56 protein-coding genes and 1 pseudogene (2 of these 57 running past the window's edge) are annotated in these 55,853 nt (G+C 58.4%); 26 read left to right on the top strand and 31 right to left on the bottom strand.

Features of this window, described 5'->3' with window-relative positions:
• Both Q7T36_RS10990 and Q7T36_RS10985 read right to left on the bottom strand, forming a co-directional pair.
• Window positions 1-37: the start of a carbon-nitrogen hydrolase family protein gene (locus tag Q7T36_RS10990; protein ID WP_304848028.1), read on the bottom strand. 722 nt of this gene lie to the left of the window's left edge; 37 of the gene's 759 nt are visible here — the first part of the coding sequence; its start codon is at window positions 35-37; the stop codon falls past the left edge of the window.
• A 9-nt stretch (window positions 38-46) separates the two neighbouring features.
• The gene (locus Q7T36_RS10985) at window positions 47-871 is read right to left on the bottom strand and encodes a PaaX family transcriptional regulator C-terminal domain-containing protein (RefSeq protein ID WP_304848025.1); all 825 of its coding nucleotides are present in this window, start codon (window positions 869-871) and stop codon (window positions 47-49) included.
• A gap of 165 nt (window positions 872-1,036) precedes the next feature.
• Here Q7T36_RS10985 and Q7T36_RS10980 point away from each other — a divergent pair, with 165 nt between their 5' ends.
• From Q7T36_RS10980 to Q7T36_RS10920, 13 genes are all read left to right on the top strand, one after another.
• Complete coding sequence (locus Q7T36_RS10980; protein WP_304848022.1) at window positions 1,037-1,756, top strand: VC0807 family protein; 720 nt, start codon at window positions 1,037-1,039, stop codon at window positions 1,754-1,756.
• Window positions 1,757-1,861: 105 nt separating this feature from the next.
• Entirely contained in the window at window positions 1,862-2,635 is a 774-nt protein-coding gene (locus Q7T36_RS10975; protein WP_304848019.1) for a crotonase/enoyl-CoA hydratase family protein, read from the top strand.
• A gap of 1 nt (window position 2,636) precedes the next feature.
• Entirely contained in the window at window positions 2,637-3,323 is a 687-nt protein-coding gene (locus tag Q7T36_RS10970; RefSeq protein ID WP_304848016.1) for a DNA alkylation repair protein, read from the top strand.
• Window positions 3,324-4,257: 934 nt separating this feature from the next.
• Window positions 4,258-5,676: a hypothetical protein gene (locus Q7T36_RS10965; protein ID WP_304848013.1), complete on the top strand. Its 1,419-nt coding sequence runs from the start codon at window positions 4,258-4,260 to the stop codon at window positions 5,674-5,676.
• A 60-nt stretch (window positions 5,677-5,736) separates the two neighbouring features.
• A complete protein-coding gene (locus tag Q7T36_RS10960; RefSeq protein ID WP_304848010.1) occupies window positions 5,737-7,308 on the top strand; it encodes a hypothetical protein in 1,572 nt (523 codons plus the stop codon).
• A 2-nt stretch (window positions 7,309-7,310) separates the two neighbouring features.
• Window positions 7,311-7,739: a hypothetical protein gene (locus tag Q7T36_RS10955; protein WP_304848007.1), complete on the top strand. Its 429-nt coding sequence runs from the start codon at window positions 7,311-7,313 to the stop codon at window positions 7,737-7,739.
• Window positions 7,740-7,991: 252 nt separating this feature from the next.
• A complete protein-coding gene (locus Q7T36_RS10950; RefSeq protein ID WP_304848004.1) occupies window positions 7,992-8,861 on the top strand; it encodes a metal-dependent hydrolase in 870 nt (289 codons plus the stop codon).
• Between the two features lie 106 nt (window positions 8,862-8,967).
• Window positions 8,968-10,992: a beta-propeller domain-containing protein gene (locus Q7T36_RS10945; protein WP_304848002.1), complete on the top strand. Its 2,025-nt coding sequence runs from the start codon at window positions 8,968-8,970 to the stop codon at window positions 10,990-10,992.
• A gap of 7 nt (window positions 10,993-10,999) precedes the next feature.
• Window positions 11,000-12,295: a PKD domain-containing protein gene (locus Q7T36_RS10940; protein WP_304847999.1), complete on the top strand. Its 1,296-nt coding sequence runs from the start codon at window positions 11,000-11,002 to the stop codon at window positions 12,293-12,295.
• A 368-nt stretch (window positions 12,296-12,663) separates the two neighbouring features.
• The gene (locus Q7T36_RS10935) at window positions 12,664-14,157 is read left to right on the top strand and encodes a hypothetical protein (protein ID WP_304847996.1); all 1,494 of its coding nucleotides are present in this window, start codon (window positions 12,664-12,666) and stop codon (window positions 14,155-14,157) included.
• Between the two features lie 11 nt (window positions 14,158-14,168).
• Window positions 14,169-15,179, top strand: a complete 1,011-nt coding sequence (locus Q7T36_RS10930; protein ID WP_304847993.1) for an AraC family transcriptional regulator — start codon at window positions 14,169-14,171, stop codon at window positions 15,177-15,179.
• Between the two features lie 120 nt (window positions 15,180-15,299).
• Window positions 15,300-15,536: an AbrB/MazE/SpoVT family DNA-binding domain-containing protein gene (locus Q7T36_RS10925; RefSeq protein ID WP_304847990.1), complete on the top strand. Its 237-nt coding sequence runs from the start codon at window positions 15,300-15,302 to the stop codon at window positions 15,534-15,536.
• Window positions 15,533-15,940 carry a type II toxin-antitoxin system VapC family toxin gene (locus tag Q7T36_RS10920; protein WP_304847987.1) on the top strand — a complete coding sequence of 136 codons (408 nt, stop codon included), beginning with the start codon at window positions 15,533-15,535 and terminating at the stop codon, window positions 15,938-15,940. Before Q7T36_RS10925 ends, Q7T36_RS10920 begins: the two co-directional genes overlap by 4 nt.
• 82 nt (window positions 15,941-16,022) lie before the next feature.
• On the opposite strand, the gene Q7T36_RS10915 is transcribed toward Q7T36_RS10920, so the two are convergent.
• Window positions 16,023-16,247 carry a DUF1272 domain-containing protein gene (locus Q7T36_RS10915; RefSeq protein ID WP_304847984.1) on the bottom strand — a complete coding sequence of 75 codons (225 nt, stop codon included), beginning with the start codon at window positions 16,245-16,247 and terminating at the stop codon, window positions 16,023-16,025.
• A gap of 152 nt (window positions 16,248-16,399) precedes the next feature.
• On the opposite strand from Q7T36_RS10915, the gene Q7T36_RS10910 reads away from it, so the two are divergent.
• Together Q7T36_RS10910 and Q7T36_RS10905 are read left to right on the top strand one after the other, a co-directional pair.
• Complete coding sequence (locus tag Q7T36_RS10910; RefSeq protein WP_304847981.1) at window positions 16,400-17,188, top strand: hypothetical protein; 789 nt, start codon at window positions 16,400-16,402, stop codon at window positions 17,186-17,188.
• Window positions 17,185-18,000 carry an alpha/beta fold hydrolase gene (locus tag Q7T36_RS10905; protein WP_304847978.1) on the top strand — a complete coding sequence of 272 codons (816 nt, stop codon included), beginning with the start codon at window positions 17,185-17,187 and terminating at the stop codon, window positions 17,998-18,000. Before Q7T36_RS10910 ends, Q7T36_RS10905 begins: the two co-directional genes overlap by 4 nt.
• A 101-nt stretch (window positions 18,001-18,101) precedes the next feature.
• Here the strand turns inward: Q7T36_RS10905 and Q7T36_RS10900 are convergent, their stop codons facing one another.
• From Q7T36_RS10900 to Q7T36_RS10880, 5 genes are all read right to left on the bottom strand, one after another.
• Window positions 18,102-18,536, bottom strand: a complete 435-nt coding sequence (locus tag Q7T36_RS10900) for an SRPBCC family protein (RefSeq protein WP_304847975.1) — start codon at window positions 18,534-18,536, stop codon at window positions 18,102-18,104.
• Window positions 18,537-18,554: 18 nt separating this feature from the next.
• Window positions 18,555-18,974 carry a VOC family protein gene (locus tag Q7T36_RS10895; protein ID WP_304847972.1) on the bottom strand — a complete coding sequence of 140 codons (420 nt, stop codon included), beginning with the start codon at window positions 18,972-18,974 and terminating at the stop codon, window positions 18,555-18,557.
• 141 nt (window positions 18,975-19,115) lie between these two features.
• On the bottom strand, window positions 19,116-20,618 hold the full coding sequence (locus Q7T36_RS10890; RefSeq protein WP_304847969.1) for an NAD(P)/FAD-dependent oxidoreductase: 1,503 nt from the start codon (window positions 20,616-20,618) through the stop codon (window positions 19,116-19,118).
• Between the two features lie 245 nt (window positions 20,619-20,863).
• Window positions 20,864-21,790, bottom strand: a complete 927-nt coding sequence (locus Q7T36_RS10885; protein WP_304847965.1) for a metal-dependent hydrolase — start codon at window positions 21,788-21,790, stop codon at window positions 20,864-20,866.
• 40 nt (window positions 21,791-21,830) lie between these two features.
• Complete coding sequence (locus Q7T36_RS10880) at window positions 21,831-22,682, bottom strand: alpha/beta fold hydrolase (RefSeq protein ID WP_304847962.1); 852 nt, start codon at window positions 22,680-22,682, stop codon at window positions 21,831-21,833.
• Window positions 22,683-22,822: 140 nt separating this feature from the next.
• On the opposite strand from Q7T36_RS10880, the gene Q7T36_RS10875 reads away from it, so the two are divergent.
• Window positions 22,823-23,743, top strand: coding sequence for a LysR family transcriptional regulator (locus Q7T36_RS10875; protein ID WP_304847959.1), 921 nt, complete (start codon window positions 22,823-22,825; stop codon window positions 23,741-23,743).
• A 156-nt stretch (window positions 23,744-23,899) separates the two neighbouring features.
• Here Q7T36_RS10875 and Q7T36_RS10870 read toward each other — a convergent pair whose 3' ends face one another.
• From Q7T36_RS10870 to Q7T36_RS10860, 3 genes are all read right to left on the bottom strand, one after another.
• Window positions 23,900-24,037 carry a hypothetical protein gene (locus Q7T36_RS10870; RefSeq protein WP_304847956.1) on the bottom strand — a complete coding sequence of 46 codons (138 nt, stop codon included), beginning with the start codon at window positions 24,035-24,037 and terminating at the stop codon, window positions 23,900-23,902.
• Window positions 24,038-24,046: 9 nt separating this feature from the next.
• Entirely contained in the window at window positions 24,047-24,199 is a 153-nt protein-coding gene (locus Q7T36_RS10865) for a hypothetical protein (protein ID WP_304847953.1), read from the bottom strand.
• Between the two features lie 192 nt (window positions 24,200-24,391).
• Complete coding sequence (locus tag Q7T36_RS10860; RefSeq protein ID WP_304847950.1) at window positions 24,392-24,817, bottom strand: hypothetical protein; 426 nt, start codon at window positions 24,815-24,817, stop codon at window positions 24,392-24,394.
• A 215-nt stretch (window positions 24,818-25,032) separates the two neighbouring features.
• Here Q7T36_RS10860 and Q7T36_RS10855 point away from each other — a divergent pair, with 215 nt between their 5' ends.
• Window positions 25,033-26,148, top strand: coding sequence for an AraC family transcriptional regulator (locus Q7T36_RS10855; protein WP_304847947.1), 1,116 nt, complete (start codon window positions 25,033-25,035; stop codon window positions 26,146-26,148).
• Window positions 26,149-26,266: 118 nt separating this feature from the next.
• Here Q7T36_RS10855 and Q7T36_RS10850 read toward each other — a convergent pair whose 3' ends face one another.
• The 8 genes from Q7T36_RS10850 to Q7T36_RS10815 all read right to left on the bottom strand — a co-directional run bounded on the left by Q7T36_RS10850 (window position 26,267) and on the right by Q7T36_RS10815 (window position 35,290).
• Window positions 26,267-27,091: a phosphate/phosphite/phosphonate ABC transporter substrate-binding protein gene (locus tag Q7T36_RS10850; protein ID WP_304847944.1), complete on the bottom strand. Its 825-nt coding sequence runs from the start codon at window positions 27,089-27,091 to the stop codon at window positions 26,267-26,269.
• A 73-nt stretch (window positions 27,092-27,164) separates the two neighbouring features.
• Complete coding sequence (locus tag Q7T36_RS10845) at window positions 27,165-28,172, bottom strand: response regulator (RefSeq protein WP_304847941.1); 1,008 nt, start codon at window positions 28,170-28,172, stop codon at window positions 27,165-27,167.
• A 53-nt stretch (window positions 28,173-28,225) separates the two neighbouring features.
• Entirely contained in the window at window positions 28,226-30,043 is a 1,818-nt protein-coding gene (locus Q7T36_RS10840; RefSeq protein ID WP_304847938.1) for a DAHL domain-containing protein, read from the bottom strand.
• A 16-nt stretch (window positions 30,044-30,059) separates the two neighbouring features.
• A complete protein-coding gene (locus tag Q7T36_RS10835; RefSeq protein ID WP_304847935.1) occupies window positions 30,060-31,019 on the bottom strand; it encodes a cytochrome-c peroxidase in 960 nt (319 codons plus the stop codon).
• Window positions 31,020-31,074: 55 nt separating this feature from the next.
• On the bottom strand, window positions 31,075-31,800 hold the full coding sequence (locus Q7T36_RS10830; RefSeq protein ID WP_304847932.1) for a transporter substrate-binding domain-containing protein: 726 nt from the start codon (window positions 31,798-31,800) through the stop codon (window positions 31,075-31,077).
• A 541-nt stretch (window positions 31,801-32,341) separates the two neighbouring features.
• Complete coding sequence (locus Q7T36_RS10825) at window positions 32,342-32,677, bottom strand: hypothetical protein (protein ID WP_304847930.1); 336 nt, start codon at window positions 32,675-32,677, stop codon at window positions 32,342-32,344.
• Between the two features lie 98 nt (window positions 32,678-32,775).
• Window positions 32,776-33,207, bottom strand: a complete 432-nt coding sequence (locus Q7T36_RS10820) for a YfiR family protein (protein WP_304847927.1) — start codon at window positions 33,205-33,207, stop codon at window positions 32,776-32,778.
• Window positions 33,208-33,286: 79 nt separating this feature from the next.
• Window positions 33,287-35,290, bottom strand: coding sequence for a TonB-dependent siderophore receptor (locus Q7T36_RS10815; RefSeq protein WP_304847924.1), 2,004 nt, complete (start codon window positions 35,288-35,290; stop codon window positions 33,287-33,289).
• Window positions 35,291-35,586: 296 nt separating this feature from the next.
• Here Q7T36_RS10815 and Q7T36_RS10810 point away from each other — a divergent pair, with 296 nt between their 5' ends.
• Window positions 35,587-36,339: a PleD family two-component system response regulator gene (locus Q7T36_RS10810; RefSeq protein ID WP_304847921.1), complete on the top strand. Its 753-nt coding sequence runs from the start codon at window positions 35,587-35,589 to the stop codon at window positions 36,337-36,339.
• 136 nt (window positions 36,340-36,475) lie between these two features.
• Window positions 36,476-39,643 (top strand): ATP-binding protein, encoded by a 3,168-nt coding sequence (locus Q7T36_RS10805; protein ID WP_304847918.1) that lies wholly within the window; start codon window positions 36,476-36,478, stop codon window positions 39,641-39,643.
• Between the two features lie 149 nt (window positions 39,644-39,792).
• On the opposite strand, the gene Q7T36_RS10800 is transcribed toward Q7T36_RS10805, so the two are convergent.
• From Q7T36_RS10800 to Q7T36_RS10795, 3 genes and pseudogenes are all read right to left on the bottom strand, one after another.
• Window positions 39,793-40,185: a hypothetical protein gene (locus tag Q7T36_RS10800; protein WP_304847915.1), complete on the bottom strand. Its 393-nt coding sequence runs from the start codon at window positions 40,183-40,185 to the stop codon at window positions 39,793-39,795.
• A gap of 68 nt (window positions 40,186-40,253) precedes the next feature.
• Window positions 40,254-40,379 (bottom strand): annotated as a pseudogene (locus tag Q7T36_RS18000) (metal-dependent hydrolase); the annotation flags it as partial.
• Window positions 40,333-40,611: a hypothetical protein gene (locus Q7T36_RS10795; protein WP_304847912.1), complete on the bottom strand. Its 279-nt coding sequence runs from the start codon at window positions 40,609-40,611 to the stop codon at window positions 40,333-40,335. The pseudogene Q7T36_RS18000 and the gene Q7T36_RS10795, both read right to left, overlap by 47 nt.
• Here Q7T36_RS10795 and Q7T36_RS10790 point away from each other — a divergent pair.
• Window positions 40,610-40,918, top strand: a complete 309-nt coding sequence (locus tag Q7T36_RS10790; protein WP_304847909.1) for an AraC family transcriptional regulator — start codon at window positions 40,610-40,612, stop codon at window positions 40,916-40,918. The genes Q7T36_RS10795 and Q7T36_RS10790 overlap by 2 nt on opposite strands.
• A 171-nt stretch (window positions 40,919-41,089) precedes the next feature.
• On the top strand, window positions 41,090-42,061 hold the full coding sequence (locus Q7T36_RS10785; RefSeq protein WP_304847907.1) for an enoyl-CoA hydratase/isomerase family protein: 972 nt from the start codon (window positions 41,090-41,092) through the stop codon (window positions 42,059-42,061).
• A gap of 144 nt (window positions 42,062-42,205) precedes the next feature.
• Here Q7T36_RS10785 and Q7T36_RS10780 read toward each other — a convergent pair whose 3' ends face one another.
• Window positions 42,206-43,252: an AraC family transcriptional regulator gene (locus Q7T36_RS10780; RefSeq protein ID WP_304847905.1), complete on the bottom strand. Its 1,047-nt coding sequence runs from the start codon at window positions 43,250-43,252 to the stop codon at window positions 42,206-42,208.
• A 151-nt stretch (window positions 43,253-43,403) separates the two neighbouring features.
• Between Q7T36_RS10780 and Q7T36_RS10775 the strand changes: the two genes are divergently transcribed.
• Complete coding sequence (locus Q7T36_RS10775; protein ID WP_304847902.1) at window positions 43,404-44,780, top strand: cellulase family glycosylhydrolase; 1,377 nt, start codon at window positions 43,404-43,406, stop codon at window positions 44,778-44,780.
• A 6-nt stretch (window positions 44,781-44,786) separates the two neighbouring features.
• Here Q7T36_RS10775 and Q7T36_RS10770 read toward each other — a convergent pair whose 3' ends face one another.
• Together Q7T36_RS10770 and Q7T36_RS10765 are read right to left on the bottom strand one after the other, a co-directional pair.
• Window positions 44,787-45,473 (bottom strand): Crp/Fnr family transcriptional regulator, encoded by a 687-nt coding sequence (locus tag Q7T36_RS10770; RefSeq protein WP_304847899.1) that lies wholly within the window; start codon window positions 45,471-45,473, stop codon window positions 44,787-44,789.
• Window positions 45,470-46,225 carry a class I SAM-dependent methyltransferase gene (locus Q7T36_RS10765; RefSeq protein WP_304847897.1) on the bottom strand — a complete coding sequence of 252 codons (756 nt, stop codon included), beginning with the start codon at window positions 46,223-46,225 and terminating at the stop codon, window positions 45,470-45,472. The genes Q7T36_RS10770 and Q7T36_RS10765 overlap by 4 nt, the downstream gene beginning before the upstream one ends.
• Window positions 46,226-46,436: 211 nt before the next feature.
• On the opposite strand from Q7T36_RS10765, the gene Q7T36_RS10760 reads away from it, so the two are divergent.
• Complete coding sequence (locus Q7T36_RS10760; protein WP_304847894.1) at window positions 46,437-46,781, top strand: low molecular weight protein tyrosine phosphatase family protein; 345 nt, start codon at window positions 46,437-46,439, stop codon at window positions 46,779-46,781.
• Here the strand turns inward: Q7T36_RS10760 and Q7T36_RS10755 are convergent.
• Window positions 46,765-48,513, bottom strand: coding sequence for a sulfatase-like hydrolase/transferase (locus Q7T36_RS10755; RefSeq protein ID WP_304847891.1), 1,749 nt, complete (start codon window positions 48,511-48,513; stop codon window positions 46,765-46,767). The two genes, Q7T36_RS10760 and Q7T36_RS10755, sit on opposite strands and share 17 nt — an antisense overlap.
• 214 nt (window positions 48,514-48,727) lie before the next feature.
• On the opposite strand from Q7T36_RS10755, the gene Q7T36_RS10750 reads away from it, so the two are divergent.
• On the top strand, window positions 48,728-49,942 hold the full coding sequence (locus Q7T36_RS10750; RefSeq protein ID WP_304847888.1) for a S9 family peptidase: 1,215 nt from the start codon (window positions 48,728-48,730) through the stop codon (window positions 49,940-49,942).
• A gap of 12 nt (window positions 49,943-49,954) precedes the next feature.
• Here Q7T36_RS10750 and Q7T36_RS10745 read toward each other — a convergent pair whose 3' ends face one another.
• Complete coding sequence (locus tag Q7T36_RS10745) at window positions 49,955-50,365, bottom strand: PaaI family thioesterase (RefSeq protein ID WP_304847885.1); 411 nt, start codon at window positions 50,363-50,365, stop codon at window positions 49,955-49,957.
• 34 nt (window positions 50,366-50,399) lie between these two features.
• Window positions 50,400-51,440 (bottom strand): fatty acid desaturase family protein, encoded by a 1,041-nt coding sequence (locus tag Q7T36_RS10740; RefSeq protein ID WP_304847883.1) that lies wholly within the window; start codon window positions 51,438-51,440, stop codon window positions 50,400-50,402.
• Window positions 51,441-51,531: 91 nt separating this feature from the next.
• Between Q7T36_RS10740 and Q7T36_RS10735 the strand changes: the two genes are divergently transcribed.
• Window positions 51,532-52,446 carry a crotonase/enoyl-CoA hydratase family protein gene (locus tag Q7T36_RS10735; RefSeq protein ID WP_304847879.1) on the top strand — a complete coding sequence of 305 codons (915 nt, stop codon included), beginning with the start codon at window positions 51,532-51,534 and terminating at the stop codon, window positions 52,444-52,446.
• 111 nt (window positions 52,447-52,557) lie between these two features.
• Here the strand turns inward: Q7T36_RS10735 and Q7T36_RS10730 are convergent, their stop codons facing one another.
• The 3 genes from Q7T36_RS10730 to amrS are packed head-to-tail and all read right to left on the bottom strand — an operon-like array spanning window position 52,558 to window position 54,800.
• Window positions 52,558-53,430: an alpha/beta fold hydrolase gene (locus Q7T36_RS10730; protein ID WP_304847876.1), complete on the bottom strand. Its 873-nt coding sequence runs from the start codon at window positions 53,428-53,430 to the stop codon at window positions 52,558-52,560.
• 35 nt (window positions 53,431-53,465) lie between these two features.
• Window positions 53,466-53,639 carry a hypothetical protein gene (locus Q7T36_RS10725; protein ID WP_304847873.1) on the bottom strand — a complete coding sequence of 58 codons (174 nt, stop codon included), beginning with the start codon at window positions 53,637-53,639 and terminating at the stop codon, window positions 53,466-53,468.
• A 54-nt stretch (window positions 53,640-53,693) separates the two neighbouring features.
• A complete protein-coding gene (gene amrS, locus Q7T36_RS10720) occupies window positions 53,694-54,800 on the bottom strand; it encodes an AmmeMemoRadiSam system radical SAM enzyme (RefSeq protein WP_304847870.1) in 1,107 nt (368 codons plus the stop codon).
• Between the two features lie 165 nt (window positions 54,801-54,965).
• Between amrS and amrB the strand changes: the two genes are divergently transcribed.
• A protein-coding gene (gene amrB, locus Q7T36_RS10715; protein WP_304847867.1) for an AmmeMemoRadiSam system protein B crosses the window boundary here: on the top strand, window positions 54,966-55,853 show its 5' portion. It continues 477 nt past the right edge of the window; the window shows 888 of its 1,365 coding nt (coding positions 1-888); its start codon is at window positions 54,966-54,968; its stop codon lies off the right edge, out of view.

Raw genomic sequence — 55,853 nt, 5'->3', positions numbered from 1 at the left:
GGGCAATCGCGACGTGCAGCGAGTGGGGCATGGTCATGGTGATGGCCTAATGCACGGCGCTGTCGCCGGGGGCGGCAGCGCTCGGGCGGAAACTGTCGTACAGCTGCCGCCAGATGACGCGGCCGGCGCGGTCGAAGTGCTGGACCAGATCGGCGCAGGCGCGGCGGGCATTGGTGTCAACCAGCGGTTCCGGCAGCAGCGGGTCGAAGACCATGTGGCGGATGGCCTCGTTGCCCAGCAGGTAGGATTCGCGGGCGGCGGCTTCCGGCTCCAGCTCGTCTACCTTGGCCAGCCAGGCGTCCAGCCGCTGGCGGGTGTCGCGGTAGCGACGGTTGAGGGCGTCGCCGTCCCAGAGTGAACGGGCGCGGGCGTCGCGGGCGGGGTCGAGGTCGGCCAGGCGGAACACGGACGCTTCCGTTTCCAGCCCCAGCTTGTACAGGCGCTCGCGCACGGCGCTGACGCCGCCCAGCAGGTTGTCCGGGCGCAGGTAGAGTCCTCGTTCCAGCTCGCACAGGCCCAGCAGCGCCAGCGCCCGGTCACGCACGCGCAGGGCGGTGCGGTCGCTGCGGCCGAGGTTGCCGACATGCACTGCCACCCAGTCGCCGTTCCAGTCGCGCAGCCGCTGTTCCGCCTGCCGCCAGCCCGCCACGTCGCTGGCGAGGCCAGTGGCGTTGGGGCCGAGACGATACGCGCCGCGCCCGGCGGCTTCAATCAGTCCGCCCGCCGCCAGCCGCACCAGTGTCACGCGTACGCTGTTTTCGGTAATGCCGAACAGGGCGCAGCCGGCCACGGCGTCGCGGGCGGACAGCGTCTGGTCGTCGGCGGCGGTCATCAGGTTGAGCAGCAGGTGGCGGGGATTGGGACGGGTCATGGTCTGGCAGTCACAAACATTACAGTGACTAGCAGTTTATTTCATTTTTATTAATGTATCTACCATCAGGTGTATTACATTATTTCCACAGATTACCGCATTGTCACGCTGGCCGTCCGGGGGCCGGCAGGCGATGATTCATCCTCTTTTTTGCTTCCTGACGCCATGACCAATTCCGCCCCCCGACCATCCCACCAGCCCCGGCCCATGGTCGATTTGCTGGTGAGCCTGCTGATACCCTCTTTGATCCTGATGAAGCTGAGTGGTGAGTCGCATTTGGGCGCGGACGGAGCCCTGGCGCTGGCGCTGGCTTTCCCCTTGGGGTGGGGCGGCTTCGAGCTCATCAAGTATCGCAAATTCAATTTCATCGCTTTGCTGGGCCTGGTCAGTGTCCTGCTGACCGGCAGCATTGGCCTGCTGAAACTGGACAGCCAGTGGCTGGCCATCAAGGAAGCGGCCATCCCCGGCCTGATCGGTCTGGCGGTGCTGGTTTCCACCCGGACACGTTACCCTTTGATCCGCACCCTGTTGTTCAACAAGGCGGTGCTGAACATCGACCTGATTCACGAGCGACTGGAGCAGGGCGGCCATACGGCGCACTTTGAGACCCGCTTGCAAAGGGCCACCTACCTGCTGAGCGGCACTTTCTTTTTTTCGTCATTGATGAATTATCTTCTGGCCAAGTGGATCGTGGTCAGCCCGGCGGGCAGTGAGGCCTTCAATGCCGAACTGGGCCGCATGAACCTGCTCAGCTACCCGGTGATTGCCGTGCCCTCCACCCTGATGATGATGGCGGTTTTCTACTACATCTGGCGCAGTGTTCAAGGCTTGACCGGCCTGACGCTGGACGAAGTGATGCATCCCACGCCTGACCGCAAGCCCTGAGGCCGGTCCTTCCGCGTCCTCCGACCGCTGGGGTGCGCGGTGACTTGCTGAAGAACAGCGTCGGTGGCTATGCTGGATATCTCATCCCGCTGGCCGGAGCCCGCCATGTCCACCCTCGTCCGCGTTGAACGCCAACCCCCTTTGCTGAAAGTCTTCATCACCCGCCCCGAAGCCCGCAACGCCGTCGACCGACCCACCGCTGAGGCGCTGGCGCAGGCTTTCCGCGACTTTGAAGCCGATCCTGAATTGTCGGTGGCGATTCTTTGCGGCGAGGGCGGCAATTTCTGCGCCGGGGCGGACCTCAAGGCGGTGTTTGCCGATCCCGAACGCCGCAACCGGCTGGACACCGAAGGCGACGGTCCGATGGGACCGACACGGATGCTGTTGAGCAAGCCGGTAATTGCGGCGGTGAGCGGCTATTGCGTGGCGGGCGGGCTGGAACTGGCGTTGTGGTGTGACCTGCGGGTGGCGGAGGAGTCGGCGGTGTTCGGGGTGTTCTGCCGCCGGTTTGGCGTGCCATTGATAGACGGTGGCACCGTGCGCCTGCCGAGGCTGATCGGTATGAGCCGGGCGCTGGACCTGATGCTGACCGGGCGGCCGATGGATGCGCAGGAAGCATTGGCGATCGGGTTGGCGAACCGGGTGGCGCCCGCCGGTCAGGTGATGGCGGTGGCGGAAGAGTTGGCGTTGCAGATTGCCGGCTTTCCCCAGACGTGCCTGCGAGGCGACCGGATGAGTGCGTATGAGCAGTGGGGGATGAGGGTGGAAGAGGCCTTACGGAATGAGTTCGGGCATGGCTTGAAGACGCTGGCCAGCGGGGAGTCGGTGGCGGGGGCGGGGCGGTTTTCGGGGGGTGAGGGGAAGGGGGGGAAATTCTAAGGTGGATACGGAACAATATCTTGTTCGGGTCCGCGCAGCTTTGGGTGCTCTGGCTAACCCTGAACTCGCCGCCCCGATGCGCGCTTATCAGCGCGACCAGTTCCCTTTCCTCGGCATCAAGACCCCGGAGCGGCGACAGGCGGTGGCGGCGCTGGGCAAGGTGCGTTTCAGCGGTGCGGAAACGCTGGCCGTGGCGAATGCATTGTGGGAGTTTCCGGAGCGGGAATTCCAGTACGTGGCCGTCGATCTGCTTGCCCGTCACGCCAATGGGCTGACGGTTGCCGATATCCCCGCCTTGCTGGCGCTGGTGCAGCGGAAATCCTGGTGGGATTCGGTGGACGGGCTGGCCAAGGTGGTCGGTGCGGTGATTCATCGCGCCCGGGTGGAAGATCCGCAGATTCAGCGGCTCATGGACGATGCTCTGACCCATGACAACCTGTGGGTGCGGCGCATTGCCCTATTGCATCAACTGGGCTGGTATGGCGACTGCGATGCCGGACGCCTGTTCCGTTATGCCGCGACCTGTGCGCCGGAGACGGAATTCTTCATCCGCAAGGCGATTGGCTGGGCGCTGCGGGACTATGCGCGGCATGATCCCGATGCGGTGCGGCGGTTTGTGGAGGAGCATCGGCAGCAGTTGTCCGGGTTGTCTGTGCGGGAGGCGATGAAGCATTTGGGGGGTGTGTAGGGTCTCCAGTTACAAGAGAATTGTCATCTATCCATTTATCAATATTGCTTTGAATTTGTTTCCCGGTTTCAAGCGATATTAGCGGCTACGACGTTTACACGAGCGGCTGCTTTTGTAGTCAAATCATGCTTGCGTTTCCTCAGGTGGAGGAGTAAAAACGGGTCATAGTCTAGAGGCGGGCAATTTCAATGCCCAAAGACGAATTAGGTTGATGTGCTTATGGGTATTCCATGTTAGGTGGAGACATTCGGCAAATCCACACAGCCAATCATGAAAAGGCTGAAGTGGTTCTTTTTGCTTTTTCTCGTAGCCTGACCTGGCAGCCAGCGCATCTCGGAGACCGCAAGGCGGTTGAAGCCACCATTATAAGAAGAAGAATGACAACATCACTCACTCGGATGGTTCATACCGGGCACTCTTGTTTCCATAGCGACAGCCGCACGCAATTCCTCAGAAAATCCCCGCTTGCTCCGCCCAGTTGACCGCTAACGAGCGTCACTGAATCTGCTGCCGGGAGTTGGCAGTGGAAAGACCATAAATTTGTCATAAAGCGCTTGGCAATGCCAAGTCGCTCGCCTAAACTTGCATCTAATGCGCGTGCACCATGTCTGTGCCTGAATGAAAAAACAGGCATAAAAAAGCTCGATAAGGCGGCAACCTTATCGAGCCGGGACAGCAAGCGCAGGGAACGAACCTACAACCTTTTTCTACGACAGGTGTATCTCTGGCAGAAAAGCGATCGATGCTTGCTGTGCGCGGCGGATTGTAGTGGTGAGCTTTGCAAATTGCAAGGCAACTCTCCATATCCGTCGAACACTATCAATTTATGCCTTTTTGCGAAAAACGCAAGTTTTTTGCACAATTGCCATCCTTCGCGGTTCCTGCCCGAGTTACCCCCGTCAAATTCGCACATTTGCGAGACAGGGGAAGCACAATGAAAATTCGCACCAAATTCGTTCAAACCGCTATTGCCACCTGCATTGCCCTAAGTATGACCGGCTGCGGCACCATGATGGGTTTGCCGGGGCATGGCGGCGGCAAGCGCTCCGCACTGGAACAGCGCATTGTTTCGACCAGTGCACGCTCTACCTTGCGCGATCTGGATGTTTCCGCTTTGCGTGGCAAGAAAATTGTCCTGATGGTTCGGATGATATCTGATGAGGGCGGTGGTAATTTCCAGGGTGGCCGCGCATCCTTCTTTGCGGTGACATCCCAGGGCTACAACAACTCCCCGGTCACAACCGAACGCTCAACCTTCCCGATGTTTACCGTTAGCGAGTCCGGTCTGAATAACAATGCTACACAGGCGTCCGGTACTAATAGCGGTTCTTCGACGGTCAACAGCACTGGCAATAACTCCTCCCAAGGCAGCGCCACAACGAACTCATCCTCCAGTGCGACCGGCAGCAGCAGCAGCACCGGCACAAACAACAGCACTGGAACCTCATCCGCTTCGTCGAATGGAACAACCCAATCAACTAGTTCCAATACGGGCACTGTGGCGAACCGTTCGGACACCACGACCACTACGGGGAGCGTGGTGACAACGCAGCGCGATGACACCACCTCGGCGTCCACAGGCAGCAATACCAATACGGACACATCCACCAGCAGCACGTCCGGGAGCAACAGCCAGCAGACCCAGACGGCGGATAGCAGCACTTCGTCGTCGAATCAGACCGGCAGCGCCACCTCAACGGATACACGTACCGGCAGCAGCACCGGTCAGGAAAATGCGACCTCTCAAGGCGCTTCGCAATCGCAGTCCAATACGGATGGGACCTACAGCCTCAAGCGCGAGGTGTTGGCTCCGGCTGCCGGTAGCCGCATTACGCAGACGCAAGGCCATTCAGTAAACAATACCTTGGAAATGCGTTATGGTGGCTTTGGCGAATACTCAGTTAATGGGATCGCGAAGAGCGATGCAACCTATTTGCAGGGGGAGATTCTTGATTATCTGCAACTGAATGGCGTGACAGTGCTTGACCCTGCTGCACTTGAAAAGATGCGGATCACGCCAGATGCGGTTGTTTATGTGAGCGTTGATATTTTTGGCACCGAACGCAAGCGGTTTGATAGTATTATGTTTAATGCCGAGACACTTCGTGCAGAAACAAGCTTGGAAATGTATGCCTTGGCAGCAAATAATTCTGTTGTCATGGCGCCGCGCAGCGCGAACTTCATTGCCCAATACCGTGAATACTATATGTTGTGGATGGGCCCGCTCTCGTCTCAACGCAAGGTGTATCGTGGTGACGGTCTGGATGTGACCTTCAGCGATGTGAACGGTAGCAAGAAATCGTATCCGAGCGAAAGCAAGAAGGTGAAGACGCTTTTCCAAAGCATGGATTAAGGCTACATGGGGCGTAACTGCCCCACTTTTCACATTCGGCAGGTATTCACGAGGTGCATCATGAAGGCGTGCTTCAAGGTTGCAGCATTGTTGTTGGGCGGTTTGTCGGCGGCTCAGGGATATGCCGGCGCATCCGTTCACGATCACAACATTTTTCACGGGGCCGGGGCGGGCTATGCTGACACCCAGCAATTTGCCTTACCGGTCGGTCAGAGTGGAGCGCTCCGCGCCCAGCTCATCTGGAAGAACGGCGGCGATCTTGATATTCACGCCAAGCCTCCCGGTGGTGCCGGGCCGTATGTCGTAACCCAGTTCGAGTTGGGGCCGCAGAAAAATCCGCCTTTCGGCTCCGGCAACGGCACGGATAATAATTCGCATGTGTACTGGACGAACCGGCAAGTCCAGTTTCAGAACTACACGGCCACCGCCACACTGGATGCGGACAACCGCTATGGTGTCGCCAATGGCCCGAATGGCGAGCGGGTTGAAAATATGCACTTTGATGGCAATCTGCCGTCAGGTATTTATCGGTTTGCCGTTCATAACTACAACTATCAGAAACTGGTTGATCCGTCAGCTGATTATGTGGTTCAGTTCACGTCCAACGGCAAGGTCGGCATTCGCGATGTGCCGCTGGCTGCAACCACTTCACCCATGCCGATTGTGCTGGGGTCTTTACAATCCGAGGGTCAATCTTCACCGATTTATACGGTAGAAATCGTCAATCCTGGGCATGACCCTCATGCCCAGGGTGTGAAGGTGGTAGACCGGAAACAAGCGTATCTGTCGTACTTGCGCGAACAGGCCAGGCTTGCTGCGCTTCGTGAAGCGTACCAAAAACAGATGGTAGAGGCGGCGAAGCGTGTGCCTGCGCCTGCGGGTGGGTGTGCTAGTGGATTGATGATTATTCCGTGTGGTAACAATATCCAGTTTGCACCGACTGCGATAAGTCCACATGCATTAAGAGATGCTTATGGTAATTTGGCGAAGACGGAGTGGGCATCAGAGCAGCCAAATGCCGCCCTTGACTTCTCAGTAGGCGTTTTCAAGGGTAGCATTATTAACCCAGTGCGCAGTGATGCTAATGAAAAATATCATAATAGTATGCTGATAAGCAATCTATTATATGCCGCGCTTGGAAATGAAAAGAAGGCGGAGGAATATTGGCAAGCCAGCCAGCAAGACTTGATACCCCTTGAAACACCTAATAGCAAATCTCAAGAATACGGGATGTTATTCGGTGAATATGTCCCAATGAGAGGTTATTCCAATACTACTAACTTGAAAAGTTCGAATAACCAAATAACATCTGTCAAAGGTGGAGCTTATAAAGATGTGAAAGGAATCGTAGGTAATGAAGCGCATCATATGCCTGCCAACTCTGTAAGCCCGCTCTCAACAGGAAAAGGCCCGGCCTGCTCGATTTGTAAAGTTGACCATGAGGAGACCGCTAGTTACGGAAATTCAAGGGAGGCTAGGGCATATCGGGAAGAGCAGAAAAAGCTTATTGATCAAGGTAAATTTGGAGAGGCGCAAGAGATGGATATTCTTGACTTGCAATCTAAGTTTGGCTCAAAATATGATGAATCTATTCAGCAAATGCTTGATTACACAAGAGACTTAGGGTTTTGAATATGGACTTTCTAATCAAGTCATTTGTAGGTGCGGGACCTATCCAGTTCGGTATGTCTCAGCAAGAGGTTCGACAATTGACCCTTGGACCTGTGCGAGCTTTCAGGAGAACGCCAACTCAAGCCTTACCATCTGATCACTTCACTGATTTGGGAATTGTGGTTGCTTATAAGCCTCCAGGAGTAGTTGAGGCGATCGAATTTTCTGCACCATCAAATCCGATTTTTAATGGTGTTTCATTTTTTGGACAGGATGTTGCCCGTGTTAGAGAGGTGCTAGTAGGCGTTGACCCCAGTTTGGAGGTGGATGGAGATGGATTTATTTCCCACTGCCTAGGGGTTGGCGTTTATGCTGTTGAGGCTGATGAAGAAGATGAGGAGCCACCTAAAATTGTGAGCGTTATTGTTTTTGAGAATGGATATTACGACTAGCAATAAACAGGGGGCAGAGAAAAATTACGATCCATGCTTCAGTATTCCCAGCCTCCCCACAAATCAAGCAGTTCTACACCAGCGAGAGGCTGAAAGAGCCGTCGGATACGGTGGCTCCACCCGGAGAAGCTGGCCCTGTGTTTGGCCCCCAATGACAAGTGAACTGTCCTTACCACCCCTCACGACCATGACCGTCAGACCACTAGACTCCCAACATCAACGCTCCCGCATTCTGATGAAGGTAAACCCGCCATGACCGCTCTCGCCCGCATCGCCGGCTCCGCCAAGGCCCTCGGCCAGTCCGCCAAGCACGCCGTGTTCATTCCCGTGGTGCGTCGCCCGGACTTCGACTTCCCTGCCGACCTGCCCAAATACTGGTGGGACAACGACCCCGCGAAGACCCTGTTGCTGGCCGCCTTGTCCGCCAGCTTTCCGGCGGGCGAACGCTTCTTCATCGACTCCGTGCGCCACTATCAGGACCAGATCACAGACCCTGAACTGCAAAAGGCCATTCGCGGCTTCATTGGCCAGGAAGCGCACCACAGCAAGGAGCACAAGCTGCTCAACGGTTACCTCGAAGAGCGCGGTATCGGCCTGGGCCGTCTGGACCGCGAAATCCAGGGCTTCATGGACTGGATGCGCAAGAACCTGAGCCCGGAACGCCAGTTGGCACACACCGTGGCGGTGGAGCACTTCACGGCGTTGTTGGCCGAGGAATTCCTGCTGAAGTACGACCCGTTGGACCAGATGGACCCGCGCATGGCCCCGATCTGGGCTTGGCACGCTATCGAGGAGTCAGAGCACAAGGCGGTGGCCTTTGACGTTTACAAGGCCATTGGCGGCAGCGAATTCGTGCGTGTCACCGAGATGATGGCGGTGAGCGTGCTGTTCCCGGTGTTTTCCGGAATACACCTGGTGCAGCTGATGAAGGAAGCCGGGGAGCTGGGCAATGTGAAGTCCTGGGTGCAGGGCGTCAATTACATGTTCGGCAAACCCGGCGTGTTCCGCAAGCTGCTGCCCGCGTACTTCAAGTATTACAGCCCGAACTTCCATCCGTGGAACCACGATGCCACACCCCTGGTCGAGAAGGCCAAGAAGAAGTGGCTGGGCGACTGGGCCTGAGAGGCGGCGGCTTCGCCTGACCCAGGTTGGTTGTTTAGCGGCGGGATTGTCCGTGAATTGAGGTCTATACTTAAAAGATGACCACCATTCCCCCGGAGTTCAGGACATGCCCGCCATCACCCTCCGCCCCACGGCTTTTCTCCCGCTGCTTTGCCTTACCGGCCTTCTGACCGGTTGCGGCAATTCTGATAACGACCCTGTAACCGCCGCCCCGGCGACCCCGTTGGCGGCCGGAGCCTTGCAGCCTGTCACCGATGCGCAACTGGCGGTTTACCTGCAGCAGGCGCTGGGGGCCGACACCAGTGTCAAGGTGATGGCGGACATGGCGGCGGCCGGAGCTCCCGGTGTTGAAGGGGCGGGCGGGGCCATGGCGGTTTCCGGCACCGTGCTGCAGGAAGCGGGGGTAGATGAAGCTGACCTGATCAAGAGCGACGGGGTGGATGTCTACAGCGTGCTGCCCGCAGCCATTCCCGCTGTGCAACGCCACCGCCTGCAACCGGGTGCCGCCGATGCAGAGCTGCAGCCGGTGGAAACCCTGCCTTCACTCTTGCGCAACAACGCGGCCATTCAGGGCCTGTATCTGGATGCCCCCGGCAAGACCTTGGTGGCGCTGGGCGAAGCCGGAAATTACGGCGATGACTACCAGCGCTGGTTCCGTCCGCTCAGCTGGGTGGGCGGGCGCACCGAGCTGGCGGTGATGGCCACCGGCGAGGCCTTGTCCCCCCGTTATACCTTGGGCATCAGTGCGCAACTGGTGGGTTCGCGCCGCATCGGCCATACGCTGTATCTGGTGCTGCGCAGCCGCGCCCAGCCCTCCGGTTTTGACCCCGCCTGGACCTTGGCCGCCCGCGGCGCCAACCAGACCAAGCTCGATACGCTGAAGGTGGCCGACCTGCTGCCGACCCTGACCGTCAACGACGGCGCCCCGACACCACTGTTGCCGCCCGATAGTTGTCTGGCCCCGGTCAAGGCGGCGGAAGCGTCGGCCGATATCATCACGCTGGTGGGCATTGACCTGTCGGCGGCGGCTCCGGCGGTGGCGGCACGCTGTTTTGCCGGCAGCACCGAAGCCTTCTACCTGTCCGAGCACAACCTGTATCTGGCCACCACGCGCTGGGCCTATACCCGCAGCGCCGATGTCAACGGCATGGTTTATCCGCCGCAGGTCACCACCGACATCCATCAGTTTGCCCTCGACACGCTGGCGCCTGGCTACCGGGGTTCGGGCACTGTGGCGGGGCATCTCGGCTTCGACCAGAACCGCAAGTCCTTCCGGCTGGGGGAGTACAACGGCATCCTGCGCGTGGCCACCCAGACGGCGGAACGCTGGGGGCCGGTGATCGCGGTGCCGGTGGCGGCAGCCGTGACCGAGTCGCCGGTGCGGCTGACACTGCTTAAGGCCTCGGCCACCGCCAAGAGTCTGGACGTGGTGTCCACCCTGCCCAATGAGCGTCGTCCCGAACCGCTGGGCAAGGCCGGAGAGCAACTCTATGCGTCGCGCTTCCTGGGCAATCGCGGCTATCTGGTCACCTATCGCCTGACCGATCCGCTGTATGTGCTGGACTTGTCGGACCCGGCCGATCCCAAGGTGGCAGGGGAACTGGAAGTGGACGGCTATTCCGACTACCTGTTCCCGCTGTCGGAACGTTACCTGCTGGGCGTGGGCAAGGATGCGCGCAGTGACGGCAGTGCGGGTGACGGCCGTTTTGCGTGGTATCAGGGCGTGAAGGTGAGTGTGATGGATGTCAGCGATCCGTCCCGGCCGCTGGAGGTGGCGCGGCAGGTGATCGGCAAGCGAGGTACGGATGCGACGGTGCTGCATGATCATCACGGCATTGCCCTGCTGGCGGCAGCGGATGGCGGTTCGGTGCGGGTGGCGTTGGCAGTCAGCCTGCATGCGCTGCCGCCGGAGGGAGCGTCGGGGGCGCCATCGGACTACTACGGATTTTCCCGCACGCAGCTGAGCCGGTTTGATGTGAATCTGACGACCGGGGCGATGGTGCAGGCGGCCGATCTGGTGGCGGCCGACGGGGCGGTTCCGCGTGATGCGGGGAATGACCGCAGCCTGCTGGCGGCGGGGCAGGTGCATCATTACCGCAATGGGTTGTGGGCGTCGTGGCGGTGGGAGTGATGTCGATATGGCTGGGATATTGTTGCAACGAATGATGCTGCCAGCGATTTTTCTGGTGATGGCCGGATGCGGTGGGGGCGGTGATGGCGCGGCGGTCAACCGTCGTCCTGTAGCACTGGTGATGCCTGTTGCCGCGACAACAACTGCATCTTTGGTGCAACTGGACGGCAGCAAAAGTTCGGACCCGGACGGTGATTTGCTGCTCTATGCCTGGACCTTTGCTTCTCTGCCTCCCGGCAGCAAAACCATTATCATCAATCCGAACAGTGCTACACCTACGTTTATACCCGATGTCGCCGGCACCTATACGGTTGCACTGGCGGTGAGCGATGGCCAACTGATCAGTATCCCGGCGCAGACCAGTATTAACGTCACGGTGCTGAATGTGGCTCCGGTGGCGGCAGCCGGTCCTGCGCAGACGGTCTCCCGCAATGCCGCCGTGCAACTGGATGGAACCGGCAGTCATGACGACAACGGCGATGCATTGACCTATAGCTGGACATTCGTTGGCAGGCCGCCAGGCAGCACGGCCATTTTAGCCGGTGCAAATACTGCCCGTCCCACCTTTGTGGCGGATCAGCCGGGGCAATATGAAGTGAATCTGGAGGTCAGTGACAGTGTTCTTGTCAGCCAGCGGTCAAACGTGATTGTGAATGCCGTAAATACGTTGCAACCAGTGGCGGTCGCCGGTCCGGATATCACTACCGAGGCGGGAGTGCTGCAAACGTTGGACGGGTCTGCCAGCTACGATCCCTACGGTGGGCCGCTGGAGTATTTTTGGCGTTTGAAAAGCGCACCCCCCTATACTGATAACCCCACTTGGCAAGGACTCAGCCCGATCACCCAATTCTTGCCAGACCGTATCGGCAACTATGTCATCGAACTTTACGTCAACCGCCCTGACGGCGAAGTAAGCCAACCGGACTCGATGCAGATTACCGTCCCCGGTGTTCGCATCCGCATGCAGGCGGCCTTCTCTGAAACCTATGATTATGTGCTGCCATTCACATCGGTGGACGCTGTCACCATGCGGGAGTCCGGACCCATTTTCCTTGAGAACTCGCGATCCTACGGGATTGTCAGTGTTGGGGAAGGTTACAAGATTATCAATGTCTCGGCCGTGGAACCGACGGGCACTGTGACGCCGTCATGGAATGTCACCGAAGGTCAGGCGGCGGGTGGCACGATCATCTTTTCCAGCACCAAGCCCCCGGTCGGGAAGACGGTTCAAATCACCTACTCCTTTACTGAGCAGAAGACAGGTGGTGTCTTCAAGCAAGTGATCAATTTGATTGGGCAGTAGCGGTTACGGCGTTACTTTGACAAGCGGCAAAAAACCGTGACAGAGCGCCATTAATGATCCATCCCGGCCGCTGGAGGTGTCGCGGCAGGTGATCGGCCAGCGCGGTACGGATGCGACAGTGCTGCATGATCACTACGGCATTGCCCTGCTGTCGGCGGCGGATGGCAGTTCGGTGCGGGTGGCGTTGCCGGTCAGCCTGCATGCGCGCCGCCGGAGGGAGCGTCGGGAGCGCCATCCCTCTCCGTGTGTCGTGGCTGAAATTGTCCCTCCCCTGATTGGTACGATCGTATCACTATCCCCTCCGACGCCGGACAGTCCGGTTTCCGGTCGACGACTAGCCGAAACGATAATAACGGAGGGAATCCCCCATGAAGCCACTTGCCCTTGCCTGCCTGACACTCCTTGCCGGCGCCGCCCATGCCCTGGATTCGAAGAACCCCTTTCTGGCCGATTCGCACTGGCCGATATCCCATCATGACAGCAACGCCTCGGATACCTCGTCCATTGCCGGTCCGACCAATGCCTTGCAACTGGGCGCACCCAGCTATGTCAGCACCAGTCTGATCAACATCACGCTGGCCGCGTCGCCTCGCTACCCGGACGGCAGCCAGGTCTACTGGGGCTCCAGCAGCACCGGTGTCTACAAGCTGGCCACCCGCAGCGGCAAGCTGGTGAAGCTGGCGGAACTGTCCAAGCCGGGTTCCCTCTCCGTCGAGAACCCGACCAACGGGGCCTATACCCTAGTGGATCTGGAAAACGTGTTCTTCACCGTGAAGGGCACGCAGATTCTCGCCTACACCGACCAGACGCGCGGCAATGCCGCCTCGCCGATCGTGCTGCTGCGCAGCCTGAGCCTGCCGACCAAGATCAGCCTCAAGAGCGATGACTCGGTGGTCGGCCTGAACCTGACCTGGGACGGCCGGCTGGCCTTTGTCACCAAGTACGGCGTGGTGGGCGTGGTCGACCGCACCCTGACCACGGTCAGCAGCCTCAGCCTCGGCGGCGGTGAAAACGTCTCCAACTCCATTTCCACCGATGCCAGCGGCGGCATCTATGTCGTCACCGCCAAGCACATGCACCGTGTGCAATGGACCGGCTCTGCCGTGACGCTGGACCCGTCCTCTGGCGCGTGGACGGCGGCCTACAACACCGGCAGCAACAGCGCGGGCGGCGGCCGTCTGGGGGCTGGCTCCGGTTCCACACCGACAGTGATGGGCGAAGGCTCGCAGCAGTTCATCGTCATTACCGACGGCGCGACGGTCAATAATCTGGTGCTGTTCTGGAAGGACGCCATTCCGGCGGACTGGCAACCGCTCGCACCCGGCAAGGACCGCCGCATTGCCGCCGAACTGCCGGTGAATTTCGGCGATCCCAAGCGCGCCGCCACCTATTCCGAGCAGTCGGTGGTGGTGAACGGCTATGGCGCGGCGGTGGTCAGCAACGATTACCGTAATGTCAGCCTGATCTCCGGCAGCACCGGCTATCCGATGATTGACCAGCTGCTCAACGGGGCCATCGCCCTCAGCAGCGGCCTGCCGCTGCACCAGCCCTGGGGCGTTCAGAAATTCCAGTGGAACCCCGGCACGCGCAAGCTGGCCAGCGCCTGGGTGAACAACGATGTCAGTTGCCCGAACGCCATTCCCACCGTCAGCAGCAGCGCGGGCATGTTCTACTGCGTCGGCGCGCGCTTCGGCCAATGGACGATCGAGGGGCTGGACTGGAACAACGGCCAGTCGCGTTTCCGCAAGTACGTGGGCATGCTGCCGCGCTACAACAGCTTCTACGCCGCGACCGAAATTGCAGCGGACGGCGGTATCCTCTATGGTTCCTTCAACGGCGTGGTCTATCTGCCCCGCCGCTAAGGAGTTTCGCGATGACCGTGTTGCCGGTGGAACCCGGTGTCGACAAGCGCTTCCTCGCCGAATTCGTGCGGCGGGCGGGGCTGCTGGGCATTGATGTCGCAACGGTCTGCCGCAACCACGGACTGGCCAATCCCCTCGACGCGCCCGGCGAACGGGCGCCGCTGGCGGTGGTGTCCCGGCTGTACGAGGCGGTGGAGCGGGCTTTGCAGACCCCGGAATTCATTTACTTCATCGTCTCTTCCTGGTCCGAAAGCAGCCATACGCTGACCCAGTTGGCGCAATGCTGCCGCACCGTGGGGGAGGCAATGCGCCTGATCTGCCGCTACTCGGCGGTGGCTACGGATGTCTGCACCGCCCGGCTGCTGGAGTCCGGTCCGGGCTATCGCCTGCAGCTGGAAGCGAATTCGCAGGTCTATGTATCGCCCATCCAGATCGAGGCGGTGTTGTTCGCGACGGTGCGGCAGATTTTGCTGCGCACGGAGGCCGTGTCGGGCCTGACCGTCCATTTTTCCCATGCACCGCGTTTTGAGGAGGATCGTTACTTCCGCTATTTCGGCTGCCGCGTGCTGTTCCGGCAGGCGGGCAATGAGCTGGTGTTCGGGCGCGCGGTGCATGACTTGTCGCTGGAAGGCGCGGATACGGCGCGCGCTGATTATTACGCGGGCATCCTCAAGCGTTACGAGAGCCTGCTGCTGGCGCAGGGAGAGCTGCCGCAGCGAGTGCAGAAGCTGTTCATCCAGCGCATGGCCTTCGGCGAGCCGGATCAGTCGGACATAGCTGCTTGTTTGAATTTGAGTACCCGCAGCCTGCACCGGCAGTTGCAGTCACAGGGAACCGGCTTTCGCGAACTGGCTGAATCCGCGCGGCTGGCGGTGGCGCAGCGGGAACTGGTGACGGGAAACCGTCCGATGCAGGAGATCGCGCTGATGCTGGGGTACAGCGACCGAAGGGCGTTTTACCGGGCGTTTCGGCGCTGGACGGGGGTGACGCCTTCGCATTGGCGGGAGGGGCAGGGGGAGTAGGGAGCTTATCAGTCTAATGTCGAATTCTTGTTAGTGTGACCCTCTGCTATTGTCTGTTTCTTTACTTTTTGGCTATCTTTACCTTAGGATTGTCTTTACTTTGAGTTAAGGGTGAATGCCATGAGTGTCGTCGTCGAAGCGGTGGTATCCAGCAAAGGGCAGGTGACTTTGCCTGCAGCCATGCGCGCCAAACTGGGCATCACGCCGGGGTCGCACATCCAGTTTGAAGTGCGCGGCCAAGAGTTGATTATCAAGCCCGAGCTGCCGATGAGCGCGTACCGGGGCATGCTCAAGAAGTACAAGCTCGATCCAGCCGATCTTGAAATTGAAAAGGAAACAGACCGGGAGTTTGAGTGAACCTCGTCGATTCTTCCGGCTGGATTGAGTATTTCCAGGATAGCGGGCGTGCCGACTTGTTTGCTCCGGCGATTGAGCAACGGGCGGGGTTGCTGGTGCCTGTCATTGCGCTCTTTGAGGTGCACAAGGTATTGAGCCGCCATATTCCTCCCGAAGCCGTGCAGGAGTGTATCAATGTCATGCGGCTGGGGCGGGTGCTGGAAATTACCGACAAACGCGCGGTCGCTGCTGCGGACGCCGCCTTGCAGCATCGCTTGGCCATGGCCGATGCCATGATGTACAGCCTTGCCCTGGAGTTCAATGCCACATTCTGGACGCAGGATGTGGATTATGAGGGGCTGCCGGGCGTGCGTTACTTTGCCAAGCCGTCAAAAGCGGGTGCGGGCGGCGGCGCAGCGGATTAAGTTGCCTGCCGGGACTGGTTTGGTGGATGCTTTGCATCTGGTGCGGTTGGTGAAATGTCGTTATGCAACTGATTTTAAAGCCCTATTTCCCAAGTAACTTCTGCTTAACCTGCGACACCCCAACCGCCAGCGGACTGCGCTGCCGTGTCGGCCGCAATACCAGCGTACCCTGACAATTCGGGCAAACATGACCCATGCGCGTCGAGCAAGCCTCGCAAAAAGTGCATTCAAACGAGCAGATATAGGCCACATCCATCAACCCGGTGGCGGCGTGGCAGGCTTCGCATTCATTCTTCATCTTCAGCATGGCGGTCATTCCGGGTTTTTGGGGTATTCCGCATCATAGCAGCGAGAGCATGTTTTCCGTCGAATTTGGCGAAATGGGCACGACATTGGCGACCCCGGCATCACCATTCCTGTTGCAATGACACTCTGCCCCTTTGCCCCTCCGGAGCTTCCATGTCTGCACAACGCCACCTCAAATTCGCCACCCTGTTGCTGACGGGTTCCATCACCATGGAGATCACTCTGCTGGCCGGGTTATTCCCGGTCAACGACCTGATCTACCACGGCCTGCATCTGGCGCTGATGGCCGCACTGATCACCTCGCAATGGATGGTCTTCCGCAGCGCCGCCCCGCAAGACCCCCGGCGCTGGCTGGCGTTCTGCTTCGCTCTCGGCGCCATGTTCACGGCCGTGGGCGACTACGTCAACAGTGCGGTTAGCGCGGTGCAGCCGGTTTCGCTGAAGCTGACTTGGGCGATGCTGCTGTTCGGGGTCGGGTATACGCTCTACAGCGTCGCGCTCTGGAAACACAGCCGTGATGCGGTGAAGCCAGCGGCGCCGGGCAAGCTGCGTCCGGCTTACTGGATGGTTCTTCCCGTGCTGGCGGTGAATGTGCAGTCCTGGTTCCAGCATGTGGAGCCGCTGCTGCATGGCCTGGATGTGCTGTATTACGGTACCTTCGTCTTCAACGCCACGATTTATGTGCTGATGCCCGTCTACGCCTTCTGGTTCTTCCTCAACTCCCGTCAAAGCATCGGCAGTCTGCTGGTGCTGTGCGGGGCGCTGCTGATTCCGTATTCCGACCTGATCCTGTTTGCGTCCTGGCTGAAGGGGAATCCCGCCGTGCCGGAATTTCCGCTGTATGCCTTCAACTGGATTCTGTATTTTGGCGGTCAGGTGCTGATTTCGCTGTTCCCGGCGCTGGCGCTGCAAGCCGCCAACCAGACTGATGGGGTGAAATGATGGCGCAGGAACTGAATATTGCCGGAGTAACGGTATATGTGGAGGGCGATGGCCCGGAAACGCTGGTGATGCTGCACGGCTGGCCGGATACCCATCGCATCTGGTCCCGTCAGGTGGCGTTTTTCAGCCAGAGCTACCGGTGCGTCACCTTCTCCCTGCCGGGGTTCGGCGAGCCCGGTCCGGTGCGGGGGCATGCGCTGGCCGAGGTGGTGGATACCGTCCGCCAGATCGTGGATGTGGTCAGTCCGGACCGCCCGGTGGTGCTGATGGTGCATGACTGGGGCTGTATTTTCGGTTACCAGTTTGCGCTGCTGAATCCGCAGCGGGTGTCGCGGCTGGTGGCCATTGATATCGGGGATTCCGGTTCGCCGGAGTTCGAGAAGTCGTTGCCGCTGACCGCCAAGGGCATGGTCGTAGCCTACCAGATGACGCTGGCCTCGGCCTGGTATCTGGGCGGTTTTGCCGGAGATGCGCTGACGCGGGGCATGGCGCGCGCGCTGCAGGCCAAGGCCGATCCCCGGCACATTCATTCCGGCATGAACTATCCCTACGCCATGCGCTGGATGAGCGCACACGGCGGTCTGGATGCCCTGGCGCCGGTGGAGCCACCGTTCCCGTTCTTCTATGCCTACGGACGGAAGAAGCCGTTCATGTTCCACTCGGAGCCTTGGCTGGCGCGCATGGCGCGAACTCCCGGCAACACGGTGCGGGAGTTTGATTGCGGCCATTGGGTGATGGTGGACCGGGCGGAGGCATTCAATGCGGCGGTGGCGGAGTGGCTGGGAAACATACCGGTGATGCAGAATAATTGATCCAGAATTGCGCTTGGGTCCAGCGATTACGGCGGGCTTGATCCCCCCCCCTTGCACCAGTCCCTGCTCCTGCGTATGCCACATACGCAGGAGCATTGGTTTCAGGCCTTAAAGCTTTTCGCAACCTTCTTCAAACCGCGTTTTATCGACAGTTTCAACTGCATCAGCGTCATGTGAGGCACCAGCGGAAAGCGGCTGTCCGATTCGATGGTGTAGGTAAGCAGGGTCCGGCCCTTCTCTTCACTGAAAACCAGTCGGCCGACATGGTGCGATATCAGCGGATTGGCCAGCATGCGGTATTCAATGAGACGGTTTTCTTCCAGCGCGGAAATTTCCTCGCGGATGGGCTTGATCGGTCCCAACCCCATCTGCCGGACCGAGCCCAGCCCGTCCGGATTCCCGGGATCCTTAGAGTCAATAATGCGAACGGAGCGGACAGGCCAGAGCACCGTGTTGAAGGTGTCGTGACGGTTGAAATGCCGGAATACGGTGTCGAGCGGAGCGTCAAAATGCTGTTGCAGAGTCAAATGCTTCATGTGCTTCTCCTGTCGTGATTACCATTCGCCCAGATTGGGCATGGATTGCCATGGCTCACAGCGTGGCAAAGGCTGCCCCCGTTGCAGCAATTCAATGGAAATGCCGTCCGGAGACCGGACAAAGGCCATATGGCCGTCACGCGGGGGACGGTTGATGGTGATTCCGGCGGCTTGCAGCCTGAAGCAGATGGCATAGATGTCTTCCACTTCAAAAGCGATATGTCCAAAGTTGCGGCCGCCGGTGTAGGGTTCAACTTCCCAGTTGTAGGTCAGTTCAATCTGGCACTCCGGGTTGCCGGGTGCTGCAAGATAGACCAAGGTGAAGCGTCCCTCCGGGAAGTCGCGCGATTCGCAGATGTCCAAGCCAAGGGCGTCGCTATAGAAGCACAGCGACTCCTCCAGGTTTCGGACACGAACCATTGTGTGAAGGTATTTCATGGCAGTCTCAGTCAGGTCAGTTTGAATTCACCGGCAGTGTTGCTGTAATGATTCCACTGGCGTCAATAATATGCTTTGCTTTGGATTGCGCGGCATCTAATTGAATATGAGTGGACCAATGGATGCTAATGGCGAATGTCATCATAATGAGCGGGTCCAGTACTTTTCATGATCAAATACAGCCATGGATCGCCTCATTTCACGCAGTGGCCAAGGGTAAATAGCAAAATTATTTCCATGTTCATCAAGATAATAGCTCACGCAGCCGCCACTGTTGAATACCGTGCTTGCCAAGGCAGCCTGCACTTCTTGATTGTAAAGGCGTTGAGACTCAGCTGTTATTTCGAGTACGTCCACCGATTTTTGAGACATATACTTGATGGCTTCTACGACATAACCGATCTGCAACTCGGCGATCTCGATGAAGGAGTTGTACGTCAGGCTGTTCGGCCCCAGTAGTTGGAAGGCATTGGGAATCCCATGGATGGCACAGCCTTTGTAAGCTTCAGGAGAAGCGCTTTTCCAGACGTCCCCCAAAAGCACGCCGTACCGGTTCCTGATTTTTGCAGCAATCGGTGGATGACTGACATCAAAGCCGGTTCCCCAGATAATGACGTCAGCGATGCAACTGTCGCCATTCGACGCATAAATTCGATTTCCGTCAATTCTTGAAATCCCATAAGGAATAAGGTTGACATTTACGGCGGATAGTGACTGGTAATAGTTGTTGGAAAACAGAATACGCTTGCAGCCGATAACAAAGTTCGGACTTACTTTCCGGAAAAGTTCGGCGTCCCTGACTTGGAAACGTAGCATACGCTTTAATATAGGGGTCATCAGCTTCAATGCCCTCGGATTGCGGACACCATACTCCATGACGTCCATCATTGTGCTTGAACCCTTCCGTAGCATGCGCTGGGTTGAGGGGGTCTTGCGCATGATGGATTTGGCGGTGGGGCCAAACTCCGGGTCGGGTTTGGGGAGAACCCAGGGAGCAGTCCTCTGAAAAACATTCAAGTTGGCCACAATGGGCTGAATCTCAGGAATGAATTGGATAGCAGAGGCGCCAGTACCAATGACCGCAACTTGCTTGTCTGTCAGATCGAACGTTTGGTTCCATCGTGCGGAGTGAAATGTTTCGCCAGGAAAGGTTTCGATGCCACCAATCCGTGGAATGGAGGGCTCTGTAAGTGGGCCTGCTGCAAAAATGACTACCTTGGCATGAAAAGTGCCCGCCGAAGTCATCAGTGTCCATCGACAATCCTGATCGGACCATGTGGCCTCATGCATATCAGTATTGAAGCTGATAAATTTGTCTATATTGAAGTCACGACTGACCCGTTCAATATAGGCCTGGATTTCGGGCTGACGGGCATACATATGACCCCAGTCTGGATATGGCGCAAAAGAATAGGAATATAGCGACGAGGGAACGTCGCAGCAACAGCCGGGATAGGTATTTTCTCGCCACACGCCGCCAACCCTGTCCGATTTTTCCAGCACAGTAAAATCGGTAATTCCCTCTTGCAAAAGCCTTACAGCAGCAGCTATGCCTGATAATCCAGCTCCGACGATGACTACGTGGTAAGTGGAACTGTTGCCCGTCGTCATTTCACGTGTCGAGTCGATTTCTGTCTTCTTCATGGAAACTTCTCCGTGGTTTTAAATGAGTGATCGATTTTCTAACTTAAGAATTCGCAGCTGTCGCTCAATAATTCATGCGGATGCGGAGGCCTTTACTTTTGATGGATCATCCATGTACCCACGTTTGGCATGGAGAGCCAAGACTCTTCCTGTTCAAATGCCATACTTACTTTTCTAAAATAAATTACTAACCTGATGTCAAAATAACGACAGCTGGGCCTGCCCAATAATGGGCAGGCAATTACTTATCTGGGGACGACTGAGACAAATGGCATGCGCTCAAGATACTCCATGGCCTGTTCCGTCGAACCTTCGTCCGCAGGGTTGTACCCTGGGAGGCAAAAGCTCAGTGCATGCGTCATCAGCCATGCGGGGGAGGGGACATTGCCCGCTTTGGCGGAACTGTTCCATGACCGCCAGAAGGAGGGATGCCAGAGGTCGAGTTTTTTCGACGGAGCTGAAGTGTCCCTGGCGCTTAACTCGGTTACAGAGCTTACCATCAGGAACTGCATAACGGGGAACAGCAGACTCATGGCGACTACTCTTACCGGCAGGCTACCTCCCAGAGCATTAAAGGTGTCGAAGACGACCGTACGGTGCTCAATTTCCTCGACGGCATGCCAGTGCAGCAATTCGGACATGGTAGGGTCACACCCGTTCTCATCCCACTTCAATCGATTCAGTAACTGGTTGGCAAAACCGGTGGTGTAGTGTTCCCCGGCGGCAAACAGGCCCGCTCTGAACATAGCCCAGGGTTTTTTAAGGGCCTTGGGCAAGGTCTTCCCAAAGGGCTTCTCCACCAGTACTTCTTCCAGCAGCCTCCGGGCAAACCGATTAGCCGGAATGCCTTCAATACCATGGCGCTCCATGAATTCGGTCAAATGCTTGCCATGGGCGCGGGCATGCAGCGATTCCTGACGGATGAAGCCGCGAACGTCTTCGCGCAGCTTGGGATCGTCAATATAGGGCAAGGCCTCATTGCAGAGCCGGCACATGGCGAACTCCGTGGCGATCAGGTAATAGCTCAGTCCGTTGGTCGCCAGGCTGGCGAAGCGGTCATCGTATATCCATTGCAGGGGCACCCGTGACCAGTCCAGACTAATGTTGCGCGGAATGATGGCCCAGTCGGCGGAGGAACTGCGGGCTTGAGAGGTTGCGGTCATTTTTACCATGTCATTCTCCAGCGGGATAAGAAGCGGCGGTCATTGGAGTTCAGGGCTGTGCGGCGATGGCTTCAAGTATGAGTCTGCTGATTTCGTCAGGCATCTGCGCGGGCAACCAGTGCGTGCCTTCCTCCAGGATATGGAGGTGATAGGGGCCCTTTGCGAAGCGCCCGGCAAGCTCGGCGCTGCGCCGGGAGAGCGCGCTGTCCCGTGTGCCCCAGATGTGGGTTACCGGAACGAGCACCTTGCCAAACAAATCCAGCGGGGACATGAGACCCATGGCCCTGTACCAATTGAGGGAGGTATTGAAGGCTCCGGCGTCAATGACGTCCCGGTAGACGGTATCAACGTCATCTGTCGTCATGCCGGTGTTGCCCAGCATCTGCCGGAACAGCTTCCTGCAACGTGTGGCGATGATCCCCGGCAGTACAGGCATCTGAAACAGGCCCATGTAATAAACGCGGAACAGTTGATCGCTGCTGAACATGGCTCGGATAAATGCGCCCGAATGCGGCACCGAAATACTGGTGAGGGTGCGGACAAGGCCTGGATATTTCGCGGAAAATGACCAGGCCACGCTGGAACCCCAGTCATGGCCCACCAGGTGAACCGGACCGGAATTGATAGACCGGACCAGTTCATGGATGTCGGCAACCAGAAGGCTCATGCGGTAGGCGAACACTCCCTTCGGGCGGGCATGCATCGAATAACCGCGCTGGTTGGGCATGATCGTCCTGTAACCCCGGGAGTTAAGCCGTTCGCTGACCTCTTTCCAGCAGTCGGCAGTCTGTGGCCAGCCATGCAGCAGGACCACAATGTCACCTGTCAGCGGGCCGGTGTCCAGAACTTCGAATTCAAGGCCGTCGTGGTGAAATGCGGTAATACGTTGCTCAGGATTCATGAGTAGGCCTCTCGGGAGTGCTGCAAGCAGAAATTGCCGTCTTCGATGAAGGATATTTATCTTGGAATCATGCGTATAGCGGATGATCTGGATATGAAATATTCTATTTATGGATAATGCTGGGTGCAGGAGACTTTTTCATGGTGAATAACTTGCGGTTGCTGGATCTGAACCTGCTATTGGTTTTCGATGCCCTCATGCAGGAGCAAAATCTGTCCCGCGCAGCCGTGCGTTTGCATATGAGCCAGCCGGCTGTCAGTAACTCCCTGGCGCGGTTGCGGGAGCAACTGGGGGAGCCGTTGTTTCAACGCACCGCGCGCGGCATGTCGCCTCTGCCGCAGGCCCAGGCGCTGTATGGCCCGGTTAGGCAGGCCCTGCAATTGCTGCAGGCCGGGCTGGGACCGCAGGAAGGATTTGACCCGCAGCGTGAGCACGTTTTCAAACTATCGATGAATGATTATGGGCAGACCCGGCTGCTACCGGTGTTGCTGGCCCGTCTGCAGGCTTTTGCGCCCAAGGTTGTGATTTCGGTGGTCAGCGACGAGGCAGATACCCTGCCGCGCCGTTTGGCGGCCGGGTCGGTGGATTTGGCGATTGACTATCTGCATTTTGATGACGCGGATCTGGTCTATCAGCCGTTGTATCAGGAGGAGCTGGTGGTGATCGGGCGGGCAGGGCATCCGGCGTTTGCCGGTGGACTGAGTTGGCAGGATTATCTGGATTGTCGGCATGTGTCGTTGCTGACGCGCGCCGGACGGGGCTCGCCTCTGGAAATCCTGCTCGGTTCAGCCCGTATCCGCAGGCAAGTGCAGTTGTATGTGCCGTATTTTCTGACCATACCGGAAATAGCCGCCCACTCCGACCTGCTGGGAACCATCCCGCGCCGTCTGGCCGAGCATTATTCCCGGATGAATCCCCTGTCGATTGCGCCATTACCCATGGACATGTCCCGCATTCAGGTCAGCCTGATCCGTCACCGGCAACATGACCTGGTGCCTGGCTTGCGCTGGCTGCGGGAACAGATATTGTCGGCTGCAGAGGACGAAATCAATAAATTGTGAGAGCGCCATTAATTCCGTTTTCTATGCTTACGGGAAAGCGGTTGATGTTCCACTCGGAGCCATGCCTGGCGCTCAGGATCTGGTTCGGTCAGCCTGATGCGCCGGTTACCAGTCCCGGCGCCAGATAGCACAGCCAATGGCTTAAAAGGCCGTCAGTCAAACGGCGCAGAAGCCTTTAAACCATATTGGCACCCATGCAATGTCTATGTAGAACAGGATCACCAGCGCCGCCTTCAGCGCCGTGAGGCCCATGACCGTCATTAGTGTGATATCGGTCAAATGCAGCTTGTGCACTACAACCATTCAGCCGCCCAGTGTGGAAAGCACCAGCAAGGCCCAGTTCAGGCTGACCTGCAGGTTTTGAGTGCGCAGGTTTGGGGATGGGATATTGTTCATGGCATCAACCCCGGCAAGGATCCTCTCGCGGTTCTCGACGAACTTGACGACGGTAAACATTCCGTTACGCCAATGTGCAGTCCGTAAACATCAGAGAATGGGCAAGAGGCGGGGGCGGAGCCTCTGGTTTCTCAATGAGCTAGGTTTTATCGCTGCTTGAAGAAAAGACCGGGGATGCTCTGATCAAAAAGAGTAACGGGTTACGAATTTGTTTAGATCAATAATAATGCCGTTTGCTGATGTTCAGGGCCTTCACAATACCCTCTGCTCCCGAGTTAGGCCTTCCCGGATATTTTGCAGTCGCATTTCACCCTTGATAAGGAAGGTGTCAAGGTCTGTCTTGTTGGCTAGATAATATGAAAGGTCTAAGCCCGAGCAGGAGCGGGCATGGGCAGTAGTGCTCCTGAGGCTGGAGTCACCGCGGCCAAACCAGTAAAGAGCGGCCAACTCAGGAATGGCGCCTTCCGGTAAGTTCTGAATTTGCCGAAGAACTAGAATCTTGCTCAGTGGCCACTTGTGCATGAATGTTGACTCCAGTCTGGTGGCATCGATAAGTGACGGCAATATGTCAGAAGTTGCTTGTTGATTGCAGTCGAAGGCCTTATCGCATTTCCATTCGGCAACCAGCCGGCAGACGATGGCCACTTCCTTCATGTCCAGATAGTCAAATGGCCACATCGCTACCTCTTGTTTTGACTATGTATGCATTGTCCGGTTTGTGAGTAATGCACATCCGGTGATCAGGGTTATTGTTGTATGCTGGTATAATAGCCACCATGATGATGCAGGACTGGCCAATGTAATGCCGGAGTAGCCATGATATTGATTGGTGAATAGATTGTTGGTAATAAGTATTCTTGGTGTTTGAGGGAAACTGATTGGTGGAATTCATAATGTTCAAAAACGCCACGAGTGAAAATAAACAGAGTTATTATATTATTCAGGATCGAGTCATGGATGCATCGGACCATGCCCTCAGGGGGCTTTCATTTCCGGCGCAATACCTTGAGGTTGGGGAGGTCTTGACCAACGCCATGGGAAGGGACGTGGAGTCATATTTCCGTCATTGTGGTCTGGCCGGCTGTGAAAGCCTCCTGCCAGGGCAGACGGTCAATGGTTTGCAAATCCGGAATTCGAATGAATGGATATTGTCGCTTTGCCCTTCCGGAAAGCCGCCCCTGATTACTTTTATTGATCACTTTCCGGTTACGATCCATGGCGTGATTGGAATGTTGGCCATCACGGCCCGGACGTTGGGTGAGGCGCTGGAAGGCGTGCTGAACTACTTTCCGCTGGTCAACCCGGCTTATACGGTCCGGCGTCATGATTTGTCAGAACATGTTCATCTGATCTTCGAGCCTAAATATGATTTTGGCGCGACACAGGATTTCTACACGGAAACGGTTGTTGCTGCTTTCCTGAAAATCGCCCCCTTCGTGTCCGTTCTGCCAATCAATCTTCCGGAGGTTCACTTTACGCATGCCCCGATCATGGGGACGGTCGAGGATTACCACAGGGCATTGGGGTGTCATTTCATTTTCGGAAGTACGCAGAACAAGTTGGTGTTCTCGAAAAAATATCTGTCCATTCCGTTGTTGACCCCAAGCCCGTCATCTCATCGGTTCATGCGGGCGTCCCTGGAGCAGCAAATCCGGAGGATTTCGGAAAGTCAGTCATTTACCAAAGAGGTCAGACGTCACCTTCAAGCGGCCATGCATCGATCACTGTCACTGGATGCCGGCGCTTTGGCGGACATGATGGCGATCTCCGAACGTACCTTGAGCAGGCGGCTCGGCGAGGAAGGCAGTAAGTTGCCGGTACTCCGTTCGGAGGTGGGTTGTGAATATGCCGTAACGCTGCTGCTGGAAACGAACTGGAACATCGCCAAAATTGCCGAAGCATCGGGCTTTGCCAGCGCGGCGGCGTTTACGCGGGCTTTCCGTCGCAACCAAGACACCACACCGACAGCATTTCGGAAAGGAATGGCAAAAAACCGCTTGGCTGACTAGATGGATTTGGCCGAGTCGGGCTTCTTTTGGCCAACAACCGGTCGGCCAGTTTCCTGCCCGCAAACAGCACAAATCGGACAATGCAACTTTCGCAATATGCCCTACTTCAGGCTTGCTGCTATTTGTTGCCGCCCAGTTTGTTCTCCGCCTTCACAATACGCTGCAAAATGTCATAGTCCTCTTTGTCGGCGGCTACGAAACTGTCAACAGGCACGTGCATCACCGGCGTCAACGCCGCTTTTACCTCCGGAAGCATGTTGATGAACGCCTGCCGGATTATTTCCCGTTCTTTCTCGGTGGTTGTTTCCGGATTTGCGACAACGGTAAAGTCCGCGGTTCCGGGCAATTTGATGATGGCGGTGAATTCAGGATTACTCTCCCGTAATTTTTCAAATGTATTGGCGCGCAGAGAGCCTGCATCGACTATGCCGGATTTCAGGGCCAGCACGACATCGTCCTGGGTATTGAAGTACTCATGTGGCAAATCGGTCTTGCGAATCTGGTTCACGGAATAGCGGCCGACAATGCCCAGCCAGCTTTCCTCACCGGGGTATCCCACCCGCGTTACGTCGTCCAGGCTTTTGGCGCTGACGATCATGCCGGACGCTTTTTTGGCCACGCGCACCAGCGGGATGTAACCGGCGTTAATGTAGGTCGCCGCTGCTTGCGGTGGCCCGAACATGAATTCAGGAGCCTTTTCACCGCCCAAAGCCTCGTAGAGGCGAGGGATGCGGCGGACCAGTTTGGTTTTAAGGCGAAGCTCGCTTTTCAGGCTGGTGGTCAGGGCTTTAAAACCTCTGTCAAATTCGGCCTGGGGTATCTGGGCCTTGCCGGTTCCCGGATAAACCAGCATCTCCGTTTTGCCCGCAGCGTGCGCCGGCAGGCCGGAGAAACCGGAAATGCTTAACAGCAAGCCAAACAGGAACGTGCGTCTTTTCATCATGCTACTAACCTTCAAGGATAAAGACCGCCGGCTTGAACAGACCGGCGGTCCATGGTGATTACGATCAGGGAAATCAGTTCGAAAAGCTGAGCTTCAGTCTGGCGCCCAGAGACTTCACCTTGCTCAACAAGGATGCGGTCACAGATACGCTGCCAGTGGATTGCTGAGCTGCCTGCTGCTTGACCAGCACCGGCGCCGCCTTGAATCGTGCATTCATGGTCAGGGCGGACTGCGCGTATTGTTTCAGCAGACCCATGCGGTATGGCTTGTGCAAGTAGCGGAAAATCTTCACCTGATTGATAAGCTCAATAAGCATGGTGCTGTCTTGATGTTCTGTGGTGACAATGGAGAGTACATGCGGATATTCCTGCTTCAGTACTTTCAGCAACTCGATGACACCCGGACCGGCGGAAATATCCACAATAATCAAACCTACTGCATTTTCGGCCAGCAGGGTGAGCGCATCGTCGGTGCTGTCGGCAGTCAACAGCCGGGCTGTGCCGCGAAGCCCTTCGCGGACCATGGCAACATGATTCCGGTCGGGGTCGAGGATCAGGACAGGCTCTCCGCTGTCATCATCCAGCCTGGCCGCAAACACATCCGGAGAGGCGGATTCAATGCCGGTATCCTCGGCGGGGGAGGTGGATTCCAGCAAAGCCGGATTTGCCTTGAAGACATGCTTGGCATCCTCCGCAATATCGGCGGCCTGGTTGATCAGCGCCAGCAACTCGTTGTTGTCCCATGGCTTGTTGATGAACCGGAAGACTTCGCTTTCGTTGACGGAACCAACGATGGCCGCCAGATCAGAATAACCCGTCAAAAGAAGCCGGGTGGTTGCAGGTGCTATTTCACGGGCCTGACGCAGCACCTCCACACCCGTCATGTTCGGCATGCGCTGGTCGCTGACAAAGACATGGAAGTCATCCTGCCGGAGCTTTTCAAGTGCGTCGACACCCTCGGTCACAATGGTGACGCTGTACTGGTGGCGCAGCACTGCCCGCAAGGCAATCAGTACGCGCTCCTCATCATCCAGAAGCAGTATTTTCCTTTTATTGACACTGGCGGTGTTGATCGAAATCATGATTTTTCTCCGGAAGGAGTGTGGCGGCTCGCGGAGAGCCGCGCTTCTGGCGCTTAGGAAACCGGGAGCCAGAGGGTAAAGGTGGTTCCGACATCAACGGTGGAGTCAACCGTGATTGTCCCTTTGTGGGCCTCAATGATCTGCCGCGAAATATGCAGCCCAAGCCCGGTACCCTGCCCCACCTTTTTCGTGGTGTAGAAGGGGTCAAACATTCTCTTCATGACATCTGCAGGGATACCGGTGCCATTGTCGGCAACATCAACGCGTACCACGTTGCGGCTGGCGTCAAAGTGAAGGCCGATACGCACAGCACCCTTGTCGCGCTTTTCCGTGGCGTGAACGGCGTTGGTGATCAGGTTCAGCAGGACCTGGTTGATTTGGGAGGGGAATCCCGTCAACGGCGGGGTTGACTCCAAGCTCTTCTCGACAGTTACCGTCTTGACCAGATTGGTCGCGATTTTGAGGGTGTTGGCGATACAGTCCCCCATGTTGTAGCTGACAGCCGATTTGGAATCGAGACGGCTGAAGTCCTTGAGATTGGAGACGATTTCGGATATCTGGTCGACGCCGAAGAGGCCGTTCTTCAGTAACTCATCAATTTCTGTGACGATCCCTTCCTCCATGATGGTTTGCGTCAGTCCGGCCGTGAGCGAAACATCTTGCTCAAGCTCTTCCTGTGTGGCGTCCTCACGAGTCATTGTCTTGATCATTTTTGCCACTGCATTCGTCAGCTCCTCAAACATGGGGACGGAGCTTTGCGCAGACTGCAGGCCGCTTCGCAGGTAACCCAAGGGGGTGTTGATCTCATGCGCCACACCGGCAACCATTTGACCCAGCGAGGCCATTTTTTCCTGCTGCACGAGTTGGGATTGCTGTGACTGCATTTGTTCCATGGCCTGACTGAGCTTCTGTGTCCGATCGGCCACGTTGCTTTCCAAGGTGGCGTTGGCCAGATTGATCTGATTGAAGCTCTTGAACAAGCGCAGGGTAATCAGCCCCAGGAGTCCCATCAGCACCACCGCAAAACCGATCAGGCCGGAGCGGTAAATCTGGCGGGAAGACTCTTCGTGGTCGAAGTGTTTGATCAGACCGGTGGTAATGGAGTCCAAGGTCGCCCGCATAGGTACGGCCGCCAAGTCCTGAAACAGCTGGATTTCGACGGCCTTCTGACGCTGGATGGCATACGCGTGCATTACAACTTCACGGCGTGCATCGTCCACTTCATCCGGAAGACCATCCATGTTCGACAACTCAACCGCGGCCTGCTTCATCAGGTCGGCTTTTTCCTCATCTTCATTAATGGCGTAATCAATGGTGTAACTGCCAATTGATGAAGCCAATTCTGCAGCGCGCGGAGCACGTACGGCCAGGGCGGCTTCCCGGAGGGCGCGTACTGCATCCGGCAGGTAATTCATGGAATTGCGGAAAATGGCGTGCTGCGCCTTGAAGCGGTTCACCAGTTCGCCCTTCTGTTCAGCCTGCTTTTTCAGTGCATCCAGTTCGATTACGGGGATACCTGCTTTGCTTGCCGTCAACTCCAGAGTTTTAATCTTCAACTGCAAGTCTTCAAACTGACCGGTCAAGCCATCATAGTCCTCGATCAAGCCAACCTTGGATTGCAGGAAGGCGGTTTCCAGTTGCGCATCGGCGACCTTCACGGCAGACAGCTGCTCGTTCGCCTGATTGCGCAAGGCTGTATCCTGACCCAGCGACATGAAGCCCAGCCAGCCCAGAATGGCAAGCAAGGCCGCGATGGCGACTGCCCATGGGAGGGTGCGTTTCAGGAGGGCGGCTACGGAAGCGGCTCGCCCGGAAGCGGGCCTGCGTATGTTGTCGGCGGCGCTCATGGCCATACCGGTCATGTGTTTCATAGGGGTGCTCTCAAGATTATTTGCCGGATTTCATCAGGGGGTGCGCGCCCGTCAGGCTTTTCAGGAAGGCGACAATGTCATCCTTATCCTGCTGAGGCGCTGAGCGGCCCAGTTGGTACTTGAACATGGTGTTGACGGCTGCTTCCAGCGTAGGGGCGGAGGCGTCGTGGAAATACGGGGCCGTTAACGCCACGTTCCTCAGTGAAGGCACACGGAACATATAGCGGTCAGCTTCGTTGCGGGTTACGTTGTAGCGGCCGTTATCGGCCTCAGTCAGCGGAGTGCCGCGCTCCTTGAAATAATTGTTCATGGCGCCGAATATCTGGAACATGTTGCCGCCGACGTTCTGCCCCTGATGGCATGCCACGCAGCCGTAGTTTTTGAACAGGGAATAGCCTCGCTTTTCCTGTTCGGAGATGGCACCTGCATTACCTTGCAGATACTGGTCAAAACGGGAAGGCGTAATGAGCGTGCGTTCGAAGTCAGCCAGGGCATGCAGGACGTTGTCAGCATTCAGTCCGCCCGCATAGAGCGGCTTGAATTCGTTGACCAGAGCACTGTCTTGGGACAGTTTCCGGACAATCAGCTCCATGGAAGAGTCGAACTCCTTTGTGTTCCCGACCACGAAATGCGCCTGCTCTTCCAGCGTTTTGGCCCGTCCGTCCCAGAACTGTACGAAATTGTTGGCCGCGTTATAAATCGTCGGTGCATTGATGCCGCCCTTCTGTTTGCGGATACCCACGGAAACCGGCAGGTTGTCGGTGCCGCTGGCATAGCCGTGACAGGACACACAGGCGACCGTGCTATCTCCTGAGAGGCGCTTGTCCTCGAAAAGCTTCTTGCCCAGCGCCGCCTTCCGGGGGTCAATATTCGGGGAGGTCAGTGGTCGCAACGGTTCAGCCGCGTTCGCCAAGCCTGAAAGACTGGCGAGCGTCAGCAGCATGGCCATGGGCAGCCATTTTCTTTTCAATCTCATGATTGGCACCTGATTCAGAGTCAGGCAGTCCTTTGCCGGAAAGGTCAAAGAAACATTAAGTCGCCGCAGGGGGCGTGGGCTGCTGCGGAGCGACCGGAACAGGGCTCGGGGCCGGTTTGACGGCGGGAGCCGATCCTGATGCCGAGGCGGCGCGCGCCTGAATTTTTTCCCAAGCCGGGCTTTTCTTGATGACCGGGATGTTTTTCCACATTTTCATGACTTCGTCGGCGGAAACAGACTTTTTCGAGAACGCCATGAAGAAGGTTTTCGCAAAAACAGTCTTCTTGCTGAGCTTAAGGGTTTTACGGAACTGCGGCTTTTTGAGGACTTTTTTGGCGTATTGCTTCAGGGCAATGACGCTTCCGGGCTCGCCGCGGGTAAGGCGCACAAAGTTGTCATAGTCATCGGCACCGATGCTGGTGATCTTTAGCGAAGGATCCAGCTTGGCGATTTCCTTGGCAAGCACATAACCTTCGGGCACCAGAATGGGTTGCGGCACACTCGTGATGACACCGTTATACTCGTAAGAGGATCCCACCGGAGTGATCAGTGCGTAATCGAGCTTGGCCAAAGCGAACGGGGTATCAAGGTTCGTACCGGCATCCGCAGGCATATGCAGGAATTCGGCGCGCTTGTCGTTCCAGATGGCTGGCATGGCGCCGTCAAACTGTCCCTGCTTGACCATTTCCTGACAGTCCTCCCAGTTCATAGGCACGGCGGACAGGGTATGACCAGCCTTTTCAGCCGCCAGATTCATCAGTTCGACATAGGCTTTCAGCATGGGATCCTTAGTGAAGCGGGGATTCAGGCAAACATTGAATTCCCGCGCCTGAACCATGCCGGAGCAGAGAGCTGAAACGCATGCGAGCGCTGGAAGCAGTAATTTGAAGCGATTTGACATCAGAAACATAGCAATAAACTCTGCAGCAAGTGGCGTAATGGTGAAAATAAATACTATTTTAGTAGGCTAGTCCAGTTGACGTTTGTTTTGCGTTAAATAAATACTGATTGTTGATTTGATCGATAACTATTTAAATTTCCGGCTTTGATGATGTTTGTTTTTCATTTATACCCGAGCGTTAAAACAATAATAATCCTACCGATATCCATGTGTTATCAGTAGAGTTCTGCTTATATATTGTCTTGTTGTGTACTAATAACCTGTAAACCAGGCCGTCACAAGAAGGTTGGCGTGTTTGTTGAAGTTTTTATAACTTCCGGCAATGGCGGTTGAGGCTCAAGCTTTTCATTATGGTTTTCCCCCTGATATAGTCTCATCACCTAAATCAAAGACTGGATGCTCAACACAGACTCGGGCAGGCTCAGGACGACACAACCGACTCCAGTCGCTGCAGCAGTTGCAGAAAATCCTGCCCGCGCAAGGGTTTGGAGAGAGCAAAGTCCCTGCCTTCAAGACGTTGTGGATTGCTGCTGATGAAGGCCAAGACTCCCGGCCCCCCTGCACTGGCCAGTTCCAGATTGGAGTCGTCATCCAGATCCAGGATTCGCACATCACAGGGCCCCTCATCACTGTACGCCCACTCCATTTTCAGGTTTGAGGTCGGCCCTTGGCTGAAAATCCGGATCATGGACCGAAATACTATTTGTTGCCTGACCTGACTGGAAATACAGCCGATCACCCGAACGCTTTTCACCATGTTGCCATACCTCGAACTCTTGTAGCTCCGCCCTTCAGCGGAGGCAATTACATATTGATTTCATTAGCCAATCCACTGCTGAATCCTGGATTCGTCAATCAGTAGGTTCCGGCTGCCAAGCGCAGCAACTTGCTGTTAAACACCAACGGACTGCCGGAGAGCGCCTTGAGTTTGACCTCAAATCCGACTTGACCATTATCCGATCGCAAGCGGATCATGACTTCATTACGCCACCGGCTGTCATTTTCGGAAATCGTCAGAACACTCTGGTCGCGGGCCTTTTCCAGCCAGGCCTCCTCAAGATGCGTCTGCCCGCCCCCCAGCAGAAGCATGTTGCACGTTGAGGGCAAGCTTGAAACTCCAGTGATGTCCCTGAGACTGATCGAGTGACCGCGAATGCTTTTCCGTTCCAGGGACGAAAGCTGAATTTTCATGTCTTCCGGCTGACCGGCATGACATAAAGTGAAGACATCCGGAGTCGACGGCCACGTCACATACAGCATGAAGTAATAGAGCATCGCTGTTTTCACCCGGTAGATATCCTGCCTTTCATCCCCTCCCGCCCTTCCCGCCAGAAAGCACAATACCAGCAACATCAACAAGTAACGCCTAAAAGGCATATCGCACTCCAGCCTCCGCAAAACGCTTTGCGCCAGGGAGCGTTGGAATCGGAACCTCTTCGGTTGTGGGGACAGGATCTTTATCACCGAACACATTGCCTATCCGGAGCGTTGCATCCAGACCAGGCACCAATCGCACCCTGCTTAACGTCAGGTTCAGATTGCTTCGTGCCGGCAATTGAACGGATGTTCCATGCCATTGCAATGGAGTGGCGGATATCCAACCCCCTTCGGCCGTCAGGCTCCATTGAGGAGAGAGCCGGCATGCGAAGTCCAGCTTGAGGACGGTATGGGGGCTGTAGCCCGGCGAGGTATACGTCATATCCCGTGAACGCGCCATGACCACAGAACCGCCCACCGTTAAACGCTCAGAAAGGGATGTTCTCCCGGAGACCTCCACACCATAGGTCCGGACACGCGCATTATTCTGGAATTGAAGCCCCCCATTGGCCAACGAGGTAGAGACAATCAGGTTACTAAAGTCGTAGCGGTATAAGGAGATGCGCGCTGAATAACGCCGGGTAGCTTGTTCCAGAACTATTTCACCCGTATCCAGCGTTTCAGGACTCAGGTTGGCGTTGCCAAGATAGCGGATACCGTCATTGTATTCGCGCTCGTAATCGTTGGCGGGGCGGAATGCCCGCGCGCCAAGCACTTTGACGATCAGGCCATCATCCTGCCGGTAAATCAGTCCAAGCCGGGGGCTCAACATACTGTCCGCCGTTGAGTCGGCATCCAGCCGTAAACCGCTGATGAAACGAAAACTATCGCCAATACGCCACTGATCCTGAACGTAGAGTCCTGACTGCCGTTCGCGGGGGTCGGTCCGGAACTCGGCATTGATCGGCGTCCCCAGATCGTAGTTATGCTGCAACGCGCGAATGTCCTGCTGGACTTCCACACCAACAACGAGATCATGGTTGCGGAGGCCGGTATAGAGAAGACGGACATCACCACCAACCCAGAATCCGGAGGAGAGATAGCGATTCAGGTAAAGCCGGCCGGGCTGATCGGCATAGGGACTCAGCGCATCAAATGTGTATCCTGAGGCATCCATACGCGTTTCAACCATGGCATCATTCGCGAGGGTGAAGGCGTAGACGCCATTCACGCTCCATAAGGTGTCCGTGACTTTTTGGCGTTGAGGTGAGTTGAATACCGCATCGTAGGGCGAGTTGCCCGGGAAAATATCGCGGGATCCGTAGTGCGCCGAAACGGCCAGGTTGTCGTTCTCGTAACGTAAAAAGAGCCGGATGCCTCGCAGATCATTCGCATGGCTGGCCACTCCTCCACTGGTTTGTCCGTTGACATCGACCAGGGCGCCGTTGGGGTCATCGTAGCGGGCTTCGCCGGGAGGCAGATAGCTCCCCCCTGCAGACGCTGTCAGAAAGCCCCCGCCGGCCAGCTGCCGCACGGCGGATATCTGAGCGGAGCTGTAACCTTCGGAGGATACACGCACAGCCGCCTCGAAATCCGGCATCTCCGAACCACGGCGCGTAACGACATTAATGACCCCGAACATGGCGTTTGCACCCTGTACAGGGGATCCGGGACCAGCCAGAAACTCGACACGGTCAATAAGCCCAACATCCAGTGGGAACTCCTCCCCGATCATAGCCTGCTGAACAATGTTGTCATTCAGCCGGAAGCCGTTAATCTGCAAAAGAAAACGCGAATTGAAGTCTCCGGGAAGAAATATTCCTCGCGTTCCGGCGTAGGAGTACACCCCGTCGGAGGCTCCGACAAAACCCGGCAGCGCCTGAATGATGTCAGCCAGCGTACGCCAACCATTAGCAGCGATGGTCTGCCGGTCAATAACCGTAATCGCTGCCGGTGCCTCCCACTCGGGTTGGGCAAAGCGTGAAGCCGTCATGACAGAGACGCTGGTCAACGTCTCCAGTGAAAGATCGTCAAAGTCAGCCGTAGCCGCAGCCGGCCAAAGTATTATCGGGATTAACAACCCGCATAACATCGTATTATGGTAGGTGAACATGTCGCAGATTTCCTGCCTGCTCAGGCTTGATTAATAATCACGCTGCCTGCGGGGCATGGACGGATATCAAATGATTTTGCATTATCGAAATCAATCGTCAATTAATTGTTAATTTACAGAGCGCTCGGTGTATTTTTTTGGATAAGCAGTCTGACCTGAAAAATTCACAACCGTTAAGGAGTTCAGGAATAATTTGACTTTTAGATCATTAACACTGTGTGTAAGATGAGTAAATTGAAAATCATAACCGGACGGCATCCGGTAAACAGCAATCGAAGGGTAAGCGAGCTATGAGCATGAACAACAATAATCCGAAAGTAATCGTTGCGGACGATGATGATGCCATCCGCTCATTAATGCGAATGGCTCTGGAAAATAAAGGCCTTGATGTACTGGAAGCTGCTGATGGCAAGGAAGCGCTGGAACTTTTCCGGCTCCACGATGTTGATCTGGTGATGCTGGACATCCGGATGCCTGTCATGAATGGCTATGAGGCCTGTCAGGGTATCAGGGAAATGGATCGTGACCATTCCATACCCATCGTCATGGTGACCGGTCTGGAAGATGACTCTGCCATTACGGAAGCATTTCTGGCCGGGGCTGATGAATTCGTCACCAAGCCTATCAACTGGCTGCTGCTTGCCCATCAAGTGGATTTCTGGATCAACAGCAGCCATGCACTGAAGTCTGAACGGCGTCAGCACAGCACAAGCAATCAGGTGGCGATGGGATTGCCGGACAGCATCTTTTCGCTGTCTCTTGAGGACCGGATTATTGATTTGAAGCCGGGTGATTTGGGACAGGCGCTCCAATGGGAAGGCCTGTCACTGAAACTGAACCGGCTGGAAAGTTTTTTCCCGCAGGAGATCAGTTCATCAATGCTGGAGGCGGTGGAGCTTGCCCGCCGTCAGAACAGCCGTCAGCGGTTGCAGTATGACTTGAAAGCACAGGACGGTTCAGTCAGATCAATCGATGTCGTCATTATTTCTGACAGCGATAGCGGCGGGATATTTCTATGCGTACGAGAGCTTCCGCCATACAGCGCTTAACCAGATATACGCAGCCACCGCGCTCCGTTGTGCGTCGGGCTGGATCAGGGCTAGTTACCGCCCGGCGGACGTAATGGGCTGGCTGCCGATTGCTTCCATTTCTTGCAGGCTGCCGATGTCAAACAGGTTCCTCCGAATGCTGCCACGCCTGAAAGCCGGCTCCCTCCGCTTTCAGTCGATTGCCGGCATCATGCTGCTGGTGTTGTTTCTGGCCTGTTTCCAGTTGATCATTCTTGCAGCCGAAAAGAGCACCGAATCACTCATAGGCCGTCTTGACCAGTCCGTGAGCGAGATGGTCCTGGGCTGGAGGCTGAACAACACGGTACAGGGTGGTTTACGTCAGTGTCTGATGTATGCCGATACCGATATGGACATCTATTTGGAGCAATGCCACGACAGCAACCAAGAGGCTCAAAAAATTGTGGAGGACTGGCTTGGCCTCTATTCCTCCAGCAGCCTGAAGACCGACAACGCCGGCGAAGAAGTACGTGATCTCCATGCGATTGACCGGTTTCTGAAGCGGCAGCAGAAAGATCTGGGTCCGGTATTCCAGTCCACGGATATCGATGGCAAAAAAATGCTGCTATTGACAATTTCGACATGGGAGGGGTGGGTCAATATGTACTTTGACCCGCGACTGGAGAAAATCATAGCGGACGAAAACCATGAAATCGCGACTTATATACAGGCAATACACCAGGACCGGCAGGTCTGGGCCCGACGCTTAACCGTATTTTTCGTGGTCGCCGTCATTGTGATGGCATGCTTCTTCGCCTACTACAGTTATCAGAATCTCAGGGCTATTGACGCCATCGAGGATCTTTCTTCCGAATATGCCTTGGGCCGCTTTGATGCGGAGTTAGCGTATGCGCCGGGAGAGTTTGCCAAACTGGCCATGGCGCTGGAGGGCATGGCCATGGCTTTGCAACGGTCAACCGTGGATCGGGACATGCTTACCGGGATCATGGACTCACAATTGGACATGGTCTTTGTATTCGATCGCAATGCCAAGCTCGAATTTGCCAATAGCGCCGCAGTCAAGGCCTTGAACAGCCCGTTGTCTCCGATCGGCGCCAGTCTGCTCCAGCTTTTCAATGTGTCCGAAAGTGAAGCCGTCGAACTGATGCGGACATTGCTGAAAAACCCCAGCGCACGCTGGAACATGTATCAGAGCCGCTTCGGGGAAGTCATTGAAATTTCTGCATCCACCTGGGTCAGCCGATCAACCTCCCAAGGGTTTATTTTGGTGGTGCGAGACATCACCGAACAGGAAAAGTTACACGAACGAAATCTGCTGATTGAGCATGAAGCACTGGAAACAGAGATTCGCGCCCGGGAGCTGGAAAGCGCCAGCTTAACGCGTCAGCGTTTCATGACCAATATGAGCCATGAGCTGCGCACCCCCTTGCATGGAATCCTGGGGTTGGCCGAACTGATGGAGGCAGCGCGACTGACCGAAAACCAGTCCCGTTTGATGGCGCAGTTGCGCAAAGCCGGCAAGCACATGTTGCTGCTTATCGATGACATCCTCGATGTCTCCAAACTGGAGTCCGGAAAAATACAGTTGGAGTCCCGCGAGATTGATCTGGTTGACTTGATTGAAGATGTGTTGGACACCTGCGCCTCGAAAGCGTTTGAAAGCCACCTGACGCTGGTTCAGGACATCGACTATCGGATTGATTGGTCTTTTTTGTGCGATGAAAAACGAGTGAAGCAAATACTGCTGAATCTGTTGAGTAACGCTATAAAATTCACTTCCAAAGGCCAGGTGGTGTTGTCATTGCGAAAACCACCGGAAGGCGGAATTTCCTTTGGCATCATGGATACCGGCATCGGAATTCCACCGGAGAAACAGGAACTGATCTTTGAACCCTTCAGCCAGGCGGATGACTCCACCACACGGCGTTTTGGCGGAACGGGTCTTGGTCTCACCATAGTCAGACAGATTGCGGAGGCTATGGGAGGCCATGTTTCCCTGCAGTCAGAGCCGGGGAAAGGCTCAACATTCACGGTCTTCTTACCGCTCAAGATGGTACATGAATCCAACTCTGCTCCAGAGTGGTTGGAGGAGTACCCATCCCAACTTCCATCCAGGTATCTGGTGGTGGCTGAGACAACCATGATGTATCGGGCCTGTGAGTCCCTGCTGAAGGCATGGGGACAGACAGTGACCTATGCCGGTAACTGCATGGAAGCAATACGGCTATTAAGTGAAGCGGCATTAAACCGGCCTTTTGATTGCTGCCTGATTAGTTGGCGTCTGATGCAGGACGACTCAGGCGCGGCATGGCAATCCATCAGGGATCGTTTTCCGGATTTGCGCCTGGTGGCGATGGGGCCGGGCTCAATCACTTCCCCGGAAATCGGCAATGTGATTCTTCCGCTGAACCGTTACCGCTTTTATGCCGCATTATGGCCATTGGTACTCGCGGATGACCGTCAGGCAACCGCCATGGCCTCGCAGGCTTCTGTCGACATGCTGGCCGGAAAAACGATTCTGGTGGCCGAAGACAACCTCTTGAACCAGCAGTATGTAGCTGCCATTCTGGAAAGCTTGGGCGGGCAGGTCATTCTGACGGATACCGGTATCGGCGCCGTGGAATGGTTTCGCAAGCAACCGTTTGATTTGATCCTGATGGACGGCCAGATGCCTGGAATGGATGGCTACCAGGCAACGCGGTCGATCCGGATGCAAGAGGCGTATGCCGGGAATTCCGGGCTCCGCACACCGATTGTGGCTCTGACCGCACACGCCATGGCCGAGGACAAACAGCGCTGTCTGAACGCAGGAATGGACGACTACCTGGCCAAGCCTTTTGACAGCAGGCAACTCCGGGAAGTCTTGGCGCGCTGGCTGCCAGCCAGTATTCAGGGTCACGACCGTGTTGCCGGTTACACGGATATTCCCAGCCCGGTCAATGTCGAGAAGGACCGTCATGAGTCCACATCCAGCCTTTACGAATATGATGTCACCCGGCTGGATATGATCAGGCAGCTGCAAAGGCCTGGCCAGCCGCCGATTCTGGATGGGTTTATTGCCAACTATTTGTCAAATACGCCTGATTCGCTGCAGGAACTTAACGCTTCCGTCCGGAAACAGGACTACGAAGCCGTTTCATTCCATGCACACAAACTAAAGAGCGGTGCGGCAACCATGGGCTTGGTGAGCATGTCCGAGCTCTGCAAGACTCTGGAGTTCACCGCAACAGATGAGACTAAACAAACAGGGATTCCGGCACTGCTGACAGAACTGGATGATGCTTACGCCCAAGCGAGCATCTGGCTTAACAATCAGGCACGGTAGGTCATTTTATTATCGGCTGCTCCTCATTCTGGCAATACCACTGCTGTGTCCAGACCATGACACCGTGCAGTAGAGCCCGGCGCAGTCCGCTGTGATCCGGCTCCGCCGGGTGCGGGGTCACGGCTCGCAAGGCCCGGAGCCAGCGGGCTTCATGATCCTGCCCGGCTCGATAACTGCGCCAGCGTCCTCGCCGGCCGGGGTCTGGGCGGCATGGGGACACCGGCAGGCATCATCAGGAAAGCCGCTACGCCAGCCGCCTTCTGCACGGCGCTCCGGTTGCGGAAATAGTCATTGAGTTCACCTTGCCTGCCAAACAAACGCTCCCGCCACTGCAGCTCCAACTGGCGGGTTTCCTGCTGTGAGGGATGAAAGTCGCGGGCGAAATATTCCGGCACCCGTGCCAGTACGGTGCTGATAAAGCCCTTGCGCCCCAGCAGCGACTTGAAACCGCGCCGGTGTTCCCGCAGCGCCAGCGCCTCCCCCTGCTTCGCCACCAGCCAGAACAGACTGAAGGCGATCCCTGGCAGCAGCGCGCACAGCACCGCGGCCCGGCCAGCACCCGCTCCCGGTAGGGCGACGCACTGACCCTGGCATGTACGTCAAAGGCCACCGACTTGTGTTCCAGCTCTTCAAGGGCATGCCAGTACCACAGCTTTTGCATCTGCGGATCGGTGGTGGCGAGGAATTCCTCATGGGTCAGCCATTGCTCGGCCAAGTGTGCGGTGAAGTGCTCCATGAAACTGGTGCAGGCCAGCTGCTGATTCCACAAAGAAGCGCTCTCCCGGCGGGAAGATGGCGGAGAACACGGCGAACAGCGATGAGGCCAGCGCGTTGCCGCCAAAAAAGGCATAGGCGGGACTGCCCTCCGGCAGGGGGAAATCCATCAGCCGCGCCGGAATGCCGATGCTGGCGCCGTTGGTCTTGCGGGCTTCCTGGGTCATGAAGTCACGGATCTGGTTCTCGTTCATGGCGTTTACCTCAACTCATCTGACACCCGGGCTGGAGGACGTTGCCGCGCTGCTGAACATGTCGGGGCGGACGCTGAAACGCAAGTTACTGGAAGAGGATTGCACCTTTACGGAGTTGGCGCAGGAAAACAAGCGTTTGCTGGCAGTGTTGCTGCTGACCGGGACCTCGACCAGTTGCCAGGAGATTGCGTATCAGTTGGGCTACAGCATTCCCAGCAGTTTTACGCATGCGTTTGAACAGTGGACGGGGATCTCGCCGCGCGAATTCCGCCGTCGGATGCGAGTGTCGCCGGGCGGGGAGGAATAAAAAGACGTGCGGTGTTGACTGAGTTCCTTTTTTGAACTTACTCTGTGCATCCGGCATTGAGTCATTGTCCGCTGCTGTACTGGGGAGCACTCCACACGCAGGAAAATCCTGACCCTTGCACACTGAGCCGATCGCTTCCCCCTCCATTCCTGTTGAAACCGGAGCCATACCATGATCACGTCCACCGATACTCTCCAGTCCCGCCTGTACGGCCGCGTGCTGGTGCTGACCCTCAACAATCCGCCCGCCAATTTCCTGACTTCGGCGATGATGTCCGCGCTGAACCGGGTGCTGGACGAGATCGCCGCCAGCCAAGATATCGGGTCAGTCATCCTGACCGGCACCCAGGGCGTCTTCCTGACCCACTTTGATGTTGACGAGATTGACCAGGCGGTGGCCTCGGTGCCGTTCACCATGAGCCCGCAAGTGGTCAAGGCTATGACCCGCACCGAAGCCCTGATGGACCGCGTGCCGGGCGCGCGCCGCCTGCTCAGCCATACGCCGATGGCAGGTGTCTCGGACATGAACCTGTTCCACGAAGTGACCGCGAAGATGCGCGGCATGGACAAGGTATTCATTGCCGCCATCAACGGCCGCGCCATGGGCGGCGGCTGCGAGCTGGCGCTGGCCTGTGATTTCCGGGTGATGATCGAAGGCAGCGCTGAGGACGGCGTGATGATCGGCCAGCCGGAAATCCTGATCGGGCTGATTCCCGGTGGTGGCGGCACTCAGGCGCTGACCCGCAGCCTGGGCGTGGCGAAGGCGCTGGAGCATTGCCTGGAAGGGCGGCCGATCACCCCGGCGGAAGCGCTGGCGATGGGCATGGTGAACAAGGTGGTTCCCGTCGAGTCCCTGATGGACGAAGCCATGGCCCTGGCCGAACGCATGGCGCGCCGCTCGCCCTTTGCCGTGCAGGCGATCAAGCAGGCGGTCTATCAGGCGGCTTCGATGAGTTGGAATGAGGGCATGGAATTCGAGAAGAACGCGTTCCTGTCGTCAGCCTCGCAGGCGAATACCCGGCGCGCCATGGGCTCCTATACCGCGCATGTCCGCACGGTGCTGGCGGAAGGGCGGCCGATGACGGTGGTTGACTTCCAGGACCTGATTGACGGGACCGCTGTGGACATGACGGCTCCGGGTTAAGGGTTTTCGGCGCTGAAGGCGCGCTGGATGAGGCTTCGCATGCAATAGGCCCTTGTTTTGGCGTCAATGGGTTCCCCGGAGTCCATGATGGCAGAAATGCCCATGCCATACCGCCAATGCCGTGCCCTGTCCGCCATTCGGATATTACGGCGACCCGCCGTCCGCACTCTTGCGCACCTGGCTCGGCGTCATGCCGCCATAGCGCCGGAAGGCGCGGGCAAAGGCGGCTGCGTCATTGAAGCCCGCCGTTTCGGCAATCCGTGCAATGCTGCGGTCGGTTTCACGCAACTGCCATTCCGCATATTCCATGCCCACCGCCGCGCGCAGCTTCGGCAACGTCACGCCTTCCTCGCTCAGACGCCGGCTCAGGGTGCGGGGGGAGAGGGCCAGATGTTCCGCAATCACCGCCGCGTCCGGCAGCCGGTTGTCGCGCAGGGCCTGCTGCAGCAACCGGCGCACGGCCTGGGTCACCGGGCGGCTGTCCGGTCGTGACCGTTTCTGCTGGTCCAGCGTTTCCCGCAGCAACTGGTGCGAGGTGGGGCTGGCCGCCAGCAGCGGTGTTGCCAGGTCCTGACGCGCCAGCACAATCTTGTTTACCGGGCTGTGGAAGTGGAAGCGGACGCCAAAGGCCTGTTCGTAATCGGCCGGGTTGCCCAGCGGCGCATGGGTGAAATGCACTTCCGGCACGCGTATGGCGGTTCCGTTCAGAAAGGGGCGGATTTGCAGGAAGGCCACCAGCACCGTCTCGGTGGTGAAGGCCGACATCTCCCCCAGGTCATACAAAAGTTCAAACACCATATGTACCTGATCCCCCCGGTCGTGGCGGCGGATGTTGAAGACCGGCATCAGCAGGTCGGCATAGTCCAGCGCGCCCTGCAGGGCATCGCCCAGCGTCGGGGCTGTGATGGCCAGCATGCCGATCGGCCCGTGCGAGGTGACGGGGAAGTGCGCCATGAACGCGGCCAGCGGCAGCGTGCCCGGCGGGCAGTGCGCCATGATCCAGGCGTTGGAGCGCAGGATCTGGGTGCCGTTGAGTGTCTGCCAGGGCTGGGTGGAGCGGGGGTAGGGCACGCCGCAGTAACGGTAGTAGTCGGTCACGTCCAGGTTCAGCGCACGCGCCAGCGATTCCCCCACATCCAGATACTGGGCGGGGAAGGAGAGGCTGTTCAGCAGGCGGTCCGGGCTGGGCATGGTGGCAACGGAGTGGGCCGGGATGGCGGAAAAGCTACAGGCAGGAGGCGGGGTTGTCCAGCGCCGGAATCCCGACTGTCATCCGGATGACAGAGTTCGTGGAGGCCGCCCGCTACAGTCGCCGCATCCTCAACTCCGGAGATGTCTAGCCATGAACCCCTTGAAGACCTTGTCGGCCGCCCTGGCCCTGCTGCCCGCCCTCGCCACCGCCGGGGAATTGCAGGTGGCGCAGGGCCGGTTTGTCGACCGTGACGGCGCCACCGTGGTGCTGCGCGGTTTCAACCTGTCGCAGCAGCACAAGCTGCCGCCGTTCCGCCCCAACAATGACCCGCTGCTCTTCCAGAAACTGGCGGCTATCGGCGTCAACGTCGTGCGGCTGCAGTTCAACTGGGAAGCCTATGAACTTTCACCCGGCGTCTATGACGACAGCTACCTCGATTACTACGCCGGCGTGTCCGCCCGTGCGGCGGCGTCTGGAGTCTACGTCATTGTCGATATCCACCAGGATGCCTTCAGCCGCTGGACGCTGGATGGTTGCGGCGAGGGATTTCCGCGTTGGGCCATCCCGGCGGGCACCCGCCTCAGCGAACCGGACAACGGCAGCAAGTGCTGGTTCTGGCCATTGCGGGTGATGGCTGAGCGCAGTGAAATCGAGGCGGTATTCAATGCCTTCTACACGCCCGGCAATCCGGCGCGGGAACGCTATCTGGTGCTGCTGGAGCGGTTGGCGCAACGCTTTGCCGACCAGCCGCACGTCATCGGCTTCGACCTGCTCAACGAGCCGCTGGGCGATGCCGGGCTGCTGGCCCAGCTGTATCTGGACGGAATTGAACGTGTGCGCCGCCATGACCCGGATGCGATCGCCTTTGTCGAACCCGAGATGCTGACCGGTTCCGGGCTGGAAACGACGAAGCTGGCGCGCATGCCCATTTCCAACCTCGCTTTTGCCCCGCACTACTATGACGCCACCATCTACGCCAGCGTCTGGCTGGGCGGCCGCTACGAACCGGTGGCGGCGCGCAACCGGGAACTGGCCAAAACCTGGGGTGCCGCCGTGCTGCTGGGCGAGTTCGGCACGCCGTCCTTCCTGCTGGCCCCGAACTACATCAAGATGATCTACGATGACCTCGATAACTTCGGGGATTCCGCCACGCAGTGGTCGTGGACACCGGAATGGACGCCGCAAAACCTGGACGGCTGGAACCGCGAGGACCTGTCGGTGGTGGATGACAAGGGACGGCTGCGCAACAACTACCGGGAGCGCCCCTATGCCCGGCGGACCGCAGGTGCTTATGGCAGCTTCAAGGTCAATTTCGCCGGTCTCTTCAACCCGGCCTCGGCGCGGTTTCGCTGGAGCCATAATCCGGCACAGGGCGTCACCGAGATCTTCGTGCCGGACAGCTTCCTTGGCGGGCGTGCACCAGTGGTGAACGCCCCGGCCGATGTGCGTTGTACCTTCAGCCGCGAGCGGCGGGTGCTGGCCTGCCGCAGCAGCCAGACCGGGGTGAAGGAGGTGGTGCTGAAGTAAGCCGCCCTAGTCGCGGAAGTGGCGGACCTGCAGAATGTCCAGCCGCTGGTAGCCGGTGTCGACCAGACCCCGGCTGCGCCATTCGGCCACCACCTTGCAGGTGGCCTGGCGCGTCAGCGCCGCCATGGTGCCCAGGTTTTCCTGCGAGAAGGGCAGCGTCACCGTCCCGTCCGGGGAGGACGGGGTGAAGCCCAGCAGCAGGCGCACCAGCCAGCGCAGGCGTTCCTCGGCGCTGCGCTGCGCCATCAGTTGCGCGTGTTTCAGGGCCATGATGAAGCGCTGGTTGGCAGTTTGCAGCCAATAACGGGTCAGTTCGGGCGACGTCTCAATGCACTGGCGAAAATCGCTTGCGGGCAGGCGCACCACCTCCTGGGGCGACAAGACGCAGGCTTCGTTGAACCGTTGCAGCAACATGCCGAACACTTCCGCCTCGCCGATCAGGTGGCAATCCCGGACCAGCGCAGTGGTGAAGAGGCCGCCGTCGCTGTCCTGGACGCTGATGCGCACCACGCCGCCCGCCGGGATGTAGACCTCGGTGACGGGGTCGCCCTGCGACCACAGGCGCTCACCGGGGTTACGGTGGTCAAGTCCGGCCCGACGGGTGAGAACTTCCATCTGGGTGCCTTCCAGTCCCTGCAGCTCGGGGCATCCGCTCAGGATGGCCCGGATTCGCTCCTGTCGGGTGGCCGTCATGGCTTCCGGCCCGCCATGATCACATTGAAGCTGTCACCCTCCCATTCCCGGAGCCGGGCGAAATCCCGTTCCAGCAACGTGATGACGAAACCGGCGTCACGCATCAGCTCGTTCACCTGCGCAATGGTGATGGCGGTCATGCGGTGCCGGTCTTCCCAGTCCTGCACCCCGTTGGCGTCCTCCCGCCGGATGGCCACCTGCAAGACCATGCTTTCACTGCATCCGTCATATCGCCAGCCCGAACGGAAAGTAAAGCGGGCATGGTCCCGTTCCAGACGGGTGACGGCATCGCGGTTGTTGATGCCGTTCTTGTCCACCAGATCAAAGAGAAAGACGCCGCCCGGTTTCAGCGCCTGAAATGCCCGATTCACGGTTTCGGTCAATGCAGCCACGGGGTGGCTGTAGTGGATGGAGTACAGGAAACAGCTGATGAGGTCGAAACGGCCGGGTCCGTCGAAGGATGCCAGATCGCAAAGCATCAACGCGGCGGACGGGCAGCGCCGGGCGGTGGCTTCCAGCATCTGCGGGCTGTTGTCCAGACCGGCGACGGCAAAACCGTGCTGATGCATCTGCTGCAGCAATTGCCCGGTGCCGCAGGCCAGGTCCAGGTAATCCTTGCCCGTCGATTCCGCCAGGCAGTCAAAGGCCCGGCGCAGGAAGTCGCCCTGTTCGGCGTAGTCCACCTCATGGCAGAAGCCGTCGTAATACCCGGAGAGATCGGCATAGAGATTGCCTGCGGTGGGTTCTTGCATGAGGCCGGGTTCCGGTGACTGGCGGGATTGCCGCCAAGCCTCCGGTAAAACTGTCGCAATTGGAAGTTCATCTGTCGAAATTCAGCCGGGGTGCTCAAGAAGCCTGCACATATCCTCCAGCAGTGACCTTGCGGGGCGTATCATGGTTCCTAACCCCGGCCCCCTCGGACCTAGCCGGGGAAAAAGGACCGCCGATCACCCCGAGGGAACCATGAAACATATCCTGTTCATCTGCAGCCAGAACCGTTTGCGCAGTCCCACCGCCGAAAAGGTCTTCGCCGACTGGCCCGGCATCGAAACCGCCTCCGCCGGACTGAATAACGACGCCGAAGTCACCGTCACCCCCGAACTGCTGGCGTGGGCCGACCTGATCTTTGTCATGGAAAAAGTGCAGCGTAACAAGCTGACCCGCAACTTCCAGTCGCATCTGGCCGACAAACCCATCATCTGTCTGGAAATTCCGGATAATTACGACCTGATGGAGCCGGCGCTGGTGACCTTGCTGAAATCACGCGTCAGCCGGTATTTGCCGGCGAAGCCTATAGCCGTTTCATGAATCCTGGCCCTACCAGTTCATCGCCCCGGTCCACCCCGACTTCGGTCGCCACCACGGCATTCAATTGTGCATTCAGCGCCAGCAGCAGCGGCTTTACCGCTTCCGGCTGCCGTGCGAGGTTGTTCAACTCGCCGGGGTCGACCTGCGTATCGTATAGCTCCAGCTGGTTGTGGCCGGTCAGGGTCGCCCAGTCGGTCGGGGTGTGGTGTTCCGAGGGTTTGAAGTAGCGGGCAAACTTGTAGCGACCGTCATGGATGCCGCGGAACAGGGCCGGATGGTCGGTACGCGGCATCGGCCACATACCGCTCAGCAGCGCCCGGATGGGCAGGAAGCGGTCGGCCAGCACATCATGATCCATCAACACACCGATGAATTCATTGTCGATATGATGGGTGGTGTTGTAGTTGAAGAGGTGGCCGCGCCGGTCCCGTTCCGAGCGCCCCTGTGCGCCGGCGATGGACGATGCCAGACTCACCCCGGCCAGTTGCGGATACAGTTCGTGAATCCTTTGGCTTTCCACCCCCGCCAGTTCCAGCAGCGTCGGCACCAGATCAATGGTGCTGCCCAGCGCCTCGGTCTGCACCCCTTTCGGTCCGTCCGGATGCACCACCATCAGCGGCACCCGCGTGTTCTCCTGATACATGAACGGCCCTTTCTGGCGCAGCCCGTGCCCTCCCGCCATTTCGCCATGGTCGGCGGTGAAGACGATGATGGTGCGGTCGGCCTGGCCGCTGGCTTCCAGGGCATCCAGCACGGTCATCAGATGACGGTCGGCGTCGCGGATGCAGTTGAAGTAGTAGTTGCGGTAGGCCCGCCAGCTGTCGTCACCGGGCGGCAGGAGGCCATAGGCCATGTCGCAGAATTTCAGGTAACTGGCGTGGGCCTCCGGTTTGCCGCGCAGGTCGTCATGGCGATTGGCGGGCAGTGGCAGCTCCCACAGGGCGCGATACAGCGGGTCATCGGGCGTCTGCGCCAGCGGTGACAGGTAGTCCTGTCGGCGTCGGGACGCGGTCTGGCTGTCGCCGGTGCTGAAGAACATGATGTCGTGCGGGTTGACGAAATTCACCGCCAGCAGCCAAGGCTTGCCGGTGTTTGCCCGGGGGCGGTCGCGCAGCCATTGCGAGGCTTCGGCGGCAATCTGGCCGTCATATTTGAAGCCGGTCCAGGTGGATCCGTGCGGATCGCCGTCGAAGTTGAAGTCCGAGAAGCCGAAGGGCTCCAGAGCATCACGGCTGCTGGGATAGCGGCCGTAGGTCAACTGGTGTCCTTCCGGCACGCCGCCCAGATGCCATTTTCCCTTGTAGGCGGTGTCATAGCCATTGGCGCGCAGGTAGTGGCCCAGGCTGGGCATGTCATCCGGGATTTCCGGTTCGGGGAAGACGCCGTGGTTGACCACCATCCGCGTTTTCTGGGTGTGCTGGCCGAAGTAGAGGTTGGAGCGCGACGGTGAGCAGGGCGTGGTGTTGACGTGGAAACGGTTGAAGGCAATTCCCCGGGAGCGCAGGCGTTCGTGACCGGGCAGCGGCAGTCCGGACGGCAGGTCGGCGTGTTCCTGATCGGTGACGATCAGCAGGATGTTCATGGGTTGCCCGCCGGGCCTGACACCCGAGGGCAGGGCAGGCACCTGGCGCGGGCGGGGCTGACGCCCGTGCAAGGCCAGCCCGGTGAGGCCGGCGCCGCCGAGCGCCCCGACCATACCGGCTCCCAACAGGGTACGTCGCTTGATGCTCATGGTGGATGGGTTTCCCGTCGGCGGCTTTTGTCATGGATAGCATGAACCGGCTGGCCCTGCACAGCAGTATCGTATCTCGGCGATACTGTAAATGCTGGATTCCCGGTTCGGCTACGTGGCGGAATCGCATACGTCCCCGTCGCGGCCGCCATTGACATCCTGCCAAGCGCTTGCTTTAGTCAGCCTCCCCTGCAACCACGTGTCGGCGAGGCCCATGTCCCCCGTTCTGCCCCCTGAAATCGTAACGCCCCGTCGCCGCCCGGCGCAATTGCGCCCTGCCAGCCCCTGGTGGCGGAACCTCGACCCGCAGTTTCCCGCGTACCGGGTGGTAAACCGCATGGACCGCTTCAAGAGGTTGCGCATGCAGACCTCGTCACTGACCGACCTGGGGCTGCGCGCGGGCATCATCGCCGCCACCACCGCCTTGTCGCTGCCGTGGAGCCTGCGGCCCGACACGCTGCTGCGCGACCGCAGGGAGCGCGCCTTCTACCATGACCTGGCCACCGACGGCGACGCCCACGCCTTCTTCCAGAAGCCGAAGCCGGGCATCCGCGTGCGCGTCCGTCACTCCGGACCGCTGGCGCATCAGCCCAAGGACGGCCAGTCCTACCTGCTAAGCTTCAAAAGCCCGTTCGAGGCGGTGAACCCGCGGGTGCGCGAGGATTACCACCGCCACGACAACAACGAGATCGCCTGGGCGCAGTACTGGAAGCACGGCGACAAGCCGCGCCCCACCATTGCCGTGATTCATGGTTTCATCATGGATAGCTACTGGGTCAACAGCAAATTCTTTGCGCTGGAATGGTTCTACGAACAGGGCTACGACGTGCTGCTCTACACCCTGCCATTCCACGGCTACCGGCAGGGGTTGCTGTCGCCGTTTTCCGGGCACGGCTATTTCTCGCACGGGCCGCTGCACATGAACGAAGTGCACGCCCACGCCATCCACGACTTCAGGGTATTTCTCGACTGGCTGTTGTCGCACGGTGTGCCGTCGGTGGGAGTTACAGGTATTTCGATGGGCGGTTACGCCACGGCGCTGCTGGCCAGTGTCGAGGATCGGCTGGCTTTCGCCATTCCGGTGGTGCCGCCCGCCAGTCTGGTGGACATGGTGTTTGAATGGCCGGTGCTGGGACACCTGATCCGTTCGGCGCTGGCCACGGCGGGCATCAGCATCCAGGAAGCGCGGCACACGCTGGCGGTGAATTCGCCGCTGACCTGGCAACTGGCCATTCCCAAGGATCGCGTGTTGCTGATCGGCGGCATGGATGACCGCATCACCTTCACCAAACACACCATGCTGTTGTGGGAGCACTGGGACCGCCCGGCCGTGCACTGGTTTCCCGGCGGCCATGTACTGCATTGGGGGCAGGGCGATTACCTGAAAGCCATGCGCCGTTTTCTGGACGGTATCGGCTTCAAACCCTGAGCGGGGCGGGGCTCAGGCGCGCGCGGGCGGAATCGCATACGTCCCCGTCGCGTGCGCCACCGGCTCCTCCTGCCCCTCCGAATAGAGCCACACTTCCCCCACCGCCAGCAGCTTGCCCAGCTTCATCAGTTTGCACTCGCCGATAATGTCGCGGTCCGCCGCCGGTTTGCGCATGAAGTTGATGTTCAGGCTGGTAGTCACCGCCAGCGGCACCAGGCCGATTTCCCCCAGGATGGCGGCGTACAGCGCCAGATCGGCGGTGGTCATCAGCACCGGCCCCGACACCGTGCCGCCCGGCCGCAACTCCGCATGACCCACGGGGTGACGCACCGTCGCCGCGCGGTTGCCCAAGGCCTCGACCTTGCACTTGTTCTGCGGGAATTCCCCGTTCAGGAACGCCATCAACGATTCTGCTGTCACCATGCTGCCTCTCCCGCCACTTCTGAAACGTGGTTCATCATGCCTGCACCGACGACAGCCGGTCCAGCACCGTCAGGTAGCCCGGCGGCTCATCCACCAGCCCGCGCGCCCGCAGCAGCGCATTCGCGTCGGGCAACCGGAAGTAAGGCACTGACGCCATGGCGTGATGCTCGATGTGGAAATTGACATGGCAGGGCGCGACAAAGGTGCGCGCCACCAGCCCGGCGCGGGTGGTGCGGGTGTTGCGGAACATGTCGGTGGTCTTCTCTGTGCCCGCGTGTTCGGCCATGGCGCGGATGCGGATGAACAGCGGATAGGGAATCAGGTAGGCCAGCACCCAGGCAAGATAGAGTTCGCCATGCCCGGCCGCCGCCAGCAGACCGAACAGCACTCCGTTCATCACAGCCGCTTTCCAGCTGTTGCCTGCGAAGGTCTTCACCACGTCCCAGGCCGTGCGTCCGTCCTGTGGCAGCTTTTCCACCTTCGACGCTACCGTCCATTTCAGGAACCCGGCGTCCATCAGCACCCGGCCCAGCAGGAACTTCAGCCCGGTGAGACCGCTGAGGTCGCGGGCGAATTTGCGCAGCAACGAGGTGCGCGAGCAGGGCAGGCCCGCCACCAGCGAAATGTCGGTGTCTTCCGGTGTGCCGGTCTTGGTGTGGTGGATGAAGTGGTGCACCCGGTACTTGGCGAGGTCCAGACCGATGGGGCGGGCGCACAGCCAGTCCGCCAGCACGTCGTTAGCCCAGGGGTTGGCAAACAGCGTCTTGTGCGAGGCCTCGTGCGAGAGGATGGCCAGCGCCAGTTGCCGTCCGCCCAGCAGCGCCACGCCCAGACCGGCCACAGGAATCATGGCAGCGGCGGGCAGCGTCAGCGCCCAGCCGGTCAAGGCAAAGCCGGCGGCGATCAGCCCCCAGGTCGAGGCGATGCCCCATGCGCCCCAAGCGTCCGAACGCGCGGTCAGGCGCTGTATTTCCTCGCGGCTGAACAGGTCGGTGACCTTGCGGCGGGTGGCCGGGCTGTGGGCGTAAACGGCGTCGCTTTGGATGCCGTCGGCGAGGGGTGAGCTGGTGTTCATCAGGATTACCCGAAATGATATTGATTGCTGATAACGGTAATGTTACACATGATTTCTGTTAATGCAAATTTATGTATCATTCGGAGCAGACATGGACACCCTGAAAACCCTCACCTACCACACCACCGGCCGCATCGCCCGCATCACCTTGAACCGGCCGGCGCGCGGCAACGGCATCACCCTCGACCTGCCGCGCGAGCTGGCCGCCTGCGTCGAACGCGCCAATCTCGATCCGGCCATTCATGTGATTGCGCTGTCCGGCAATGGCAGCGGTTTTTGCGGTGGCTATGATCTGGTGGAAAATGCGGAAGGGCTGCTGACCGGGCAGGAGAATCCCGATTGTCCGCAAGGTTCGCCGCTGGACCCGCTGGTGCAGATGCAGAATCACATTCCAAATTCAGCCTGGGACCCGATGGTCGATTACGCGATGATGAGCCGCAACGTGAAGGGCTTCATGAGCCTGTTCCACAGCGACAAGCCGGTGGTGTGCAAGGTGCACGGTTTCTGCGTGGCGGGCGGCACCGACATGGCACTGTGCTCCGACCTGCTGGTGATTGCCGACAATGCCAAGATCGGATATCCCCCAGCGCGAGTGTGGGGGTCGCCGACCACGTCGTTGTGGTTCTACCGCATCGGGCTGGAGAAGGCGAAGCGGCTGCTGTTTACCGGCGATTGCCTATCGGGTAAGGAAGCGAAGGAGTGGGGGCTGGCGATCGAGTCCGCGCCGCCGGAGCAGTTGGACGAGCGCTTCGAGAGCCTGCTGGAGCGGATTGCGCGCATGCCCATCAACCAGTTGGTGATGATGAAGTTGTTGCTGAACCAGTCGGTGATGGCGCAGGGGCTGCATTCGACGCAGGTGATCGGGACGATGCTGGACGGGATGACAAGGCATACGAAGGAGGGGTATGAATTTCAGCAGCGCTCGATGCAGGCGGGGTTCCGGCAGGCGGTCAAGGAGAGGGATGAGCCGTTTGGGGATGCGGGGTTGTCGACGTTCAAGGGCTAACTCCCGTAGGGGCGCACTACGTGCGCCCTTCTTCGCCGAACAGGCTGTCTTTTTCGAACAAATCGGTGTGTTCGTCCGCGAAGGCGCACGCAGTGCGCCCCTACGGTATCATCAATACGCTGTTGTCATCATCTCCCCCAACGCCTCTGCCACTAACCCCGGATCGGACATCGGAAAGAAATGATCCTGCTCCGCCAACTGCACATCCGTCGCATCCGGCAGTTTTGACGCCAGTTCCGCCCAGGTCGGCGACGGCCGGAAATCATGCAGCCGGTCATCCGCCCGCCGCCCGCGCGCACGGATAATCCGCACCGGCACCGTCACGCGCGGCAACAGTTCATACACCGTCTGCGCACCAATGTTGCCATACACCGCCGCCTCGCAATCCGGCGGACAGGCCAGTCGGTAATGGTCTGCGCCTTCATCCTTCACCAGACCGTACTGGCAGTAGTCACGCAGCACTTCCGGCTGCCAGGTGTCGTAGGGAATGCGCGTGCGGAAGGCTTCTTCCATTTCCTCCGGCGAGGCCCAGACATTGCGGCGGCGAGACACCGGTTCAAACGAACCGGCGGCCTGCCACAGCGGCAGGAATTCAGGTGGCGGGATCACCGGGTCCAGCAGCAACAGGCTGTTGAAACGGTCTGTCTCGCGCGCCGCTACCTGCACCAGGATATGACCGCCGAAGGAATGCCCCGCAGCCGTGATGTTGCGCAGGTCCAGTTCACGAACCAGTTCGGTAATCATCTCGCTGGTTTCATCCCAGCCGGGCGGCGGGCGCACGGCGTCGCTGCCGCCGTGGCAGGGCAGGTCGACGGCAAACACCGGCCGTCCCGGCAGGCGGCGCACCACCTCGTCCCAGCAGCGGGCGTGAAAACCGGTGGCGTGCAGCAGCAGGATCGGATCTCCTTCACCCGGCCAGCAGGTCACATGCAGGCGCAGGCCGTGAATGGTATGGAAGGAGTCGGTGGGGGTGCGTTCAGTCATGGGTTGCTCAAGCAATGGAATGGCAAAGGGTGGTTTCAGGTCGCCTTGACCTTGCGTTCACCGCAGCGTTCGCAACGCCAGACGGTGACCAGTTTTCCCTGCTGCACGTCGAACTGTTTTTCCTGCAGGATCTGCCAGCGATGAAATCCGTGCTGGCACAAGCCCTTGGGCGGGGCGGACGGTTTGCGGAAGGGCAGCACGTTCGACATGGCCGGAAATCTCACGGGTGGAAAGTGACGGCTATCTTAGCCTTGAATGCCCCCTCAGGTCATGGTCACGCGCAGCCGTTTTGCGCCCCAGTTGCCGGGTTTAGGCTGGAAATGCCCCGCCAGCGGTGTACCGCAGTTCCGGCATTCGCCCTGATCATTCAATCCCCAAGCCCCCAATTGATACCAGTCGCGTTCAATCAGCAACTCTCCGCAATGGTGGCAGGCCGTGCTGCCGCCCTCGGTATCATGCACGTTGCCGGTATAGGCGTAACGCACGCCGTTGGCCATGGCGATCCGCCGTGCCCGTTGCAGCGTCGCAGCGGGTGTGGTCGGGATGTCACGCATCTTGTAGTCCGGATGAAAGGCCGTGAAGTGCATCGGTACGTCCGGACCCAGTTGTTCCACCACCCATTGCGTCATCGCCTGCAGTTCGGCATCGCTGTCGTTGAGGCCGGGAATCAGCAGTGTCGTCAGTTCCAGCCACACCGGCGTTTCGCGTTTCAGCCACATCAGGGTTTCCAGAACCGGCTGCAGGTGTGCGCCGGTGGTCTTGTAGTAGAAGTCCTCGCTGAAGCCCTTCAGGTCGACATTGGCGGCATCCATGTGCCGGAAGAATTCCTCGCGCGGTTCGGCGCAGATATAGCCCGCCGTCACCGCTACATTGCGGATGCCCTGTTCGCGGCAGGCTTGCGCCACGTCGATGGCATATTCGTGGAAGATCACCGGATCGTTGTAGGTGTAGGCGACGCTTTGCGCGCCGGTGCGCACGGCGGCTTGGGCGATGGCCTGCGGCGAGGCCTGATCCATCAACGTGTCCATTTCACGGGACTTGGAGATGTCCCAGTTCTGGCAGAATTTGCAGGCCAGGTTGCAGCCCGCCGTGCCGAAAGACAGCACCGAACTGCCGGGCAGGAAATGGTTGAGCGGTTTCTTTTCAATCGGGTCGAGGGCGAAACCGCTGGACCGGCCATAGGTGGTCATCACCACGGCATTTCCGGCGCGTCCGCGGACAAAGCACAGCCCGCGCTGGCCCTCCTGCAGCTTGCAGGCGCGTGGGCACAGGTCGCACTGGATTTTCCCGTCCGGCAGCGTATGCCAGTACCGGGTCGGCACCACACCCGGGTCGTGCAGGTTGATCGGAGCGTGGATGGCGTCGGACATGGGGAATTCGATGCTGGATGAATTATGAACAGTATGGGGGAGGCGGCGTGCGTTTCAAGGTCATGCTATCCGTTCGGTGGCGGTTTCTGTGGGCTTGACGGTATCGTCAGACGCGTCAACACGGGCTAAGCTGTCTGTCAGCTGTAGCAGTTGTTGAGGCAAAAGATGTCGCTGATACGCGAACCGGCCGTTGCAGGCCGGTTTTATCCCGCCGAACCCGAGGCGTTGAGCTCGACCGTCCAGTCCTGTTTTGAGCGCGCCCCCCTTCCCAAGCCGGGGGCGGCCTGTCCCCGCGCGCTGATCGTTCCCCATGCCGGTTATGTCTATTCAGGCGTGGCCGCCGCCACGGCCTTCGCCCACTGGCGAGCGCACCGTACGCTGATCTGGCGGGTGGTGTTGCTGGGGCCTTCCCACCATGTTCCTTTTCGCGGGCTGGCGCTGACCACGGCGGACAGTTACCGCACGCCGCTGGGGGAAGTCCATCTGGATACCGCGTCCGTCAGCCGGCTGGCGGAGTTGCCGGGCGTCCGCGTGCTGGATCAGGCGCATGTGCCCGAGCACAGTCTGGAAGTCCAGTTGCCGTTCCTGCAGTCGGTGCTGGGCGATTTCATGCTGCTGCCGATCGTGGTGGGTGACGCGGATCCCGCTCAGGTGGAAGCGGTGCTGGAGTCGTTCGGGGAGGATGAAGGCACGGTTTTTGTCATCAGTTCGGACCTGTCGCATTACCTGGATGATGCCACCGCGCGGAGTCTGGATGCCCGGACCTGCCAGGCCATCGAGTCGCTGGACGCGGCGGCGCTGGGGGATGACCAGGCCTGCGGCCGCCTTCCGGTAAAGGGCTTGCTGCAACTGGCCAAGCGTCGTGGCTGGAAGGCGGTGACGCTGGCGCTGTGTAATTCCGGCGACAGTGGCGCGGGCCGTGAGCGGGTGGTGGGCTATGGCGCCTGGGCGTTTTATGCCGACAACTCCCCGTCCGGCCGCTTGTCCAGCAGTGATCGCGATACGTTGAAGTCCATTGCCTGGGCCTCCATCCGGCGCGGTCTCAGTGAAGGC

Source organism: Fluviicoccus sp. (assembly GCF_030646115.1).
Classification (GTDB): domain Bacteria; phylum Pseudomonadota; class Gammaproteobacteria; order Pseudomonadales; family Moraxellaceae; genus Fluviicoccus.
This window is presented reverse-complemented; position numbering and strand designations above follow the sequence as displayed.

Excerpts from the sequence above, each read along its gene's own strand:
- Q7T36_RS10735 (WP_304847879.1), top strand. The coding sequence starts at position 51,532 with ATGGACACCCTGAAAACCCTCACCTACCACACCACCGGCCGCATCGCC.
- Q7T36_RS10845 (WP_304847941.1), bottom strand. The coding sequence starts at position 28,172 with ATGATTTCGATCAACACCGCCAGTGTCAATAAAAGGAAAATACTGCTT.
- Q7T36_RS10910 (WP_304847981.1), top strand. The coding sequence starts at position 16,400 with ATGTCTGCACAACGCCACCTCAAATTCGCCACCCTGTTGCTGACGGGT.
- Q7T36_RS10930 (WP_304847993.1), top strand. The coding sequence starts at position 14,169 with ATGACCGTGTTGCCGGTGGAACCCGGTGTCGACAAGCGCTTCCTCGCC.
- Q7T36_RS10865 (WP_304847953.1), bottom strand. The coding sequence starts at position 24,199 with ATGTTTACCGTCGTCAAGTTCGTCGAGAACCGCGAGAGGATCCTTGCC.
- Q7T36_RS10815 (WP_304847924.1), bottom strand. The coding sequence starts at position 35,290 with ATGTTCACCTACCATAATACGATGTTATGCGGGTTGTTAATCCCGATA.
- Q7T36_RS10745 (WP_304847885.1), bottom strand. The coding sequence starts at position 50,365 with ATGGTGACAGCAGAATCGTTGATGGCGTTCCTGAACGGGGAATTCCCG.
- Q7T36_RS10950 (WP_304848004.1), top strand. The coding sequence starts at position 7,992 with ATGACCGCTCTCGCCCGCATCGCCGGCTCCGCCAAGGCCCTCGGCCAG.
- Q7T36_RS10725 (WP_304847873.1), bottom strand. The coding sequence starts at position 53,639 with ATGTCGAACGTGCTGCCCTTCCGCAAACCGTCCGCCCCGCCCAAGGGC.
- Q7T36_RS10795 (WP_304847912.1), bottom strand. The coding sequence starts at position 40,611 with ATGAACGAGAACCAGATCCGTGACTTCATGACCCAGGAAGCCCGCAAG.
- Q7T36_RS10835 (WP_304847935.1), bottom strand. The coding sequence starts at position 31,019 with ATGAGATTGAAAAGAAAATGGCTGCCCATGGCCATGCTGCTGACGCTC.
- Q7T36_RS10925 (WP_304847990.1), top strand. The coding sequence starts at position 15,300 with ATGAGTGTCGTCGTCGAAGCGGTGGTATCCAGCAAAGGGCAGGTGACT.
- Q7T36_RS10755 (WP_304847891.1), bottom strand. The coding sequence starts at position 48,513 with ATGAGCATCAAGCGACGTACCCTGTTGGGAGCCGGTATGGTCGGGGCG.
- Q7T36_RS10975 (WP_304848019.1), top strand. The coding sequence starts at position 1,862 with ATGTCCACCCTCGTCCGCGTTGAACGCCAACCCCCTTTGCTGAAAGTC.
- amrS (WP_304847870.1), bottom strand. The coding sequence starts at position 54,800 with ATGTCCGACGCCATCCACGCTCCGATCAACCTGCACGACCCGGGTGTG.
- Q7T36_RS10940 (WP_304847999.1), top strand. The coding sequence starts at position 11,000 with ATGGCTGGGATATTGTTGCAACGAATGATGCTGCCAGCGATTTTTCTG.
- Q7T36_RS10850 (WP_304847944.1), bottom strand. The coding sequence starts at position 27,091 with ATGATGAAAAGACGCACGTTCCTGTTTGGCTTGCTGTTAAGCATTTCC.
- Q7T36_RS10935 (WP_304847996.1), top strand. The coding sequence starts at position 12,664 with ATGAAGCCACTTGCCCTTGCCTGCCTGACACTCCTTGCCGGCGCCGCC.
- Q7T36_RS10760 (WP_304847894.1), top strand. The coding sequence starts at position 46,437 with ATGAAACATATCCTGTTCATCTGCAGCCAGAACCGTTTGCGCAGTCCC.
- Q7T36_RS10900 (WP_304847975.1), bottom strand. The coding sequence starts at position 18,536 with ATGAAGCATTTGACTCTGCAACAGCATTTTGACGCTCCGCTCGACACC.
- Q7T36_RS10730 (WP_304847876.1), bottom strand. The coding sequence starts at position 53,430 with ATGACTGAACGCACCCCCACCGACTCCTTCCATACCATTCACGGCCTG.
- Q7T36_RS10825 (WP_304847930.1), bottom strand. The coding sequence starts at position 32,677 with ATGGTGAAAAGCGTTCGGGTGATCGGCTGTATTTCCAGTCAGGTCAGG.
- Q7T36_RS10880 (WP_304847962.1), bottom strand. The coding sequence starts at position 22,682 with ATGAATCCTGAGCAACGTATTACCGCATTTCACCACGACGGCCTTGAA.
- Q7T36_RS10750 (WP_304847888.1), top strand. The coding sequence starts at position 48,728 with ATGTCCCCCGTTCTGCCCCCTGAAATCGTAACGCCCCGTCGCCGCCCG.
- Q7T36_RS10860 (WP_304847950.1), bottom strand. The coding sequence starts at position 24,817 with ATGTGGCCATTTGACTATCTGGACATGAAGGAAGTGGCCATCGTCTGC.
- Q7T36_RS10775 (WP_304847902.1), top strand. The coding sequence starts at position 43,404 with ATGAACCCCTTGAAGACCTTGTCGGCCGCCCTGGCCCTGCTGCCCGCC.
- Q7T36_RS10895 (WP_304847972.1), bottom strand. The coding sequence starts at position 18,974 with ATGAAATACCTTCACACAATGGTTCGTGTCCGAAACCTGGAGGAGTCG.
- Q7T36_RS10960 (WP_304848010.1), top strand. The coding sequence starts at position 5,737 with ATGAAGGCGTGCTTCAAGGTTGCAGCATTGTTGTTGGGCGGTTTGTCG.
- Q7T36_RS10905 (WP_304847978.1), top strand. The coding sequence starts at position 17,185 with ATGATGGCGCAGGAACTGAATATTGCCGGAGTAACGGTATATGTGGAG.
- Q7T36_RS10805 (WP_304847918.1), top strand. The coding sequence starts at position 36,476 with ATGCTGCCACGCCTGAAAGCCGGCTCCCTCCGCTTTCAGTCGATTGCC.
- Q7T36_RS10840 (WP_304847938.1), bottom strand. The coding sequence starts at position 30,043 with ATGAAACACATGACCGGTATGGCCATGAGCGCCGCCGACAACATACGC.
- Q7T36_RS10875 (WP_304847959.1), top strand. The coding sequence starts at position 22,823 with ATGGTGAATAACTTGCGGTTGCTGGATCTGAACCTGCTATTGGTTTTC.
- Q7T36_RS10770 (WP_304847899.1), bottom strand. The coding sequence starts at position 45,473 with ATGACGGCCACCCGACAGGAGCGAATCCGGGCCATCCTGAGCGGATGC.
- Q7T36_RS10785 (WP_304847907.1), top strand. The coding sequence starts at position 41,090 with ATGATCACGTCCACCGATACTCTCCAGTCCCGCCTGTACGGCCGCGTG.
- Q7T36_RS10915 (WP_304847984.1), bottom strand. The coding sequence starts at position 16,247 with ATGCTGAAGATGAAGAATGAATGCGAAGCCTGCCACGCCGCCACCGGG.
- Q7T36_RS10830 (WP_304847932.1), bottom strand. The coding sequence starts at position 31,800 with ATGCTGAAAGCCTATGTCGAACTGATGAATCTGGCGGCTGAAAAGGCT.
- Q7T36_RS10810 (WP_304847921.1), top strand. The coding sequence starts at position 35,587 with ATGAACAACAATAATCCGAAAGTAATCGTTGCGGACGATGATGATGCC.
- Q7T36_RS10780 (WP_304847905.1), bottom strand. The coding sequence starts at position 43,252 with ATGCCCAGCCCGGACCGCCTGCTGAACAGCCTCTCCTTCCCCGCCCAG.
- Q7T36_RS10740 (WP_304847883.1), bottom strand. The coding sequence starts at position 51,440 with ATGAACACCAGCTCACCCCTCGCCGACGGCATCCAAAGCGACGCCGTT.
- Q7T36_RS10855 (WP_304847947.1), top strand. The coding sequence starts at position 25,033 with ATGTTCAAAAACGCCACGAGTGAAAATAAACAGAGTTATTATATTATT.
- Q7T36_RS10985 (WP_304848025.1), bottom strand. The coding sequence starts at position 871 with ATGACCCGTCCCAATCCCCGCCACCTGCTGCTCAACCTGATGACCGCC.
- Q7T36_RS10955 (WP_304848007.1), top strand. The coding sequence starts at position 7,311 with ATGGACTTTCTAATCAAGTCATTTGTAGGTGCGGGACCTATCCAGTTC.
- Q7T36_RS10980 (WP_304848022.1), top strand. The coding sequence starts at position 1,037 with ATGACCAATTCCGCCCCCCGACCATCCCACCAGCCCCGGCCCATGGTC.
- Q7T36_RS10890 (WP_304847969.1), bottom strand. The coding sequence starts at position 20,618 with ATGAAGAAGACAGAAATCGACTCGACACGTGAAATGACGACGGGCAAC.
- Q7T36_RS10945 (WP_304848002.1), top strand. The coding sequence starts at position 8,968 with ATGCCCGCCATCACCCTCCGCCCCACGGCTTTTCTCCCGCTGCTTTGC.
- Q7T36_RS10765 (WP_304847897.1), bottom strand. The coding sequence starts at position 46,225 with ATGCAAGAACCCACCGCAGGCAATCTCTATGCCGATCTCTCCGGGTAT.
- Q7T36_RS10965 (WP_304848013.1), top strand. The coding sequence starts at position 4,258 with ATGAAAATTCGCACCAAATTCGTTCAAACCGCTATTGCCACCTGCATT.
- Q7T36_RS10790 (WP_304847909.1), top strand. The coding sequence starts at position 40,610 with ATGGCGTTTACCTCAACTCATCTGACACCCGGGCTGGAGGACGTTGCC.
- Q7T36_RS10885 (WP_304847965.1), bottom strand. The coding sequence starts at position 21,790 with ATGGTAAAAATGACCGCAACCTCTCAAGCCCGCAGTTCCTCCGCCGAC.